General features: G+C 70.5%; 54 protein-coding genes and 1 pseudogene. 28 read left to right on the top strand and 27 right to left on the bottom strand.

Annotated elements, in window-relative coordinates; translation table 11 throughout:
* Nucleotides 1-43 precede the first annotated feature (43 nt).
* From ABD999_RS25660 to ABD999_RS25645, 4 genes are read left to right on the top strand one after another with little or no spacing between them, the layout of a single operon-like run.
* On the top strand, nucleotides 44-928 hold the full coding sequence (locus ABD999_RS25660; RefSeq protein ID WP_219544178.1) for an NAD-dependent epimerase/dehydratase family protein: 885 nt from the start codon (nucleotides 44-46) through the stop codon (nucleotides 926-928).
* Complete coding sequence (locus ABD999_RS25655) at nucleotides 928-1,806, top strand: 5-dehydro-4-deoxyglucarate dehydratase (protein ID WP_345482914.1); 879 nt, start codon at nucleotides 928-930, stop codon at nucleotides 1,804-1,806. The genes ABD999_RS25660 and ABD999_RS25655 overlap by 1 nt, the downstream gene beginning before the upstream one ends.
* Nucleotides 1,806-2,852, top strand: coding sequence for a mandelate racemase/muconate lactonizing enzyme family protein (locus tag ABD999_RS25650; protein ID WP_378525166.1), 1,047 nt, complete (start codon nucleotides 1,806-1,808; stop codon nucleotides 2,850-2,852). Before ABD999_RS25655 ends, ABD999_RS25650 begins: the two co-directional genes overlap by 1 nt.
* Nucleotide 2,853: 1 nt before the next feature.
* Nucleotides 2,854-4,737, top strand: a complete 1,884-nt coding sequence (locus tag ABD999_RS25645) for a DUF6807 family protein (RefSeq protein ID WP_271280410.1) — start codon at nucleotides 2,854-2,856, stop codon at nucleotides 4,735-4,737.
* A gap of 54 nt (nucleotides 4,738-4,791) precedes the next feature.
* On the opposite strand, the gene ABD999_RS25640 is transcribed toward ABD999_RS25645, so the two are convergent.
* The 6 genes from ABD999_RS25640 to ABD999_RS25615 form a co-directional block, all read right to left on the bottom strand.
* Nucleotides 4,792-5,880 carry a dienelactone hydrolase family protein gene (locus ABD999_RS25640; protein WP_271280411.1) on the bottom strand — a complete coding sequence of 363 codons (1,089 nt, stop codon included), beginning with the start codon at nucleotides 5,878-5,880 and terminating at the stop codon, nucleotides 4,792-4,794.
* Between the two features lie 10 nt (nucleotides 5,881-5,890).
* The gene (locus tag ABD999_RS25635; RefSeq protein ID WP_345482913.1) at nucleotides 5,891-7,171 is read right to left on the bottom strand and encodes a Gfo/Idh/MocA family protein; all 1,281 of its coding nucleotides are present in this window, start codon (nucleotides 7,169-7,171) and stop codon (nucleotides 5,891-5,893) included.
* A 65-nt stretch (nucleotides 7,172-7,236) separates the two neighbouring features.
* Entirely contained in the window at nucleotides 7,237-8,526 is a 1,290-nt protein-coding gene (locus tag ABD999_RS25630; RefSeq protein WP_271278335.1) for an ABC transporter substrate-binding protein, read from the bottom strand.
* A gap of 41 nt (nucleotides 8,527-8,567) precedes the next feature.
* On the bottom strand, nucleotides 8,568-9,437 hold the full coding sequence (locus ABD999_RS25625; protein ID WP_271278336.1) for a carbohydrate ABC transporter permease: 870 nt from the start codon (nucleotides 9,435-9,437) through the stop codon (nucleotides 8,568-8,570).
* Entirely contained in the window at nucleotides 9,421-10,407 is a 987-nt protein-coding gene (locus ABD999_RS25620; RefSeq protein WP_271278337.1) for a carbohydrate ABC transporter permease, read from the bottom strand. Before ABD999_RS25620 ends, ABD999_RS25625 begins: the two co-directional genes overlap by 17 nt.
* Nucleotides 10,408-10,693: 286 nt before the next feature.
* On the bottom strand, nucleotides 10,694-11,488 hold the full coding sequence (locus ABD999_RS25615) for an NAD-dependent epimerase/dehydratase family protein (protein ID WP_246639590.1): 795 nt from the start codon (nucleotides 11,486-11,488) through the stop codon (nucleotides 10,694-10,696).
* Between the two features lie 133 nt (nucleotides 11,489-11,621).
* Here ABD999_RS25615 and ABD999_RS25610 point away from each other — a divergent pair, with 133 nt between their 5' ends.
* The 5 genes from ABD999_RS25610 (at nucleotide 11,622) to ABD999_RS25590 (ending at nucleotide 16,471) form a co-directional block, all read left to right on the top strand.
* Nucleotides 11,622-12,935 carry an ABC transporter substrate-binding protein gene (locus ABD999_RS25610; protein ID WP_271278338.1) on the top strand — a complete coding sequence of 438 codons (1,314 nt, stop codon included), beginning with the start codon at nucleotides 11,622-11,624 and terminating at the stop codon, nucleotides 12,933-12,935.
* A complete protein-coding gene (locus ABD999_RS25605; RefSeq protein WP_219544184.1) occupies nucleotides 12,932-13,861 on the top strand; it encodes a carbohydrate ABC transporter permease in 930 nt (309 codons plus the stop codon). The genes ABD999_RS25610 and ABD999_RS25605 overlap by 4 nt, the downstream gene beginning before the upstream one ends.
* On the top strand, nucleotides 13,858-14,721 hold the full coding sequence (locus ABD999_RS25600; protein ID WP_246639591.1) for a carbohydrate ABC transporter permease: 864 nt from the start codon (nucleotides 13,858-13,860) through the stop codon (nucleotides 14,719-14,721). The genes ABD999_RS25605 and ABD999_RS25600 overlap by 4 nt, the downstream gene beginning before the upstream one ends.
* A gap of 70 nt (nucleotides 14,722-14,791) precedes the next feature.
* Nucleotides 14,792-15,553 carry an IclR family transcriptional regulator gene (locus tag ABD999_RS25595; protein ID WP_148033578.1) on the top strand — a complete coding sequence of 254 codons (762 nt, stop codon included), beginning with the start codon at nucleotides 14,792-14,794 and terminating at the stop codon, nucleotides 15,551-15,553.
* A 12-nt stretch (nucleotides 15,554-15,565) separates the two neighbouring features.
* Nucleotides 15,566-16,471 (top strand): 5-dehydro-4-deoxyglucarate dehydratase, encoded by a 906-nt coding sequence (locus tag ABD999_RS25590; protein ID WP_219544186.1) that lies wholly within the window; start codon nucleotides 15,566-15,568, stop codon nucleotides 16,469-16,471.
* 138 nt (nucleotides 16,472-16,609) lie between these two features.
* On the opposite strand, the gene ABD999_RS25585 is transcribed toward ABD999_RS25590, so the two are convergent.
* On the bottom strand, nucleotides 16,610-18,067 hold the full coding sequence (locus ABD999_RS25585) for an aldehyde dehydrogenase (NADP(+)) (protein ID WP_219544187.1): 1,458 nt from the start codon (nucleotides 18,065-18,067) through the stop codon (nucleotides 16,610-16,612).
* 104 nt (nucleotides 18,068-18,171) lie between these two features.
* Between ABD999_RS25585 and ABD999_RS25580 the strand changes: the two genes are divergently transcribed.
* The 3 genes from ABD999_RS25580 to ABD999_RS25570 all read left to right on the top strand — a co-directional run bounded on the left by ABD999_RS25580 (nucleotide 18,172) and on the right by ABD999_RS25570 (nucleotide 21,879).
* Nucleotides 18,172-19,428, top strand: coding sequence for a glucarate dehydratase family protein (locus ABD999_RS25580; RefSeq protein ID WP_271278339.1), 1,257 nt, complete (start codon nucleotides 18,172-18,174; stop codon nucleotides 19,426-19,428).
* Nucleotides 19,422-20,747, top strand: coding sequence for a hypothetical protein (locus ABD999_RS25575; protein WP_345482912.1), 1,326 nt, complete (start codon nucleotides 19,422-19,424; stop codon nucleotides 20,745-20,747). The genes ABD999_RS25580 and ABD999_RS25575 overlap by 7 nt, the downstream gene beginning before the upstream one ends.
* A gap of 586 nt (nucleotides 20,748-21,333) precedes the next feature.
* Nucleotides 21,334-21,879 (top strand): DUF402 domain-containing protein, encoded by a 546-nt coding sequence (locus tag ABD999_RS25570; RefSeq protein ID WP_271278341.1) that lies wholly within the window; start codon nucleotides 21,334-21,336, stop codon nucleotides 21,877-21,879.
* Nucleotides 21,880-21,988: 109 nt separating this feature from the next.
* Here the strand turns inward: ABD999_RS25570 and ABD999_RS25565 are convergent, their stop codons facing one another.
* Both ABD999_RS25565 and ABD999_RS25560 read right to left on the bottom strand, forming a co-directional pair.
* The gene (locus ABD999_RS25565) at nucleotides 21,989-22,630 is read right to left on the bottom strand and encodes a response regulator (protein WP_148033583.1); all 642 of its coding nucleotides are present in this window, start codon (nucleotides 22,628-22,630) and stop codon (nucleotides 21,989-21,991) included.
* On the bottom strand, nucleotides 22,627-24,327 hold the full coding sequence (locus ABD999_RS25560) for a histidine kinase (protein WP_271278342.1): 1,701 nt from the start codon (nucleotides 24,325-24,327) through the stop codon (nucleotides 22,627-22,629). Before ABD999_RS25560 ends, ABD999_RS25565 begins: the two co-directional genes overlap by 4 nt.
* 113 nt (nucleotides 24,328-24,440) lie before the next feature.
* Here ABD999_RS25560 and ABD999_RS25555 point away from each other — a divergent pair, with 113 nt between their 5' ends.
* The 3 genes and pseudogenes from ABD999_RS25555 to ABD999_RS43985 form a co-directional block, all read left to right on the top strand.
* Complete coding sequence (locus ABD999_RS25555) at nucleotides 24,441-25,163, top strand: ABC transporter ATP-binding protein (RefSeq protein WP_378525154.1); 723 nt, start codon at nucleotides 24,441-24,443, stop codon at nucleotides 25,161-25,163.
* Nucleotides 25,160-25,939 carry an ABC transporter permease subunit gene (locus ABD999_RS25550; RefSeq protein WP_271278343.1) on the top strand — a complete coding sequence of 260 codons (780 nt, stop codon included), beginning with the start codon at nucleotides 25,160-25,162 and terminating at the stop codon, nucleotides 25,937-25,939. Before ABD999_RS25555 ends, ABD999_RS25550 begins: the two co-directional genes overlap by 4 nt.
* A 70-nt stretch (nucleotides 25,940-26,009) precedes the next feature.
* A pseudogene (locus ABD999_RS43985) lies at nucleotides 26,010-26,432 on the top strand (LLM class flavin-dependent oxidoreductase); the annotation flags it as partial.
* A gap of 354 nt (nucleotides 26,433-26,786) precedes the next feature.
* On the opposite strand, the gene ABD999_RS25545 reads toward ABD999_RS43985, so the two are convergent.
* Complete coding sequence (locus tag ABD999_RS25545) at nucleotides 26,787-28,472, bottom strand: ribonuclease J (protein ID WP_148033588.1); 1,686 nt, start codon at nucleotides 28,470-28,472, stop codon at nucleotides 26,787-26,789.
* A 53-nt stretch (nucleotides 28,473-28,525) separates the two neighbouring features.
* A complete protein-coding gene (gene dapA / locus ABD999_RS25540) occupies nucleotides 28,526-29,443 on the bottom strand; it encodes a 4-hydroxy-tetrahydrodipicolinate synthase (RefSeq protein WP_271278348.1) in 918 nt (305 codons plus the stop codon).
* A 576-nt stretch (nucleotides 29,444-30,019) separates the two neighbouring features.
* On the opposite strand from dapA, the gene ABD999_RS25535 reads away from it, so the two are divergent.
* Entirely contained in the window at nucleotides 30,020-30,736 is a 717-nt protein-coding gene (locus tag ABD999_RS25535; protein WP_148033590.1) for a GntR family transcriptional regulator, read from the top strand.
* 402 nt (nucleotides 30,737-31,138) lie between these two features.
* Nucleotides 31,139-31,795: a JAB domain-containing protein gene (locus ABD999_RS25530; RefSeq protein ID WP_148033591.1), complete on the top strand. Its 657-nt coding sequence runs from the start codon at nucleotides 31,139-31,141 to the stop codon at nucleotides 31,793-31,795.
* Nucleotides 31,796-32,437: 642 nt separating this feature from the next.
* Here ABD999_RS25530 and ABD999_RS25525 read toward each other — a convergent pair.
* On the bottom strand, nucleotides 32,438-32,743 hold the full coding sequence (locus ABD999_RS25525; RefSeq protein ID WP_271278344.1) for a hypothetical protein: 306 nt from the start codon (nucleotides 32,741-32,743) through the stop codon (nucleotides 32,438-32,440).
* A gap of 110 nt (nucleotides 32,744-32,853) precedes the next feature.
* On the opposite strand from ABD999_RS25525, the gene ABD999_RS25520 reads away from it, so the two are divergent.
* Nucleotides 32,854-33,330: a GntR family transcriptional regulator gene (locus tag ABD999_RS25520; RefSeq protein ID WP_148033593.1), complete on the top strand. Its 477-nt coding sequence runs from the start codon at nucleotides 32,854-32,856 to the stop codon at nucleotides 33,328-33,330.
* A 36-nt stretch (nucleotides 33,331-33,366) separates the two neighbouring features.
* On the top strand, nucleotides 33,367-33,888 hold the full coding sequence (locus ABD999_RS25515; protein ID WP_148033594.1) for a GntR family transcriptional regulator: 522 nt from the start codon (nucleotides 33,367-33,369) through the stop codon (nucleotides 33,886-33,888).
* Here ABD999_RS25515 and ABD999_RS25510 read toward each other — a convergent pair.
* From ABD999_RS25510 to ABD999_RS25500, 3 genes are all read right to left on the bottom strand, one after another.
* The gene (locus ABD999_RS25510; RefSeq protein ID WP_271278345.1) at nucleotides 33,810-34,226 is read right to left on the bottom strand and encodes an ASCH domain-containing protein; all 417 of its coding nucleotides are present in this window, start codon (nucleotides 34,224-34,226) and stop codon (nucleotides 33,810-33,812) included. The genes ABD999_RS25515 and ABD999_RS25510 overlap by 79 nt on opposite strands.
* A gap of 64 nt (nucleotides 34,227-34,290) precedes the next feature.
* Complete coding sequence (locus ABD999_RS25505; RefSeq protein WP_271278346.1) at nucleotides 34,291-35,313, bottom strand: hypothetical protein; 1,023 nt, start codon at nucleotides 35,311-35,313, stop codon at nucleotides 34,291-34,293.
* Nucleotides 35,314-35,357: 44 nt separating this feature from the next.
* Nucleotides 35,358-36,278 carry a DMT family transporter gene (locus ABD999_RS25500; RefSeq protein WP_271278347.1) on the bottom strand — a complete coding sequence of 307 codons (921 nt, stop codon included), beginning with the start codon at nucleotides 36,276-36,278 and terminating at the stop codon, nucleotides 35,358-35,360.
* On the opposite strand from ABD999_RS25500, the gene ABD999_RS25495 reads away from it, so the two are divergent.
* The 6 genes from ABD999_RS25495 (at nucleotide 36,277) to ABD999_RS25470 (ending at nucleotide 40,692) form a co-directional block, all read left to right on the top strand.
* Nucleotides 36,277-37,671, top strand: coding sequence for an aminotransferase-like domain-containing protein (locus ABD999_RS25495; RefSeq protein ID WP_219544211.1), 1,395 nt, complete (start codon nucleotides 36,277-36,279; stop codon nucleotides 37,669-37,671). The genes ABD999_RS25500 and ABD999_RS25495 overlap by 2 nt on opposite strands.
* A gap of 67 nt (nucleotides 37,672-37,738) precedes the next feature.
* Nucleotides 37,739-38,254 (top strand): CGNR zinc finger domain-containing protein, encoded by a 516-nt coding sequence (locus ABD999_RS25490; RefSeq protein ID WP_148033599.1) that lies wholly within the window; start codon nucleotides 37,739-37,741, stop codon nucleotides 38,252-38,254.
* A 44-nt stretch (nucleotides 38,255-38,298) separates the two neighbouring features.
* The gene (locus ABD999_RS25485; RefSeq protein WP_148033600.1) at nucleotides 38,299-38,907 is read left to right on the top strand and encodes a GNAT family N-acetyltransferase; all 609 of its coding nucleotides are present in this window, start codon (nucleotides 38,299-38,301) and stop codon (nucleotides 38,905-38,907) included.
* 13 nt (nucleotides 38,908-38,920) lie between these two features.
* Nucleotides 38,921-39,796, top strand: a complete 876-nt coding sequence (locus ABD999_RS25480; protein ID WP_271279638.1) for a 1,4-dihydroxy-2-naphthoate polyprenyltransferase — start codon at nucleotides 38,921-38,923, stop codon at nucleotides 39,794-39,796.
* A 150-nt stretch (nucleotides 39,797-39,946) separates the two neighbouring features.
* On the top strand, nucleotides 39,947-40,366 hold the full coding sequence (locus ABD999_RS25475; protein WP_271279637.1) for a GAF domain-containing protein: 420 nt from the start codon (nucleotides 39,947-39,949) through the stop codon (nucleotides 40,364-40,366).
* A complete protein-coding gene (locus ABD999_RS25470; protein ID WP_271279636.1) occupies nucleotides 40,249-40,692 on the top strand; it encodes an ANTAR domain-containing protein in 444 nt (147 codons plus the stop codon). The genes ABD999_RS25475 and ABD999_RS25470 overlap by 118 nt, the downstream gene beginning before the upstream one ends.
* 29 nt (nucleotides 40,693-40,721) lie before the next feature.
* Here ABD999_RS25470 and ABD999_RS25465 read toward each other — a convergent pair whose 3' ends face one another.
* The 6 genes from ABD999_RS25465 to ABD999_RS25440 all read right to left on the bottom strand — a co-directional run bounded on the left by ABD999_RS25465 (nucleotide 40,722) and on the right by ABD999_RS25440 (nucleotide 46,961).
* The gene (locus tag ABD999_RS25465; protein ID WP_271279635.1) at nucleotides 40,722-41,204 is read right to left on the bottom strand and encodes a GNAT family N-acetyltransferase; all 483 of its coding nucleotides are present in this window, start codon (nucleotides 41,202-41,204) and stop codon (nucleotides 40,722-40,724) included.
* A 141-nt stretch (nucleotides 41,205-41,345) separates the two neighbouring features.
* Nucleotides 41,346-42,083: a 4-hydroxy-tetrahydrodipicolinate reductase gene (gene dapB / locus ABD999_RS25460; protein ID WP_148033604.1), complete on the bottom strand. Its 738-nt coding sequence runs from the start codon at nucleotides 42,081-42,083 to the stop codon at nucleotides 41,346-41,348.
* A gap of 24 nt (nucleotides 42,084-42,107) precedes the next feature.
* Nucleotides 42,108-43,418: a M16 family metallopeptidase gene (locus tag ABD999_RS25455; RefSeq protein ID WP_271279634.1), complete on the bottom strand. Its 1,311-nt coding sequence runs from the start codon at nucleotides 43,416-43,418 to the stop codon at nucleotides 42,108-42,110.
* A gap of 52 nt (nucleotides 43,419-43,470) precedes the next feature.
* Nucleotides 43,471-45,789: a polyribonucleotide nucleotidyltransferase gene (locus tag ABD999_RS25450; protein WP_271279633.1), complete on the bottom strand. Its 2,319-nt coding sequence runs from the start codon at nucleotides 45,787-45,789 to the stop codon at nucleotides 43,471-43,473.
* Nucleotides 45,790-46,129: 340 nt separating this feature from the next.
* The gene (gene rpsO / locus ABD999_RS25445) at nucleotides 46,130-46,399 is read right to left on the bottom strand and encodes a 30S ribosomal protein S15 (RefSeq protein ID WP_148033607.1); all 270 of its coding nucleotides are present in this window, start codon (nucleotides 46,397-46,399) and stop codon (nucleotides 46,130-46,132) included.
* Nucleotides 46,400-46,559: 160 nt separating this feature from the next.
* Complete coding sequence (locus ABD999_RS25440; RefSeq protein ID WP_271279632.1) at nucleotides 46,560-46,961, bottom strand: VOC family protein; 402 nt, start codon at nucleotides 46,959-46,961, stop codon at nucleotides 46,560-46,562.
* Nucleotides 46,962-47,041: 80 nt separating this feature from the next.
* On the opposite strand from ABD999_RS25440, the gene ABD999_RS25435 reads away from it, so the two are divergent.
* A complete protein-coding gene (locus tag ABD999_RS25435) occupies nucleotides 47,042-47,635 on the top strand; it encodes a TetR/AcrR family transcriptional regulator (RefSeq protein ID WP_271279631.1) in 594 nt (197 codons plus the stop codon).
* On the opposite strand, the gene ABD999_RS25430 is transcribed toward ABD999_RS25435, so the two are convergent.
* Nucleotides 47,625-48,551 (bottom strand): bifunctional riboflavin kinase/FAD synthetase, encoded by a 927-nt coding sequence (locus ABD999_RS25430; RefSeq protein ID WP_219544218.1) that lies wholly within the window; start codon nucleotides 48,549-48,551, stop codon nucleotides 47,625-47,627. The two genes, ABD999_RS25435 and ABD999_RS25430, sit on opposite strands and share 11 nt — an antisense overlap.
* An 80-nt stretch (nucleotides 48,552-48,631) precedes the next feature.
* On the opposite strand from ABD999_RS25430, the gene ABD999_RS25425 reads away from it, so the two are divergent.
* Together ABD999_RS25425 and ABD999_RS25420 are read left to right on the top strand one after the other, a co-directional pair.
* A complete protein-coding gene (locus tag ABD999_RS25425) occupies nucleotides 48,632-49,651 on the top strand; it encodes a TRM11 family SAM-dependent methyltransferase (protein ID WP_271279630.1) in 1,020 nt (339 codons plus the stop codon).
* Between the two features lie 90 nt (nucleotides 49,652-49,741).
* Complete coding sequence (locus ABD999_RS25420; protein WP_271279629.1) at nucleotides 49,742-50,827, top strand: IS630 family transposase; 1,086 nt, start codon at nucleotides 49,742-49,744, stop codon at nucleotides 50,825-50,827.
* Here the strand turns inward: ABD999_RS25420 and truB are convergent.
* The 5 genes from truB to infB all read right to left on the bottom strand — a co-directional run.
* Complete coding sequence (truB, locus tag ABD999_RS25415) at nucleotides 50,824-51,699, bottom strand: tRNA pseudouridine(55) synthase TruB (protein ID WP_271279628.1); 876 nt, start codon at nucleotides 51,697-51,699, stop codon at nucleotides 50,824-50,826. The two genes, ABD999_RS25420 and truB, sit on opposite strands and share 4 nt — an antisense overlap.
* Nucleotides 51,699-52,709 carry a DHH family phosphoesterase gene (locus tag ABD999_RS25410; RefSeq protein WP_261808766.1) on the bottom strand — a complete coding sequence of 337 codons (1,011 nt, stop codon included), beginning with the start codon at nucleotides 52,707-52,709 and terminating at the stop codon, nucleotides 51,699-51,701. The genes truB and ABD999_RS25410 overlap by 1 nt, the downstream gene beginning before the upstream one ends.
* 8 nt (nucleotides 52,710-52,717) lie before the next feature.
* The gene (gene rbfA / locus ABD999_RS25405) at nucleotides 52,718-53,167 is read right to left on the bottom strand and encodes a 30S ribosome-binding factor RbfA (protein WP_148033614.1); all 450 of its coding nucleotides are present in this window, start codon (nucleotides 53,165-53,167) and stop codon (nucleotides 52,718-52,720) included.
* A gap of 41 nt (nucleotides 53,168-53,208) precedes the next feature.
* Nucleotides 53,209-53,505, bottom strand: a complete 297-nt coding sequence (locus ABD999_RS25400) for a DUF503 domain-containing protein (protein WP_148033615.1) — start codon at nucleotides 53,503-53,505, stop codon at nucleotides 53,209-53,211.
* Nucleotides 53,506-53,621: 116 nt separating this feature from the next.
* Nucleotides 53,622-56,030 (bottom strand): translation initiation factor IF-2 (infB, locus tag ABD999_RS25395; RefSeq protein ID WP_345482911.1); only part of this gene is annotated, 2,409 nt, incomplete at its 5' end.

The raw sequence follows: 56,030 nt of genomic DNA, 5'->3' as shown, positions 1-56,030 counted from the left end.
CAACCGGTTGCGGTAATGACCCCTGCGGAAGGGTGAACGAGCGATGACACGAACACTGGTGACGGGCAGCGCCGGAAGGCTGGGGCGAAGCCTGGTCACCTCGCTGGCGCAGGCGGGTCACGAAGTGATCGGCGTCGACGTCACCGCCGGCACCCCGGACGACGCGGCGGCCACCCTCCCGGCCGACCTCACCGACCTGGGCGAGGCGTACGACGTGATGGCGCGGTTCCGGCCCGACGTCGTGGTCCACCTGGCGGCCATCGCGACCCCGTTCAGCCGTACCGAGGGCGTGATCTTCCGCACCAACACGCAGCTGGCGTTCAACGTGTGCGAGGCGGCGAGCAACGCGGGCGTGGGCCGGGTGGTGGTGGCCAGCAGTCCCACGGTGATCGGTTACGGGTCGCCTTCCGGCTGGGCGCCGAGCTATCTGCCGATCGACGAGGACCACCCGACGTCGCCGTGGAACGCCTACAACCTGTCCAAAGTGGTCGCCGAGCAGACGATGGCGTCGTTCGCGCGCAGCTCGCGGACGCGGTTCGCGGCGGTGCGGCCGTGCTTCGTGGTGGCGCCCGAGGAGTGGGCGGGGGCGCCCACCCAGTCGGGCCACACGATCCTGGAGCGCCTGGACCTGCCGGAGATCGCCGGTGTCTCGCTGTTCAACTACATCGACGCCAGGGACGCCTCCGATATGATCGCCACCCTCATCGAGCGGCTGCCCGGCCTGCCCAGCGGCGAGGTGTTCTTCGCCGGCGCGGCCGACGCGCTGGCCCGCCGCCCCCTCGCGGAGCTGCTCCCCGCCGTGATGCCCGGCACGAGCGAGCACGCGCCCGCGCTCACCGACACTCTTCCCGCGTTCACCTCGGCCAAGGCCGAGCGCATGCTCGGCTGGACCGCCAAGCGCAGCTGGCGCACCGAACTGGAGATCTGATGAACCTCAGCGGAGTCCTCTTCTTCCCCATCACCCCCTTCACCCTGTCAGGCAAGCTCGCCGAGGAGGTGCTGGCCGAGCACATCGGACGGGGGCTCGACCACGGGCCCGGCGGAGTGTTCGCGGCGTGCGGCACCGGCGAGTTCTCCTCCCTGTCGGAGGCCGAGCACGCCGCCGTCGTCCGGGTCGCCGTCGAGACGGCGGCCGGCCGGGCGCCGGTGTTCGCCGGCGCGGGCGGGCCGCTCGGCGCCGCGCTCGCGCAGGCCGGGGCGGCGCGCGAGGCGGGCGCGGACGGCCTGCTGCTGATGCCGCCCTACCTGGCCAAGGGCACCTCGGAAGGGTTCGTCGCGTACGTGCGGGAGATCGCGGCGATCCTGCCAGTGATCATCTACCAGCGCGGCTCGGTGGTGCTCACCCCCGAGCAGGTGGTCGAGCTGGCCCGGGTGCCCGGCGTGGTCGGGCTGAAGGACGGCCTGGGCGACATCGACCTCATCCAGCGCTCGATGCTGGCCGTGCGCAAGGAGGTGGGCGACGGCTTCACGTTCTTCAACGGCCTGCCGACGGCCGAGCTCACCATGGGGGCCTACCGGGGCCTCGGCGTCGAGCTGTACTCCTCGGCGGTCTTCGCCTTCGCGCCCGACATCGCGACCGCGTACCTGAACGGCGAGCACCGGCTGCTGACCGAGTTCTACGAGCCGCTCGTCCGGCTGCGCTCGAAGGTGCCCGGGTACGCGGTCGCGCTGGTCAAGGCCGGGGTGCGGCTGGGCAGCCTGGACGTGGGGCCGGTCCGGCCGCCGCTGGTCGACGCCGCGCCCGAGGACGTGGCGGAGCTGGAGTCGCTGATCAAGCACGGACGCTCGCTGATCGGCACGCCGTGATCCGCGACCTCACGGTCACCCCGCGCACGGTCGCGCTGCGCCGTCCGTGGGGGCCCGACGTGCCCGCCAACCACGTCCTGGTCGTCGAGGTGACGCTCGCCGACGGGCGGGTGGGCACCGGGTTCTCCTGGACTCCGCAGATCGGCGCGCACGCGGTGCGGGCGCTGCTGGAACACGACATCCGCGACGCGCTGATCGGCCTGGACCCGCACCCCGAGGTGGTGTGGGACCGGCTCTGGCGGCACCTGCGCGAGGCCGGGCCCGGCGGGATCACCACGATCGCGCTGGCCGGGGTCGACCTGGCGCTGTGGGACCTGCGCTGCGGCGAGCGCGGCCTGGTGGACGTGCTGGGCCGGCGCAGGGAGTCCGTCCCGGTGTACGGGAGCGGGGTGAACCTGCACTACCCGCTGGACGAGCTGGTGGCGCAGGCGGGCCGGTGGAAGGCCGCCGGCTACCCCGCCGTCAAGATCAAGGTGGGCCGGCCGGACGTGCGCGAGGACGTGGCGCGGGTGGCCGCCGTCCGCGAGGTGATCGGCCCGGACACGCTGCTGATGGTGGACGCCAACCAGCGCTGGGACCTGCACACCGCCCGGCGCGCCGCCGACGCGCTGGCCCCGTACGGCCTGCACTGGCTGGAGGAGCCGCTGCCGGCCGACGACGTGGCGGCGCACGTGGAGCTGCGCCGGTCGGCGCACGTGCCGATCGCGGTCGGCGAGAACGTCTACACGGTCTACGGCTTCCGCGACCTGCTGGCCGCCGGGGCCTGCGACGTCGTGCAGCCGAACGTGGTGAGGGTCGGCGGCATCACCCCGTTCCTGCGCATCGCCGAGCTGGCCCGCGCCTTCGACGTGCCGGTCTACCCGCACCTGCTGTCGGACCTGTCGGGGCAGCTGGCGCTCTCGCTACCGCTGCCGTCCATGGCCGAGGACGTCGAGGACGCCTCGTTCGCCGCGCTGGGGCTGCTCGCCGAGCCGTACCCTGTCCGGGTGGACGGCGCGGAGCTGCGCGCCGGCGAGCACCGGGGCCTCGGCCTCCGCTGGAGGTGACATGCGTGTCGTGCTCGCCGGAGCCCAGGGCTTCGGCTCCCACTATCTCGACCGGCTGCGCCGGCTGACCGGGCTGGTCGAGCTGGCCGGGGTCTGCGACGTGCGGCCGGTCCCGCCGGAGAGCCTGGCGGGTCTCGGCTCCCCCGAGATCTCCGCCGACCTGCCCGGCCTGATCGAGCGGACCGGCGCCCGGATCGCGATCCTGGCCACGCCCATCCCGACGCACGCCGAGCTGGCGCTGGCCGCGCTGGAGGCGGGCGCGCACGTCCTGGTGGAGAAGCCGACGGCGGCCACGCTGGCGGACTTCGACCGGATGGAGCGGGCCGCCGCCAAGGCGGGGCTGGCCTGCCAGGTCGGGTTCCAGAGCCTCGGTTCCGCGGCGGTGCCCGCGGTGCGCGAGCTGATCGCGGGCGGCGCGATCGGCCGCGTCACCGGCATCGGCGTGGGCGGCTCGTGGCCGCGCCCCGCCGCGTACTTCACCCGCAGCCCGTGGGCGGGCAGGCGGGTGCTCGACGGCGTGGACGTGGTGGACGGCGCGCTGACGAACCCGTTCGCGCACGCGCTGGCCACCGCGCTGGCGGTGGCCGGGGCCGACGAGCGCGGCGCGGTGGCCTCGGTGGAGACCGAGCTCTTCCACGCCAACGGGATCGAGTCCGACGACACCTCCGCCGTCCGCGTCACGCTCGCCGGCGGCACCCCGCTGGTGGCCGCGGTCACGCTCTGCGCGGCCGAGCGGGACGAGCCGTACGTGCTCGTCCACGGCGAGAAGGGGCGGATCCGGTTCGTCTACACGATGGACGAGGTCCAAGTGGACGACGGGCCCGTCCAGCGCTTCGACCGCACCGACCTGCTGGTCAACCTCGTCGAGCACGTGCGGTCCGGCGTCCCGCTGCTGGTGCCGATCCAGCGCACGGGCGGGTTCATGGAGGTGATGGAGGCGATCAGGGTCGCGCCCGACCCGCTGCCGATCGCCGACGACCACCAGGACCTGTCCGGCGAGGGCCGGGTGCTGCCGGGCATCGCGTCCGTCGTCGACAGGTGCGCCTCGGAGCTGGCGCTCTTCTCCGAGCTGGGCCTGAGCTGGGCGACGCCGCTCGTGGTGGGCGGCTCTCCCGTCGCCGAGTACGTGACCAGCCCCGACCTGCCGCTGACCGCGGCGCCCCGCCCCTACCTGCACCCGGTGCGTACGCTCGGCGGCACCGTGGTGACCGAGATCCGTCCGGCCGACCACCCGCACCACCTCGGGGCCGGGCTCGCGGTGACGGACCTGGGCGGGCGCAACTTCTGGGGCGGGCGCACCTACGTCCGCGACCAGGGGCCGGCCTGGCTCGACGACCACGGCGTCCAGCGGCACCTGGCCTTCACCGAGCGCGACGCCGCCGGTTTCACCGAGACGCTCTCGTGGCTGCGGCCGGGGGAAGACGCCCTGGTTCGCGAGGAACGCACCGTACGGGCCCGTCCAGCGGCGCGTGGGTGGGTCCTGGAGTTCGGCTTCACCCTGCACAACCTGACCGGGGCGCCGCTGACGATGCGCAGCTCGGCCACGAAGGGGCGGGCGGGGGCTGGCTACGGCGGGTTCTTCTGGCGCGCGCCGGCGGGCTCGCCCGGGTTGCGCGTGTTCACGGCGGCGGCCGAGGGCGAGGAGCGGGTGCACGGCTCGCGGGCGCCGTGGCTGGCGCTGTCGTCGGAGGCGTGGACGCTGCTGTTCGCGCAGGACGCCGACCCGTGGTTCGTGCGGGTGGCCGAGTATCCGGGCGTCGGCACCGCGCTGGCCTGGGAAACCCCGCTGTCCTTCGACGCCCGGCTCGACAGGAAGGTGTCGGTCGTGGTCGTCGACGGGCGCCTGTCGCGCGAGGAGGCGGCCGAGCTGGCCACGGGCCGCTGACCCGCGGGCCCGGCGCGGTGCCACGCCGGGCCCGCGCCGTGCCGTGTCGTGCCTTCAGCGGGACCCGGGGCGCAGTTCGCCGGCCAGCCAGGTGAAGGCGTGCTCCTGCATCGGGACATCGAAGGCGTGCGGGGCGTCGAAGAACCTGCCCTCGTAGCCGCCGCCGGGGTAGCGGCGGGCGATGGCCGCGTGGGCGGTGCGCATCCCCCGCCCGGGGAACAGCTGGTCGTCGCGCGCGTACAGCGCCAGCAGCGGTCGCGGCGCTCCGGACGCGACCAGCGCGGGCCAGTCGCAGACCCGCGACAGGCCGGGGGGGAAGAGCATCCAGGTGTGCGCGGCCACGTACCCGTCGAGCAGGTCGGCGTAGGACGACGTCATCGCGGCGACCACGACCGCGCGCACGCCCGGGTCGAAGGCGCCCAGCAGGGCGGCCCGCAGGCCGCCGCCCGACAGGCCGGCGCAGCCGACAGGCCCGATGTCCGGCCTGCCGCGCAGGTACGCCGCGGCGGCCAGGTCCTCGCCCGCCACCACGCCCGCGAACGAGGTGCCGAGCAGTCTGCAGTACTTCTCCAGGACGTGCTCGTGGTGGCCCGCCGCCACGTCGTAGCGGTCGGCCTCCGACAGCCCGGCGTCCGGGGCCAGGGCCGTCACCCGGTCAGGCATGTCCGTGAGCGGGAACCGGCGGCTCCCCCACCCGGTCACGTCGTGCGCCAGCACCGCGAAGCCGCGCCTGGCCAGCTCGGAGGCGAACGCCCGGCCGCCGTACAGCTCGCCGCGCAGCCGCCGCACCTCGGGGGTGGGCGGCTCGGGACCGTCGGCGATCTTCTCCTTGCCCGCCCACTTCATGCCCGCGTGGCAGTGCAGGGCCACCACGCCGGGCAGCGCGCCCCGATGGCCGTGCGGCCTGAGCAGGTAGGCCCGGGTGCGCGGGCCGTAGCCGACGTCCCAGGACAGCTCCTCGCCGTCCAGCCCGTCCGCCGTCCAGGCGCGCTCCACCCGTACGTCTCCCGCCGTGAGGTCGAGCGTGCCGATGGCTTCGCGCGCGGCGGCGCGCAGCTCCGGCCCGGCGGGCGCGTCCGGGAACAGCCCTCGCTGCCTCCCGGCCACGTCGGCGAGCCCCGAGAACTCCCCTAGATGCCGCATCTCGTACGGATCAGGCGCCGGCGAGGCGGGTGCCGTCGGCGGTGAGGTGGACGGGGCGGCCGGTGGCGGCTGAACGGTTGGCCGCGACGCCCACCAGGACGCTGCGGATGCCGTCCCGGTAGCCCGCGGGACGGGCGAGCGGGTCGTCGCCGGGGCCGCGGAAGACGTCGTCGAGCAGCAGCCGGTCACCGCCGCCGTGGCCGCCGGCGCCCCGCTCGATCGGCACCTCCTCGGGCTCCTGCCAGTGCCGGTGCAGGATGAGCCGTTCCCAGGAGCCGGCCGCGTGCTCCTTGCTCGCCGCGCTCGGGTCGACGGCGGCGTGCGGCGGGGTCCAGGACCGTTCGCACACCTCCAGCTCGATCCGCCCTTCGGTGCCGTTGAACGCCACCCGGTACCCCTCGAACGGCGCGTGCGCGGTCAGCGAGTAGGTGAGGATCGCCCGGTTGGCGTAGCGGACGAGCACCGACATGGTGTCGTCGATCGTCACGCCGGGCGCGAACACGTCCTGGTCGCGGATGTAGCCGTCCTCGTGCTCGGCGTCCAGGTAGAGCCGCTTGAGGCGCTCGTCCTGGGAGATGTCCAGGATGTACGGGTCGCTGCCCAGACCCGGGGCGCCCTGCCCGCGTGCCGGGCGCGGCCCGCGCGGCCGGGCCTGGCCGTAGAAGCGCAGGTCGGTCTGCGCGAAGACCAGCTCGGCCGCCGAGCCGAGCCACCAGTTGACCAGGTCGAAGTGGTGGGTGGACTTGTGCACGAGCAGCCCGCCGGAGTGGGCGCGCTCGCGGTGCCAGCGGCGGAAGTAGTCGGCGCCGTGGATGGTGTCGAGCGCCCACTCGAAGTGCACCGAGGTGACGTCGCCGATGGCGCCCTCGCCGATCAGCTTCCGCACCGCCGAGTTGCGCGGCGAGTAGCGGTAGTTGAAGGTGACGACCAGCCGGCCCGGGTTGCGCTCGGCCGCCTCGGCGATGGCCGCGCAGCTCTCGGCGTCGACCGTGAGCGGCTTCTCCACGATGACGTCGAGGCCGGCGTCGAGCGCGGCGACGACGTACTCGGCGTGGGTGGCGTCGACCGTGCACACCACGACGGCGTCGGCCAGCTCCAGCATCTTGCCGTACTCCCGCGGCACGAAGCACGGCACCGGCCGGCCGATCCGTTCGGCGTAGTAGGCCATGCGCGTGGTGTTGACGTCGCACAGGCCGACGATGGTCCCGGTGTCCTGCCAGTCGCCCAGCAGCGCGTCGACGTACATCTGCGCGCGGTGCCCGAGGCCGACGAAGGCGTACCTGGTGCTCAAGTGCTCTCTCCCCGAGTCGCGGTGGGCGGCCGGGGGCGGTGCGCCCCCGGCCGGTCGCCGGCTGGTCAGCCGGCGATGGCGGCGTTCGCCTCCTCCAGGAACTTCGCCGCGGCGGCGTCCGGAGTGGCCCTGCCGAACACGACCTCCTCGCTGGCGCGCTCCAGGATGTCCTCCATCTCCAGCGCGCCCTTCGGCGGCGCCTCGATCGGGCTCAGCTCGCTCTTGACCTCGTCGATGAAGGCCAGGGTCTTCTGGTCGGCGGGCGGCAGCTTGTCCTTGACGGCGGCGAGCACCTTGGAGTTGGTGGGCAGGCCGCGGTCGCTCAGCAGGATGCCGGCCGCGTCGGGGTCGTTGACCAGGAAGTCGATGAACTTGCCCGCGGCGTCCGCCTTCTCCGTCTTGGCCGAGGCGGCGTAGAACATGGCGGGCTGCAGGAACATGCCGCTGGTCGTGGCGCCCTCCAGCTTCGGCATCCGCAGCAGCGTCATGTCCTGGCCGGACGACTTCGTCAGGGCGTTGAGCTGGTTGCTCCACCACATGCCCATGGCGCCCTCGTTGGTGCCGAGCAGCGACTGCTCGGGACCGGTGTCGCCGATCTCCTCGCTCTTGGCGGCGTCGGGCGAGCCCTTGGTCTCGATGAGCTTCTGGTGGATGGCCCACCAGGACTTCAGCGTGTCGACGGACATGCCGATCTTGGTGCCGTCGTAGAACTTCTCGCCGCGCTGGGCCGCGTAGATCTGCAGCCAGGCGGGGTTGAAGTTGTACTCGGCGCCGGTGGCGGCGCCCGTGGCCGAGATCTCCTGGGCCAGCGCGGCCCACTGGTCCCAGGTCCACGTGCTGTCGTCCGGCAGCTCCTTCTTGGCCTTCTCCAGCGCGGCCGGGTTGGCCAGCATGGAGAAGGCGTTGACGCCGGTCGGGATGGCGTACTGCTTGCCGTCGATCTGGCCGCTCGACAGGACCTGCTGGTCGAGGTCGGCGGTGGGCAGCTTGCCGGCCAGGTCCATCAGCGCGCCGCGGCCGGCGTACTCGCTGAGGCCGCGGATCTCGATGCTCAGCACGTCAGGCGCGTCGTTGGCGGCGACCTTGGTGGCGAGCTTCTCGTAGTAGCTGTCCCAGTTGGAGAAGTCGCCCTCGACGTCGATCGTCGGGTTCTTCTCCTCGAACTTCTGGATGGCCTGGTCGGTCAGCTTCTGCCGGGCGTCGCTGCCCCAGTAGCTGAAGGTGATCGTCACCTTGCCGCCGTCGCCACCGCCGCCTCCTCCTTCGCCGCCGTCGCCGCTGCCGCAGGCGGCCGCGGTCAGCATGGCCGCCGACAGCGCGGCGACCCACATCGTCTTACGAGAGCCGAGTTTCACAGCTCTACCTCCTCTTGGGGGTTACAGGGGGTGAAGAGGAACTACTTCAGGCCAGTGGTCGCCATCCCGCGGATCAGGTACTTCTGTCCCGCCAGGAAGAACCCGAAGATCGGCCCGAGCGACACGATGGACATCGCGAACATCGGACCCCAGGACGACTCGCCGCTGGAGTCCAGGAACTGCCGCAGCGCCACGGCCACCGTGAGGTTGTCGGAGTTGGTGAGGTACAGGTTCTGGCTGAAGAAGTCGTTCCACGTCCAGATGAAGGTGAAGATGCCGGTCGTCGCCAGCGCCGGCATGCACAGCGGCAGGATGACCTGCAGGAAGATCCGCCAGTAGCCCGCCCCGTCGATGGCCGCGGCCTCGTCCAGCTCCCGTGGCAGCGTCCGGATGAACTGCACCATCAGGAAGATGAAGAACGCGTCCGTGGCCAGGAACTTGGGCACCACCAGCGGCCAGATCGTGTTGATCCAGTCCATGTTGGCGAACACGATGTACTGCGGCACGACGGTCACGTGGTACGGCAGCATGATCGAGCCCAGCATGATCGCGAACCACACCTTCTTCAGGGGGAAGTTCAGCCGGGCGAAGGCGTAGGCGGCCAGCGAGCAGGCGACCAGGTTGGCCGCCACGGACAGTCCCGTGATGACGGCCGAGTTCCACAGGTAGTAGCCGAAGCTGTGCTTGAGCGCCGACCAGCCCTCGATGTAGTTGTCCATCGTGACCGCGCTCGGCCACAGGCCGGGCTCGCGGAAGATGAGGTCCTCCGGCTTCAGCGAGCTGGAGATCATCCACAGCAGCGGATAGAGCATGATCAGGCCGAAGCCGATCAGCAACGCGTGCTTGAGCAGCCGGCTGCCCCGCGGGAGCGGGCGGAACAGGAACGGCACCCGGTTACTTCGTGTCGCCATAGAAGACCCAATACTTCGACGCGAGGAAGTTCACGCCGGTCAGTCCGGCGATGAGGAGCAGGAGGACCCACGCCATGGCGGCCGCGTAGCCCATCTCGTAGCTCTTGAAGCCCTTCAGGTAGAGGTAGAGCGTGTAGAAGAGCGTGGAGTCGACCGGTCCTCCGCTGCCGCCGCTGACGATGAACGACTGCGTGAACGACTGGAAGGACTTGATCACTTCGAGTACGAGGTTGAAGAAGATGATCGGCGTGAGCAGCGGCAGCGTGATCGAGCGGAACTGGCGGAGCTTGGTGGCCCCGTCGACCGCGGCCGCCTCGTAGTAGCTCTGCGGGATCTGCCGGAGTCCGGCGAGGAAGATCACCATGGGCGCGCCGAACGTCCACACGTGCAGGAGGATCAGCGTGCCGAGGGCGGTGTCCGGGTCGGACACCCAGCCGGGCCCCTTGATGTCGAAGATCGCGAGGACGGCGTTGACCAGGCCGTCGGTGCCGAAGATCTTCCGCCACAGGATGGCGATGGCCACGCTCCCGCCCAGCAGCGAGGGCAGGTAGTAGATGGAGCGGTAGAACGACAGCCCGCGCAGCCCCCGGTCGAGCGCGAGCGCCAGCGCCAGCGCGAAGGCGAGCTGCATGGGCACCGACACGACCACGTAGATGGTGGTGACCTTGAGCGACTGGATGAACCGGGTGTCCTCGAAGAACAGCTTCGAGTAGTTGTCCCAGCCCACCCACTGGGCCTCTTCCAGCAGGCTGTAGTCGGTGAACGACAGGTACAGCGAGGCGAGGATCGGCCCCACGGTGATCAGGAACAGGCCGACGAACCACGGGGCGAGGAAGACGTACGCGGTGCGGGCCTCCCGGCGCCGGTGAACGTTCGCGTAAGTCGTCCGGCGGCGACGCCCCGGGGGGCGAGCGGCCTCCCGCGGGGCGGCGGGAGGTCGCTCCGGGGTGACAGAGATTGATTCGGACATACATCCCTCTTCCAGGCCCAGCCCGGCACGGCGGGATCGGATAGCGCATTCCTATAAGGAGGCCAAAAGTTTCGTCAACCCTTTGCAGGTGTTACAAAGCCGTTACCGATATATCGCTAACCGCATCCTGCCTGTTCAGAGGGGATATGGGGCGGGATACGCGTTCTTAACATTTTCGCTCTGACCCACCTCCACTACAACCGGTTGCACTTCACGGCGAAAGAGTCCGGGCATGCCGACAGCCGCCCTGACCTGATCGATCGGGGCGGCTATCGAGCAGAAACGGTCACCAGGAGCCGCCGAGCTCCTTCAAGGTGAAGACCCCGCCGACCCGGTCGTGCAACGGGTCGCTCAGGTCCGGCTCGCCCTGCTCGGCGATGATCTCCGCGGCGTACGACTCGGAGCTGTCGCGCGACTCGTACCCGATGGCCTCCGCCTCCTTCAGCGACCACCACCTGCGGGCGTTGTCGGAGACGCCCCACACGACGTGGAAGCCGGTCGCCGTCAGCGCGGCCTCCACCAGCCGGGCCAGGTCGTCCGGCGAGATCCAGGTGGCCAGGCCGCGGGTGTCGGCGGAGCGCTCGTTGCAGGTGCCGAGCCTGATGGCGGTCACGTGCATGCCGAACCTGTCGTGGTAGAGGCTGCCCAGCCCCTCCATCACGAGCTTGCTCACGCCGTAGTACGTGTCAGGGCGAGGGAAGGCGTAGTCGGCCAGCTCCCCGCCGGAGGGCGGCCGGGTGTGGAAGCCGGCGGCGTGGTGGCTGCTCATCAGCACCACGTGCCCGACCCCCGCCGCGCGGGCGGCCTCCATGAGCACGTAGGTGCCGTCCATGTTGGCCCGCACGATGTCGGCCCACGGATGCTCGCGGCTCTGGCCGCCGAGGTGGAGCACCGCGTCGACGTCCCGCATCGCGGCGGCCATGGCCAGCTCGTCGGTGAGGTCGGCCACGGCCAGCTCCTCGCCGGGTCCGGTTTCGAGCGGCGCCAGGTCCGACAGGCGCAGCGTCCGGCCGTCACGGGCGAGACGGGGACGGAGCAGCGTGCCGACTTTCCCTGCGGCGCCGGTCATGAGAATGCGCATTCCCCCGTTGTACACAACACTGGCGCAGATTCACATTCTTGAATATTGACCGTGATGTGTGTCACTGGTTACTTTCTTCAAGACTCGCCCACATCCACGACACTTGTCACATATGTGAACAGGAGGCGGTCTTATGTCACGTCGTCTGCTCGGGGTCGCGCTGGCCACGACCCTGGCCGTTACGCTGACAGGCTGCGGCTCCGGGGGAACAAGCTCAAGCACGGACGACGCGCTGGAGATCTGGATCAGGCAGGCGCCCGATTCGGAGTCGGCCAAGACAGCGCAGCGCCTCGCCGAGGCGTTCACCAAGGCCAGCGGAATCCAGACCAAGGTGGTCGCCCTCTTCGACGACTTCGAGACCAAGCTGCAGCAGCAGGCGGCGCAGCGCGATCTGCCCGACATCGTCATCAACGACACCGCCCAGATCGGCAACATGCAGACCCAGGGCTGGCTGACCGAGGTCGACCGGGCCTCGCTGGCGGGCGGCGACAAGGTCTCCGACCTCGCCTGGAAGGCCGCCACCGCGAGCGACGGCAAGACCTGGGCGGCGCCGTTCTCCGCGCAGGCCTTCGCCATCATCGCCCGCAAGGACTGGCGCGAGAAGGTCGGCATGGAGATCCCCCAGACCTGGGAGGACCTCGCCGCGCTGGCCACCGCCTTCACCGAGAAGGACCCCGACGGCAACGGCGAGAACGACACCGCCGGCTTCGTCATCCCGGCGAGCACCAAGCGCGGCTACGCGTCCTGGTACGCCTCCTCGTTCATCTACGGCAACGGCGGCGACTTCGTCTCCTCGTCAGGCTCCGGCACGTTCGCCTCCGCCATGAGCGACCCCAAGGCCGTCGAGGCGGTGCAGTTCCTCCAGGACCAGTTCTGCAAGACCAAGACCGTCAACCCGGGCGCGGTCAGCAACGACACCACGGTCACCCACGAGGTGTTCGAGAAGGGCCAGGGCGGTCTCTACCTGACCGGCCCGTACGTGCTCGCCCGGTTCGTGGACAGCATCGGCACCGACAAGATCGAGGTCTACCCGGTGCCCAAGGGCCCGTCGGGCGGCCCCGGCACACTGGGCGAGGGCGAGAACGTCTACCTGATGGCCGGATCGGGCAACACCGAGGGCCAGAAGAAGTTCGCCGAGTTCGCCATCTCCGCCGAAGGCCAGCGGATCGGCATGAACAAGGACGCCAACGGCGCCATCGTCCGCCTGCCGGTCAGCTCCGAGGTCGACATGGCCGCCGAGCGCCAGGACCCGCGCTGGCAGGTGTTCCAGGACGCCTACGCCGACGCCGTATACGCCCACCCGGTGCCGAACTGGGCGCCGATCCGGCAGACCTCCGCCGACTCGATCAACACGGTGTGGGCCGACTGCGCCAAGGACGTCAAGGCGGAGATGGACGCGCTCAACACCAAGCTGACCCAGGAACTGCAGAGTCAAAAGGCATCATGACCCCGACGCTGACCACGGCGCCGCCACCGCGGGCCGCCGCCCCCGGCCAGCCGCCCCGCCGGGCGCGCTGGCGGGGGCCGCTGGTCGCCTGGGCCTTCCTGGCGCCCGCCCTGCTGCTGTTCCTGTACTTCAAGTTCATCCCGATGTTCACCGGGCTGACGATGAGCCTCCAGGAGATCCGCTACATCGACAGCACCTGGGTCGGGCTGGACAACTACGCGACCATTCTCACCGACGACGCCTTCCGCTCGGCGATCTGGCACAGCCTGGTGCTGGCGCTGGGCACCACGGCCGGCTCGATCGTGTTCGGGCTGGGCCTCGCGCTCCTGATCGAGGGGCCGGCCAGGTATCTGTGGTTCGTCAGGACCGCGGCCTTCCTGCCGGTCGTGGTCACCATGGCGGCCGTCGCCGAGGTGTGGCGGATCATGTACCACCCGGGCGACACCGGCACGCTCAACATGATCCTCGGCTGGGTGGGGATCGCCCCGCAGCCCTTCCTGGCCGACGAGGACTCCTCGCTGCTGTCGATCATGGTCATGAACATCTGGCGCGGCACCCCGTACGACATGATGATCTTCCTGGCCGGGCTGGTCGGCATCGACCGCACGCTGTACGAGGCCGCGGCGGTGGACGGCGCGTCCACCTGGAGGCGGCTGCGGCACATCACGCTGCCCGCGCTGCGGCCGGTGTTCTGGATCCTGTTCACGCTCGCCGCCATCCGCGGCCTGCGCGTGTTCGTCGAGGTGTACGTGCTCACCAACGGCGGGCCGAACGGCTCGTCCGAGGTGCTGATGACGCTCATCTACAAGCTCGGCTTCCAGACCGGCGAGCTGGGCATCGCCTCGGCGGGCGGGATCGTGCTGTTCGCGGCCACGCTCGTGCTCACCGTACTGGTCCAGCTCATGCGCAGGAGGCAGGCGGCATGATGAGGTTCGACAGCGCGCTGGGGCTGGAGTCGCGGCGCGGGCCGTTCGCCACCGCGGGCAAGATCCTGCTCTACTCGGGCATGGTGGTGGTGTTCACCGGGCCGCTGCTCGGGCTGCTGATCAGCGCCTTCAACAAGACGCTCGACCCGACCTCCTTCACCTGGTGGCCGGACGAGTTCACGTTCGACAACTTCGTGCACGCCGCCGACCGCAACGTCTATCTCTATCTGTTCAACTCCTTCGTGGTGGTCGGGTTCGGGCTGCTGCTGCAGATGATCGTGAGCGTGTTCGCCGCCTACTCGCTCGCGCGCAAGAAGTTCCGCGGCATGGGCGTGGTCATGCTGATCATGCTGGCCACGATGATGATGCCCGAGGAGATCATCGCGATCCCGCTCTCCCTCGTGCTGGCCGACATGCCGCTGCTGAACGTCAACCTGATCGGCACGTACGCGGGCATGATCCTGCCGGTCGGCGCCTGGGGCTTCTCGATCCTGGTCATGACCGAGTTCATGAAGGAGGTGCCGGTCGAGCTGGAGGAGGCCGCGCGCATCGACGGGGCGGGCGAGCTGCGCACGTTCTTCACCGTCATCCTGCCGCTGTGCCGGCCCGCGCTCGGCGTGATCGGCGTCTTCGGCTTCACCATGATCTGGGACCAGTACCTGCTGCCGCTCATCGTGGCGCCCGAGTCGAGCATGTGGACGCTGCCCATCGCGCTGCGCTCGCTCCGCTCCGACGAGGAGGTGGGCATCGGCGTGCTGCTGGCGGCCACGCTGCTGGCGCTGCTGCCGTCGATCATCGCGTTCCTCGCCTTCCAGCGGCAGTTCATGCGCGGTCTGACGAGTGGGGCGGTGAAGGGGTGACCTGTGTCCATGTATCTGGACGACATCCCATATCCTGACACCCATAAGTCGCAGTCGAGATGGGACGATCATGGAGCCGCAGCTGGTCAAGTCCGCCGAGCGGACCGTACGCATCCTGGAGGCCCTCGCCGCCGCCCCGGGCACGCTGACGCTGTCGGAGGTGCAACAGCTCACCGGGTTCCCGCGCAGCAGCCTGCACGCGCTGATGCGCACGCTGGTGGAGCTCAACTGGGTGGAGACCGACGCCGCCCGGTCGGCCTTCGGCATCGGCCCGCACGCGCTGCTGACCGGGACCGCCTATCTGGACAAGGACCCGGCGCTGCCGTTCGCCCAGGCGACGCTGGAGGACCTCAGGGAGGAGACCGGGCAGACCGCCCACTTCGCCCGCAGGGACGAGGCGCACGTCCTCTATCTGGCCACCCGCGAATCCCGCGACGCCCACCACATCATCCCCCGGGTGGGCAGGCGGCTGCCCGCCCACGTGACCGCGCTCGGCCAGGTGCTGCTCGCCCAGCTCACCGACGACGAGGTCAAGGCCCTGCTCCCCGACCCGCTGCCCGGCATCACCGACCACACGATCACCGACCTGGGCAAGCTGACCGGCGAGCTCGACCAGGTCCGCACCCGGGGCTGGGCGTACGAACGCGAGCAGGGCACGTCGGGCGTGGCCTGCGTGGCCGTCACGGTCGACTACCGGATCCCGGCCACCGACGCGATCAGCTGCTCGATGCCGGCAGACCTGCCGCCCGCCCAGATCGAGCGGGTCATCGAAGCGGTGATCACACACACCCACAAGCTGGCTGCCACTCTCCGGCGAGAGGGCATCCGGTAAAAGGAGGCGCTGATGCGGCTAGAAGGCGTTCTGTTCTTCCCGGTGACCCCGTTCGGTCCCGACGGCGAGGTGGCCGGGGAGACGCTCGGCCGGCACGTCGACGCCGGGGTAACGGCGGGAGCGGGAGGGGTGTTCACCGCGTGCGGGACGGGTGAGTTCAACGCCCTCGGCCCCGGCGACTACACCACCACGGTGCGGGCGTCCGTGGCCGCCGCGGGCGGGCGGGTGCCCGTCTTCGCGGGCGCGGGCGGCACGCTCCCCGAAGCCAGGACGCTGGCCCGCACGGCCGCCGCGGAGGGCGCCGACGGGCTGCTCATCATGCCCCCGTACCTGGTCAGCGCGCCGCCGGAAGGCCTGGTCGACTACGTGCGCGACGTCGCCCTGGCGGGCGGGCTGCCCGTCATCATCTACCAGCGCAACAACGCCCGCTTCTCCCCCGCCGCCGTCGCCGAGCTGGCGCGGATGCCGGAGGTGATCGGGTTCAAGGACGGGCTGGGCGACCTCGACCTGCTCCAGCGCATCATCCTGACCGTGCGCGAGTCGGCGGGGCCGGACTTCACGTTCTTCAACGGGCTGCCGACGGCCGAGCTGACCGTGCCCGCCTACCGAGGGCTGGGGGTGAACCTCTACTCCAGCGCCGCCTTCGCGTTCGCCCCGGAGGTCGCGCTGGCCTTCTACCGGGCGATCACCTCCGGGGACGAGGAGCTGACCCGCCGCCTGCTGACGGGTTTCTACAAGCCCCTGGTGGAGCTGCGCGACCAGGTCCCGGGGTACGCGGTCTCGCTGGTCAAGGCCGGCGTACGACTGCGCGGGCTGGACGTGGGCGGGGTACGGCCGCCCCTGGTCGACCCCGCACCGGAGCACGTGGCGGAGCTGGAGAAGATCATCGCCGCCGGCATGGAGATCATTGGCGCCTGACCCGTCCCCCATCGCGGGAGGGTCATGCCCTCCCGCGGTGGGGGTAGCCGGCTCCTGACCGGCGGACACGTCGCACACCCGGGGCCGCCGGGAGGACCGAGCCTCCCTGCGACCGCGGCGCCCACCTGGGCCGCCGTTCTACCGTCCGAGTACGCCGTCCACGCGGCGGGGGATTCCCAGGGGGTTGTCGTCCTTCAGCTCGTCAGGCAGCAGCGCCTCGGGCCAGTCCTGGTAGGCCGTGGGCTCCAGCCAGCGGTCGATGGCCGTGGCGCCGACCGAGGTGGTCGCCGTGGTCGTGGCCGGCCAGGGGCCGCCGTGATGCATGGCCCAGGTGACGGCCACGCCGGTGGGCCAGCCGTTCCAGATCAGCCGCCCGGCCTTCCGGCCGAGCACGTCGACCAGCGGCTCCGCCTCACCGGCGTCGGCGGCGTGCACGGTGGCGGTGAGCGAGCCCTCCAGCCGTTCCAGCACCGGCGGCAGGTCGCCGACCTCACGGTAGGTGACCACGATCGAGGCGGGCCCGAAGCACTCCTCACCGATGCCGGGCAGCTTCTCGGCGAAGGTGTCGAGATCGGTGGTGAACACCTTGGGCGTCACCGACCAGCCGCCCTCCCCCGGCGAGCCCTCGGCCAGCAGCTCCAGCTGCCCGAGCCGGTCCAGACCGCCCAGGTAACCCTCGCGGATCCGCTCGGCCAGCATCGGCCCGCCGCTGGTGCCCTCGACGGCCTCGGCCAGCGCCTTGCGCAACTCGTCGCCCTCGGGCACGAACATCAGCCCCGGGTTGGTGCAGAACTGCCCCACCCCCTGGGTCAGCGAGGCGGCGAAGCCGGTGGCGACCTGCTGCGCGGACGCCGACGGCAGCACCACGACGGGGTTCACGCTGCCCAGCTCGCCGAAGAACGGGATCGGCACCTCGCGCTCGTCGATGAGCCGCTGGATCGCCTTGCCCCCCGCGACGGACCCGGTGAACCCCGCCGCGACCACCGCCGGGTGCCGCACCAGGTCGGCGCCGGCGTCGAGGCCGTGCACCAGACCCAGCAGGTCAGGGTACGGGAGCGCGTCGCGTACCAGCTTGGCCACCCGCTCGGAGGTGCCGGGATGACCGGGATGCGCCTTGACCACCACCGGGCAGCCGGCCGCCAGCGCGGACGCGGTGTCGCCGCCGGCCACCGAGAACGCGAAGGGGAAGTTGCTGGCCGCGAACACCGCCACCACACCGGGCAGCGGCCGCTTCACGCGCCGCACGTCCGGCCGCGGCGGCTCGGCGTGATCGATGATCGCGTCGAGGTAGCCGCCGTCCCTGATCACCCGGGCGAAGAACCTGAACTGGCCCGTGGTGCGGCCCACCTCGCCGCGCAGCCGTGCCTCGCCGAGCGCCGTCTCCTCGTCGGCGAGCCGCCACAGCTCGTCGGCGTGCGCGTCCAGCGCGTCCGCGACAGCCTCCAGCGCCACCGCGCGGTCTTCCGCCGGGGTCGCCCGCCACGCCTGGCCCGCTGCCACGGCGGCGGAGACCACCAGGTCGACCCCGGCTCGGTCGGTCTCGGCCACGCCGGCGCCCACGGGCTCACCGGTCCTGGGGTCGTATCCGTAGATCATCGAATGGCCCTTCGGAGTCTTGACACCTTCTCAGCTCGATTCTTACAGTTGCCGCATTCTGTCCACAAACCTGGCCCCTGTTCACATACATGGACGGCGATCACATGATCATCAGGCAGATCCACGTCACCCCCGTAGCCTTCAAGGATCCGCCCCTCCTGAACGCCGCCGGAGTGCACGAACCCTGGGCGCTGCGCACGATCGTCGAGCTGGTGACCGACGAGGGCCTGACCGGTCTCGGCGAGACGTACGGCGACCTGGGACACCTGTCCAAGGTACGCGAGTGCGCGCAGGCGCTGGTCGGCCTGGACGTGCACCACACCAACCAGATGTACGCGCGCGTCGCGGCCACCGTCGGCGACGCCGTCAGCGACCTGCACGGGCTGACCGGCGTGGCCACCAAGGAGAAGAGCATCGACCGGGTCTTCTCCCCGTTCGAGGTGGCCTGCCTGGACATCCGCGGCAAGGCCGCCGGGGTCCCCGTGGTCGACCTGCTCGGGGGCCGGGTCCGCGACGCCGTCCCGTACAGCGCCTATCTCTTCTACAAGTGGGCGGGTCACCCCGGCCAGGAGCCGGACAGGTTCGGCGAGGCGCTCGACCCGGCCGGGATCGTCGAGCAGGCGGCGCTGTTCATCAAGGAGCACGGCTTCACCTCGATCAAGCTCAAGGGCGGCGTCTTCCCGCCCGACGAGGAGATCGAGGCGATCAGGGCGCTGCACGAGGCGTTCCCCGGCGTGCCGCTGCGCCTGGACCCGAACGCCGCCTGGAGCATCGAAACCTCCGTCCGGGTGGGCCGGGAGCTGGAGGGCGCGCTGGAGTATCTGGAGGACCCCACGCCGGACATCCCCGGCATGGCGGAGGTCGCGGCCAGGGTGCCGATGCCGCTGGCCACCAACATGTGCGTCGTCACCCCGGAGCACCTGCCCGAGGCCATCGCCGCCGGCGCCATCGACGTGCTCCTGCTCGACCACCATTACTGGGGCGGCCTGCAGCGCTCTGCCCAGGTCGCCGCGCTCTGCGGCACCTTCGGACTCGAACTGTCGATGCACTCCAACTCCCATCTCGGCATCAGTCTCGCCGCCATGACCCACCTGGCCGCCGCCACCCCCAACCTCACCCACGCCTGCGACACGCACACCCCCTGGCAGGACGGCCAGGACGTGGTCGCGCCCGGCGCGCTGCGCTTCGAAGGCGGCGCCGTCCCGGTGCCCTCCGGCACCGGTCTGGGCGTCGAACTCGACCGCGACGCGCTGGCCGTCATGCACGAGCAGTATCGGAAGTGCGGCGTCACCGCCCGCGACGACACCACGTACATGCGGCGCTTCCAGCCCGGCTTCACCGCGAGGAGGCCGCGGTGGTGAACGTCGCCTACGTCTACCCCTGGGACGTCGTCGGGGACCCCGCCGCCGCCGAGCGCATCGCCGCACTCGGCGTGACGACCGTCGCCCTCGCCGCCTCCTACCACTCCACCCGCGCGGCCACCCCCTTCCACCCCGCGCACCGCGTCCTCGACGTCCCCCACGCCGCCTTCTACCTTCCCGTACGTCCCGAAGCCTGGGGCCGGCTCACCCCCGCCACCCCCACCTGGACCACCCCCGACGCGTACCTCCTGGCCCAGTCGGCCCTGCGCGCGGCCGGCCTGCGCGTGCACGCCTGGACCGTGCTCACCCACAACGCCCAACTCGGCACCGCCTTCCCCCACCTCGTCGTACGCAACGCCTTCGGCGACCCTTACCCGTACGCGCTCTGCCCGTCGGCCCCCGACGTCGCCGAGTACTGCGAACGACTGGTGCGCGAGGTGCTGGTGGCGGGCCGCCCCGACGGCCTCATCCTGGAGGGCTGCGGCCCCATGGGCTTCGCCCACCAGGGCGTCCACGAGAAGACCTCGGGCGCCGGCTACGACCCGGACCTGATGTCCCTCTGCTTCTGCGCCTCCTGCGCCCCCCGCTACCCCACCGACACCCGAACCCAAGTCCGCAACGCCATCGACACCGACACATCAGCCGAGGTCCGCCCCTCCCTCGACACGGACACCCGACCCCACGCCGCCGCCCTCGACACCCAAGCGCACGCCGGCACCGCCCTCCACACGCCCACCGCCCTCGACACCCAAGCGCACGTCAGCACCGCCCTCCACACGCCCACCGACACCCGAACCCACGCCCGCACCGCCGTCGGCACCCCCACCGAACCGCCGCCCCACGACGACCCGAAGAGCCTCGTGGACGCAGCCCTCGGCCCGCTCGCGGACGAGGTACGGGCTGTCCGCGTGGAGCTCTCGGCCTCCCTCCGCCACCGCCTGATCACCTCCGCCCGCGAGATCGCCCCTGACATCCCGATCACCTTGCACGCCAACCCCGACCCCTGGGCGACGGGCCCCTTCGCCGCCCTCCCCACCGGCGACCCGGGCGCCGACGTCCTGGTGGGCAACTGCTGGGGCGCCCCTGCCACGGACGCCGCCCGCCTCTCCCACCTCACCGAACTGCGCACCCCCGGCCAACGGGTCGGCGCGTACGTCCTCGCCCTCCCCCCGCGCCCCGCCCACCCGGAGACACTTGCCGAACTCCTCACCACCTACGCCAAGGCAGGCGCGTCGGAGTTCCACCTGTACCACGCAGGCTTGGCAAGCCCACAACGTCTGATCGCCATGGCCCAAGCCCTCGAACTGACCCGCCTATAGCCCGACACGCCCAGCATCCACCACACCCCGCAGCGACGACTCGCGACGCGAAGCGCCCGCACCCGTCACACCGGAGCAGAGTCCTCGTGGAGCAGGGTCGGATGTGGACCACGGTCGGATGTGAAGCGCGGCCCCACCCGAAGCAAGGCCCCATTCGGAGCAGGGTCCCATTCGGAGCAGGGTCCCACTCGGAGCAGGGTCCCACTCGGAGCGAGGTCCCGCCTGGAGGAGGCGCGACACCAAGTGGAGTCACGGGACGCAACGGAGCTGACGCCAGCCGAGACATGGCACCCAACGGAGCCGACGCCAGCCGAGACACGACACCCAGCGGAACGCGACACCCAGTGAGCACGGCGCCGCTGGGTGTCGCACCTCCACGCCCCACTGCCGCGGCATCCCCCTGGCGACCCGTGAAAGACCATCCCGGGTCTCGTCCGCCCACAGACTGCTTTGGCATCATGAGCACGTAAGCATCAGCAGGCGTCCCGACACCGGCCGCCGCACCCTGCCCATCTCCCCTGGTACGAAAGCCGACACCACCACGAACCCCCTCAAAAACGCCGAATCCGGCGGAAAGGCACGGGCGTTGGGTGACATCGAGATCGTCTACAGGAAGTACGGCGGCGCGTTGCACTGGCATCACCCCGGCACGCTCCTCGGCGAGGACGAACACGGCTCCTGGGTCGCGGTGCCCAGCGGAACCGTCGCCCGCAAAGGCGAAGGCCCGAAGGTCACCTGGCCCCACGACTCCCTGATGCTCTTCCCACGCTCATCCTGGTGGACCGCCACGTTCAACTCATCGCCCCACCGCATCGAGGTGTACGTCGACGTCACCACCGTCCCCGAATGGCGTGACGGCCAGGTCACCATGCTCGACCTGGACCTGGATGTCGTCAGGATGCGCGACGGCCGCCTCTTCCTCGACGACGAGGACGAGTTCGCCGAGCACCAGCTGGCACTCGGATACCCGAGCGAGATCATCCGCCAAGCCGAGGACACCGCACATTGGCTCCTCCAAGCAGTAGCCCATCACCACGGCCCTTTCGGCGGAGCCCACACCCGATGGCAGACCGCTGAGTTCCCAACGCATCCCGACACGCCTCCACCTCATCCCACTCGTCAAGCTCCATAGCCAACCGTCAGGAACGGACGGCATCGCGGCGGCAAGCCCCACCAAGGCCGACATGCGAAGGCCACGACCGTCACACGGAGGCCAGGCCGACATACGAAGGCCACGGCCGTCATCGAGGCACCGAGACCAGCCCGCTCTCGTATGCCACGATCACCAGCTGCGCCCGGTCACGAGCATCGAGTTTGGCCAGTAACCGAGTGATATGGGTTTTGACCGTCGCCAGACTGAGCTGCAGATGCCGAGTGATCTCCACATTGGACAGCCCGCGGGCGATCAGAGTCAGCACCTCCCGTTCCCGCTCGGTCACCCCCTCCAGCCCACGCACCTGAGGCGTCGCGGGCGTCCGCGCGAACTCCTCGATCAGCCGCCGCGTGACCGTCGGAGCCAGCAGCGCCTCTCCTCTGGCCACCACCCTGATCGCGGCGAGCAGGTCAGCCGGTGGCGTGTCCTTGAGCAGGAACCCGCTCGCCCCAGCCCGCAGCGCGTCGTACACGTACGCGTCCAGGTCGAACATGGTCACGATGAGGACCCGCGAGCCCTTCCCGATCAGTCTTGTCGCCTCGATGCCATCCATCTCGGGCATACGCACGTCCATGAGCACGACGTCGGGCCGCTCCCGCTCGGTCACGGCCACGGCCTCCACACCCGTCGACGCCTCCCCCACCACCTCCAGATCGGGCTCGGAGTCCACCAGCACCTTGAAGCTGCCCCGGAGCAGCGCCTGATCATCAGCGATCAGCACCCGGATCATGAATCACTCCCGTAGGGGAGGCTGGCCGAGACCCGGAAGCCTTGACCGATCATTCCGCCCGCCTCGAACGTCCCGCCGTACATCATGACCCGCTCCCGCATCCCGATCAGCCCGTGACCAGGCCCCCTGCCGGTCATCGTGCGATGACCGGGCCCGTCGTCGCTGACCTCGATCCGCACCGCCCGCCCGTCGTCGACCACGGACACCCGGCACCGCGCAGGCGCGGCATGCTTGACCACGTTGGTGAGCGCCTCCTGAACGATCCGGTACACGGAAAGCTCCACCCCTTCAGGCAGCCTTCCCCGCACAGGCTGAGCAGGTGCTCCCCCCTCCACAACCCCCACCTTCTCGGCGGACTGCCTGCCCGTCATGGACCTCCTCCCGAACACGGACGCCTCCTCCCCAGAAGGCATGTCCTGCGTCGACGCTCCGTCATCTCCTTCCTCCACCGCGAGACCCGCTCCACTTTCCGTTCTGGGACCTGATCCACTTGCCTCCGCAGGACCCGATTGGCCCTGCGCAGTGAAGCGTGATCCGCCCTCCGTAGGGAAACGTGATCCACCGTGCGTGGTGAAGCTTGATCCGCTCTCGTTCGTGAAACTTGCTCCATCCTGAGTAGCGAAACTCGAACCATCCCGCGTACCGAAACTCGAACCATCCCGCGTACCGAAGCTTGATCCGCTTTGCCTCGTGGAGCTTGATCCGCTTAGCGTGCTGAGGCCCGTCCCGCCCTCCGCCTGCCCGGCCGCCAGACCCGACGTCTCGCCAGCCCTCGTCTGTTGCGCCTCGCGGAACATGCTGCCCGTCGCGCTCTCCCGCATCTCCGGACCACCCTGACCTCGCGCCATGCTGACGTCGAGCTCCACGTCCACTCCAGCCTGTCGGGCCTGCTCGGCCAGACCAGTCAACCCGCGGAGCCCCGGCGCAGGACCACGGGCCGGGCTCTCCGAAGAACGCAGCACCCCCAGCAGGTGGCGCATCTCGACCAGCGCGTTCCTGCTGGCGCTCTCGATCACCCGCAGCGCGTCGTGAGCCTCCTCCGGCTTCGTGGCGAGGACGTGATTGGCCACTCCCGCCTTGACGGCGATCAGCCCCACGTTGTGCGTCACCACGTCGTGCAACTCCCGGGCGATGCGCAGCCGCTCCTCGGCCACGGCCTGCTCGGCCAGGCGCTCGGCATGGCGCATCGCGTACATCCGCCGTTCGCGCACGGCTCGGCCGACCGTCCAGGCGCCGCCGAGCGCGGCGATGCCGAACAACGCCTCGTCGACGCCCAGCAGCCATGCGGGCCCCTCGGGGTGAGGCACACCGCCCACCATCACCAGCCCGACCCCGGTCAGCAGGGCGAGCACCCCGATCGTCGAGGTGGGCAGCCAGCTGCCGCGGTCTTCCGCCACCGCCACCAGGTAGAGCGCGTAAGCCGGCGACACGTACGCGAAGCTGAACGCCCCGCTCACCACCGCCGTGACGGCCAGCGCAACCGTGAAGAGGAAGACCGGCAGCGGCCACACTCTCCTCAGTGCCAGCGGCAGCCCCAGGCCCAGCGGGATGGCCAGCCTGGCCCACGGCGGGATCCCAGCGGCGTTGACCGTCGCCGTCAGGGCGACCAACACGAAGCTCAGCGCGGCGACCAGATCCAGCGCGATCAGCTGGGAGCGCCCCAGTGGCCCGACGAAGAGGCGGTGCGACTCGTTCACGCGAACGACGGTAGCCCCCGACCCCGATTCCGCACGTCAGACCAGGGTCTGACTTTGAGGTTCGGACCGTAGTCCGATGTGACGAAGCCCCTCCGTGCCGCACCCTTTACGGCGTGATCGAACTCAAACACCTCACGAAACGCTACGGCTCGACGCTCGCCGTCGACGACCTGTCGTTCACCGCGCGCCCAGGGCACGTCACCGGCTTCCTCGGCCCCAACGGCGCAGGCAAGTCGACGACCATGCGGCTGATCCTCGGCCTCGATGCCCCCACCTCGGGCGAGGTGCTGGTCAACGGCAAGCGCTACACCACTTTCCTCACACCCATGCGCGAGGTCGGCGCCCTGCTCGACGCCGGCGCCGTCCACGGAGGCCGGAGCGCCCGCGACCATCTCCTCTGCCTGGCCCGCACCAACGGCATCGGCCCTCGGCGTGTGACCGAGCTGCTGGAGCGCGTCGGCCTCGACGGCGTCGCCCGCAAGCATGTGGGCGGCTTCTCGCTCGGCATGAAGCAGCGCCTCGGCATCGCCGCGGCACTGCTCGGCGACCCCGGTGTGCTGATCTTCGACGAGCCGGTCAACGGGCTCGATCCCGACGGCGTCCGCTGGATCCGCGACCTGATGCGCTCGCTGGCCACCCAAGGCAGGACGATCCTGCTCTCCAGCCATCTGATGAGCGAGATGGCGCTGACCGCCGACCGCATCGTCATCGTGAGCAGGGGCAAGCTGATCGCTGAGGCCACGGTCGAGGAGCTCACCGCTCGCCATCCCTCCCTGGAGGACGCCTATCTCGCGCTCACCGCGAGCAGCGCCGGACACCGGGCGGGCAGACCATGAGACACGTCCTGCCGGCCGAGTGGCTCAAGCTCCACTCCGTACGTTCGAGCCGGCTCGCCATCCTGCTGGCCCTCGGCGGGGTCCTGCTCGGTTTCGGCATAGCGCAGATGGCGGTCGGCATGTACGACAGCGCGTCTCCGGCTCAGCAGGCCAGGGCCCGCATCGCGGAGCTGGAGGAGGTCGTGCTGATCGTTCCCCAGCTCAGCCTCGGCATCCTCGGCGTGCTGGCCATGACCTCGGAGTACGCGACCGGGCTGATCAGGACCAGCTTGACCGTGGTCCCCCGGCGCTGGCCGGTGCTGACGGCCAAGGCTGCGGTCGTCGGCGTGATCGGGCTGGTGACAGGGCCGGTGGTGGTCTTCGGCACGCACCTCGTGTGCCGCTGGGTCATCGGCGATCGCTTCTCCGGCCTCTACCAGGCGCCGTTCGCCGGCAAGCTGCCGCTGCTGGTCGCCCTCAGCCTGACCGTGCCGGTGTTCGCGCTACTGGGGCTCGGCCTGGGAGCGATCCTGCGCTCCACCGCGGGCGGGATCACGCTGCTGGTAGGGCTCGTCTACGTCATCCCCATGATCGTAGGCAACCTCCCCGGACCGTGGAACGAGTGGCTCGGCTCGGTGATGATCAGCGCCCTTGCCCGCCAGATCAGTGGTGACCTGACCACCCCGGGCCTCTACGGCACCTCGCTGCCCCCGCCGATGGCAGCCGTTCTCCTGGCCTGTTACGCGGTGCTCCCCGTGCTCGCGGGCCTGTGGCTGCTGCAACGGAGAGACGCTTGACAACACAGCGTCGCCATATGCCAGCCGTGGGCAGGCCTCAGCCCGGTCCGCTCGCTGGCAGCGTAGCGATCGTCTGAAGGAGGCCTGCCAGGTGATGATCAGACTGCTGCGGCAGGAGCCCGCCACAGTGCATGGCGAGCGATTCCAGCTCATCGGCACCCGCAGCGGGAGCGCGCCGACGCAACGGCCCCATCCGCCTATCGGCATCGGAAGCAGCGGCGAGAAGCGTACACCGCGGATCACCACGCGCCATGCCCAGCCCTGGACTTCAACATTGGCACCATCGAGCAGTTCCGCCGCGCGAATGACATGCTCCGTCGGCTCCGCACCGACGCGGGACGGGACCTATCAACCCCGCGCGGACGCCGGACAGAACCCATTAACACCGTGCCGACGCGGGACAAGACCCATCGACACCGCGCAGACCCCGGACAGAACCCATCAACACCGCGCCGACCCGGACGGGACCCATCAACACCGTGCCGATACGTAACGGGGACCCATCGACGCCGCGCGGGTCCAGGGCGGGACCCGTCCGGCAGCCGGACTTCCTGCCAGGCGCACCACGACGGGGACTCGGCCGCAGCCGCACGCGCGTTCGCCGAGGTGGAGCGGACCTCATGATTGTCCACTTGCGAACCCGTACCACCCGCTGGCGGCAGCCCTGCAGAGGAGCTTGCCCGGCCACAGGCCCATCTCCTCAAGATCACCCAACGTGGCGAGACAGGACGTGAAGATCCTTATGTACTTCGATCAAGGCTGGGAACGCCTTCTCAGCACGAAGATCAACACACCCTTCGTCCCGCCGGTACGGCAGGCGGGTGTGCCTGCCGTACCGGTGCGTTGCTCAGACCTCGACCACCACAGGGATGATCATCGGGCGGCGGCGGTAGGTGTCGCTCACCCAGCGCCCCACCGTGCGGCGCACCACACGACGGATCTCCTGCATGTCGACCACCCCGTCGGCGGCCTTGTCCTGGAGAGCCCTCTCGATCTGCGGGATGAACTCCTCGAACTGCGCCGGGTCGATGCCCGAGCCGCGCGCGTGGATCTCAGGCCCGGCGGTGAGCTTGCCGGTGCTCGAGTCGACCACGACGACGACGGAGATGAACCCCTCGTCGCCCAGGATCCTGCGGTCCTTCAGCGACACGTCCGTGATCTCGCCGACCGACGAGCCGTCCACGTACACGTAACCGGCGTGCACCGCGCCGACGATCTTGGCGCGGCCGTCGACGAGGTCGACGACGACGCCGTCCTCGGCGATCACGATGTGGTCCTCGGGCACGCCGGTGAGCGAGGCCAGCTTGGCGTGTGCCCGCAGGTGCCGCCACTCTCCGTGAACCGGCATGAAGTTGGAGGGCCGGGTCAGGTTCAGCACGTAGAGCAGCTCGCCGGCCGCCGCGTGACCGGAGACGTGCACCTTGGCGTTGCCCTTGTGCACGACGCGGGCGCCCCACCGGGAGAGCCCGTTGATCACCTTGTTGACCGCGGTCTCGTTACCCGGCACCAGCGACGACGCGAGCAGGACCGTGTCGCCCTCGGTGATGCGGATGGGATGGTCGCGGTTCGCCATCCTCGACAGAGCCGCCATCGGCTCGCCCTGAGAGCCGGTGCAGATCAGCACGACGTCCTGCGGCGGCCACTGCTCGATGTCGCGGGAGTCGACGACGAGGTCCGGCGGCACGTTGAGGTAGCCCAGGTCGCGGGCGACCCCCATGTTGCGCACCATCGAGCGGCCGACGAGCGCGACCTTGCGGCCGTGCTTGGCCGCGGCGTCGATGACCTGCTGGATGCGGTGGACGTGCGAGGCGAAGCTCGCCACGATCACACGCTGTTCGGAGGTACGGATGACCTCGTCGATGACCGGGCCGATCTCCCGCTCACTGGTGACGAACCCCGGCACTTCGGCGTTCGTCGAGTCGGACATCAGCAGGTCGACGCCCTCGCTGCCGAGCCGGGCGAACCCGCCCAGGTCGGTGAGCCTGCCGTCGCTCGGCAACTGGTCCATCCGGAAGTCACCGGTGTGGAGCACGATGCCGGCGGGCGTCCTGATCGCCACCGCCAGAGCATCCGGGATGGAGTGGTTGACCGCCAGGAACTCGCAGTCGAACGGCCCCAGCGTGCGCCGCTCACCCTCCACCACCTGGTTCTTCACCGGCTGGATCCGGTGTTCGGTGAGCTTCGCCTCGATCAGCGCCAAGGTGAGCTTGGAGCCGACGAGGGGAATGTCCCGCCGCTCGCGCAGCAGGTAGGGCACCGCCCCGATGTGATCCTCGTGGGCGTGTGTCAGGACGATGGCCTCGATCTGGTCGAGCCGGTCCCTGATGTAGTCGAAGTCGGGCAGGATCAGGTCGACACCCGGCTGTTCGGGCTCGGGGAAGAGCACCCCGCAGTCGACGATCAGCAGCCGGCCGTCGTACTCGAAGACCGCCATGTTTCTGCCGATCTCACCCAGCCCGCCCAGCGCGACGATACGCAGGCCGCCTTCAGGCAGCGCCGGAGGAGGGCCGAGATCAGGATGCGGATGGCTCATGCCCGGCCCCCATGGTCAAATCGCGTTCTCAAAACTCGCAATTCCTCCCGTTTCTAGATATCTGCCAACTTCACCCCGCCGGCCACCAGGCAAGCACGCAGCTCGGCGATTTGCTTTTCCGTCGCGGGCACGAGCGGCAGGCGCACGGGCCCGACCGGCATGCCGACCATGTCCAGTGCGGCCTTCGTCATGATCGCGCCGCCCGCACTCATCATGATCCCTTCGACCACGGGCGCCACCTGGCGGTGGATCGCGCGCGCCTGCTCGACATCGCCGTTGCGATGGAGCTGGATCATGCGGGCGAGCTGGGCGCCCACCACGTGCCCGATCACGCTGACGAAACCCGCCGCGCCGAGCGAGAGCCAGGCCAGGTTGAGCAGGTCGTCGCCGGAGTAGAAGACGAGATCGGTGGCGATCATCACCTGGCTGCCGCCGAAGAGGTCGCCCTTGGCGTCCTTGACGGCGACGATGCGGTCGTGCTGAGCCAGCCTGATCAGCGTCGTCGTCTTGATCGGCACCCCACTGCGCCCCGGGATGTCATAGAGCATGACCGGGAGTTCCGTGGCGTCGGCCACGGCGGTGAAGTGCCGGTACAAACCCTCCTGGGGAGGCTTGCTGTAGTAAGGGGTCACCACGAGGAGGCCGTGAGCGCCTTCGCGCGCGGCCTGCCGCGCGAGCTCGACGCTGTGGCGGGTGTCATTGGTGCCGGCCCCGGCCACCACGGTCGCCCGGTCGCCGACGGCCTCGAGGACCGTGCTGAGCAGGCGGGCCTTCTCCTCGTCGGAGGTGGTGGGGGATTCGCCGGTCGTCCCGCTGACGATCAGGCCGTCGTTGTGCTGCTCGTCCACCAGATAGGTGGCGAGCCGCCGCGCCGCCTGGTAGTCGACCGCGCCATCAGACGTGAACGGCGTGACCATGGCGGTCAGCATGAGGCCGAAGGGCGCGTCGGAGGTTCCTGTTGGCGATGCCATAGTGCGAACGCTACCTGGATTCCGAAATCCATTGGACGCCGCCACCCCGTTTTGCCTGCCTGGAGCCGCCTTTTGTCACCCCGTCCTCCGGCATTCCCGTGCACACCCAGCCTCTGCGGCCTCACCGTCAACGCCTACTTACCCGCGGCGCGGCGTCTCCAGCCACCCGGGAGCCGGGGATCGGTCGCGGTCACAGGCGAGGTCAACGATCGGACCGTGCTGGTTGACCCAATCGGCAGTCGGCCAAGACATCCAGCTAGAGATCATTCGCGCCAGCACCATTCACCCCAGGCCCGGGCGGGCGGCTTCGCACGGCCCACCGGCTGGCAAACTCACCCGGACAAGAGGTGGCCCGGAGGGCCACATAGGAAGAGGCCGCCGATATGTGCTCGGGGGTACACACATCGACGACCTCTACCGGAGAATCGGCACCCCTTACACCGGCGTTACAGGGTTTCTCCGATAATTTTCCGCTATCGCAAAGTTGGGGCTCCAGCAGTCATCGATGACGGTCGGTTACCTGCCGAATACGGCAACATGGGGCAACGCCTCACACGAACCTCCAGGGATGGACTAGTGGCCACCTCAGATCCGGTCTACTTGCGTGTCGTCGAAGACATCCGGCGACAGATCCATGACGGCACCCTTCCTCCCGGCGCGCTCATCCCGTCACGGGCCCAGCTGACCCGCAAGTACCAGGTCGGCGAGACCGCCGCCCGCCACGCTCTCCGCGTTCTGGCCAGCGAGGGGCTCATCATCGGCCGCATCGGTTCCGGCCACTATGTGAGAGAACGATCCGAGCTCACCCCACTGCACCGGTGGCGGTTCCTTGATCGCCCCACCCCTTTCGCGGCGGACCTGCAGTCGCAGGGCTGGCGGGTGACCTGGGACTGGCACAGCGAGCCGGCAGAAGCAGGCCCCGACCTCGCCAGACGGCTGCGGGTCGACGAATCGACGACCGTGACGCGCACCCACTACGTCTTCCGCGGCGACGGCCGGCCGCTGCAACTGGCGACGGCGTACGAGCCACTGGAGTTCGCGCCCCACTCGGAGGAGGAGCGGCGCAGCCTGGTCGCGAGGATGTACGCGCACGGCGTGAAGATCACCGAAGTCGTGGAAAGCATCCACACCCGCGCGCCTCGTCCCAGCGAGAGCGAGGCCCTCGACCTGCCGGTCGGCGTGCACGTCCTCCACGTCGAACGCACCCACTGGGCCGGCGACCGTCCGGTGGAGACCAGCGACATCATCCTGCCGGGCGACCGGTTCCGCATGGTCTACAGCATGCCCGTCTGACGCCGGACCCGGAGTCGCCACAAGCTCCGGGGGGCCTCCTCAGTCATCGTCCCTTCGCCCCCGGGACCTGGTGACTTCGTCGTACGACCCATGGCCGGCGTCCTCGAAGAGACGCGTGAGAAGGAACCGGCCCCAGGACCGTCCCGGACGGCGTGACTGACGAACCGTGACCGGCGTCCTCGCGGAGACGCGTGAGGAGCCGGCCCCAGAACCCTCCCCGACGACGTGACCTCGGCCGTCGTCGGCCAGACGCCTGACGCCGGCCTGCCAAGCGGCAGAACAACCCGTCCATCTCGCCTTCTGCAGGTGCGATGGGGGCCTTTCGGGCATCGGGATGAGCCGTGTAAGCGCAGGTCAAAGGTTGTCGGTAGGCGTTGATACAACCGTTCCCGGAGGTGGGGCATGCGGGTCAAAGATCTGCCGAGGCGCGAACGGCCACGGGAGCGGCTGATGGAGAGCGGGGCGGCGGCGCTGGCCGATCGGGAGTTGCTGGCGGTGCTGCTCGGGTCCGGGTTCCGGGGGGCGAGCGCGATGGATCTGGCCGCGCGGGTGATCGCGCACTGCGGAGACCTGGACGCTCTGGTCCGGTCGGAGCCGCATCGGCTGCTCGCCGTGCCGGGGGTGGGGCCGGCCAAGGCGGCGCGCGTGGCGGCGGCGTTCCATCTGATCCGGCGTGCGGACGCGGAGCCGGAGCGGGCCAGGGTCACCTGCACGGCGGATCTGGCGGCGGTGGCCGCGCCCCTGCTGCGCGGGCACGCGCACGAGCGGCTGGTGGTGGTCGTGTGCGACGTCCGCGGCGCGGTGCTGCGCCGGACGGTGATGACCGAGGGCGGCACGGACCATACGACGGTCCCGGTCCGTGAGATCGTCGCAGCGGTGCTCAGGTCCGGCGGTGCGCTGTTCGGGTTGGCGCACAACCACCCGAGCGGGTCGCTGGATCCCAGCGAAGCCGACGTGGTGGCGACGCGCCGCCTCGCGGAAGCCGCCGAGACGGTGGGCCTGCGGTTCCTCGATCACCTCATCGTCACGGACTCCGCTTGGCGGCGCGTCCACGTATGAGGCGACATTCGGTTGCGTCCCCACACATTTACCACGGGAAATTCCGCGCACAACGGAGACCAGTCGCTCGCGACCCTAAACCGCATGATCCCTATGAAAGCGCGGAAGCCCAGCCGGGCCAGGGAAAGGCATGGCATCCTCATTCTCGCGGGACGGCCGTTTGGACGTCATCGGCCTTCACCCGTGCGTGGTTCCGTGTCCCCCGGAGGGCGCGGGGCCATGTTCACCGCTGCCGGGCATTCTCACTGCGGTCGAAGGCAATCCGTATCGTGGACGAGAGTGCCGGACGGGCATGTCACCCGGCAGCGAGCCAATCTGTCGGCCGATCACCAGGGTGACCGGCCGGCAGGGCTCAACCCGCGCGGTTTCTGTCCGGTGTCGCGCGGGGCTCCGGTCCCCTCCTCTGGTTCTCGGCGCCGGGTGGCAGCCCGGCGCCGAGAACCGCCACATGTAGGAGGCAGCGCGCCCGATGAAGGAGCAGCGCGCCCGCGCGCTCAACGAGGAGAGCTCGGCGTACACGCCTCGCGCCGACGGGGTTCCCCTCACCGCTCAACGAGCAGATCGATCTGTTCTTCGCCGTGGCCCTTGAGTTGGACCCGGCAGGTGCAAGGAGCTGGGATGACACCTGCCGGGAGTTCGAGGTCAGCGGGCTTCGCCGCGCAGCAGCTCTCCCCAGAGGGTGTCGATGACCGCCGCGGTGGACCACCGCGACTCCTCCACCACCAGCCGCCCGTTCAGCCTGCTGATCCGCCTGATGAACCGCAGCCCTCCCGCCTGACACAACTCGTAGACGATGGGCCGGCAGTCGCACGTGTAGTCGCGTACCCTCACTCGCTCGGTGCGCGGCACGGCGGGAAGCCAGTCGATCGAGCCGTAGCCACCCACCACCTGGTAGACGTGCTTGCCCACGCAGTCGACACGCGCCTCGCGAGATTGAGGATCCACCATGTCGGCACTATACGTCTAGTTGTCTCCTTCAGGGAGAGGGACATTTTATTTGGCCTTACTGGGTGGAGCGTTATGTCAGGCCTCGTCCGCCTTCGCCTATCTTTCTGTACGTGCTCGACTATGATGGAGACACCCATCTCTACCTGCAGATCGCGGAGATCCTCCGGCAGCGGGTCTCCGGTCTGACCTCCGGCCATCCGGTGCCGAGCGAGGCCGACATCCAGCACGAGTTCGGCGTCGCCCGTACCACCGCCCGGCGGGCCATCCACATCCTCCGCGAGGAAGGCCTCATCTACACGGTCCAGGGCGAGGGCACATTCGTCGGCGCCCCGGACGAAGCACCACGCAAGCCGCGCAAGGCACCGCTGTACCGCCAGATCGCCGGCGATCTCGTCGACCAGATCAAAGCCGGCCGGTACGCTCCCCGGCGCCCGATCCCGGCTGAGACCACGCTGCTCCAGCAGTACGAGTGCGCCCGCGAGACCGTACGCAGAGCCATGGCGCTCCTGCGCGAGCAGGGATGGATCTACACAGTCCCGCAACGGGGCAGCTACGTGTCCCCTCGGGATTCCTGGCCCGAACACTGATTCGACTGGTCGTATCGGTCCGCCTAGACTTGACGGGTGCTCGATCGTGAGGGCCCTGTCCCCCTATACGCGCAGGTGGCTGACATCATCGAGGCCCGCATCCGCAGCGGGGAGCTTCGCGACGGCGATCCGGTGCCCAGCGAGGCCGCCATGGAAACCGGCTTCGCGATTGCCAGGACCACCGCACGCCGAGTGGCCAGGGAACTGCGCGATCGCGGGCTGGCCTACACGGTGCAGGGCGAAGGCACCTTCGTCGGCCCTCCCGACGTCCCTCGGCAGCGCAGGACCGTTCCCATCTCCCGGCAGATCGCGGCGGACATCGCCGAACGCATCTGTAACGGAGAGCTCCGGCCGAACCGCTCGATCCCCAGTGAGAAGTGGCTGATGAGGCATTACGGCGTGGCGAAAGTGACGGCCCGAGCGGTTGCCGCTCACCTCCGCGAGCAGGGGTGGGTCTTCACGGTGCCCTACCGCGGGACCTACGTCTCGCCCGAGGAGCGCTGGCCCACCACGCGGAATGACAGGCAGACCACCGTGGTCGAGTCGTCCACCTCGTAGCCTTCCTCGCGCCAGTAGTCACGATGCGCCTCGCGCCAGTGGCCGATGTCCCGGAAGCCCTCGCCCTCCGCCTGGGCGAACTCCCAGGGCACCTCGGCGAACGGCATCAGCCGCACCTCGGTCACCTCCAGGGTGGCCACCTGGTCCCCGGAGTCACCGACGAGCGCGAGCCGCTCCCCCACGTGCTCCAGTTCCTCGCACTCACGCTCGTAGTCGAGCTCCAGCAGCCCGGCCGTCGCGCGTTTGGCGCCGGCCAGCACCAGGTCGGTCAGCGTGGTGCGCATCTCGCCGGGCAGGCCGAGTTCGACGACGCGCAGGCCGTTCTTCCGTCCCCACATGACCCCGCCCCACATGAACCCAGCCGCGTGAACCCAGCCGCATGAACAAGCCACAACGGACCGGTCAGAATACCGGGATGATGTCCTGCGGGTCGATGATGTCCACCGCCACACCTTCCAGGTCGAGCTCGGGGATCGCGGGGAAGGCGATGCCCCAGCGTTCGACGATGGCGCGGATCCTCGCCATGGCCACCCGCCAGTTCTCCGCCTGTTCCTCGTACGTGAGCAGGCCCAGGCCGGCGTCGCGGGCGTGGTCCATGAGCACGCGGTGGTTGGCCAGGAAGTAGGGCGGCAGCTCCCAGAAGCCCTCCGGCGGCTCCCAGAGGATCATCGACAGGAACACGAACCCGGCGCGCAGCTGGCGGGTGATGAGGCCGCGGGTCTGGTCGTCGAGCCCGGGCCACTCGTTCTCCAGGATCGTCATGCAGATCTGGAGGTGACGCGACTCGTCGCGCCCGATGCGCTTGAACATCTCGTCGAACACGGGATGCCGCGTGCCCGACGCCATGCCGCGGAACAACGTGGAGGCGGCCATCTCGCCCATCATGAAGCTGGTGAAGAGCACCGGGAGCGAGTATCGGCCGACGGCCGAGCTGTAGCCGGTCCAGTAGCGCCCGCCGTTGTGGTAGAGCCAGCCGATGTTGTTGTGGGCGGCTCTCTCCAGGTCGTCGGCCGGTTCCCAGTCGAGCGGGCCGCCGGGCCAGAGGCGGGCGATGGTGCGCTGGCAGCACTCCTCGTGGTTCATCTCGTCACGGGTGATCGAGAAGAAGCACTTCCTGACCGGGTCCTCCTCGTGCTTCTCGAACGCCTGGATGGTGGCCCGGGCGAACACGGCCGGGCCCGAGGCGTCGAAGTTGGCGAGCACGGCGAACCAGTACATGATGCCGAGCCGCTGCGCACGGGTGAAGTCGGCCGGGTCGAGGTCGTCCCACGGAAGGTCGGCAGGGTTCCAGACCAGGCGCTTGGACTTCTCGTATATCGCCGCGAGCTTCTCGGTCTCGACCCGCCATTCCATCGGGTAGATGTTGGGTTGCGGGATCTCCGGCGCCGGCCAGAAGCCGCCTTCGGGGATTGTGAGGTCCGCCATGTGTGACACCTCCTCCCCCATCCTGCGGCGCGGTGTCACGGCTTTCAAGTACGGGCGCGCTGGGTGATGGCCACGCACACGAGCACCGCCAGTGCCGCCGCCACGGTGGCCGCCCCGTACCTCTCGCCCATCAGGAACCACGCCCACACCAGCGTCAGCAGCGGCTGGGTCAGCTGCGTCTGACCGGCGCGGGCGATGCCGCCCCTGGCCAGGCCCGCGTACCAAGGGAAGAAGCCGAGGAACATGGAGATCAGCCCCACGTACGCGAAGCCCGCGAGGGCGGCGGGCGTGGGCGCGACCGGCGTGACGGCGGCCAGGACGGCGCTGACGGGAACGGTGATCGGGAGTGACAGGACCAGCGCGTACGAGATGACCTGCCAGCCGGGCGTGTGCCTGGCGAGCCGCCCGCCTTCGGTGTAGCCGACGGCCGCCGACAGCAGGGCGCCGACCAGGAGGAGGTCTGCCCAGGCGGCCGTGGTCTCGCCGCGGGTCAGGGTGAAGGCGGTGATGGCGAGCGCCCCCGCCACGCAGGCCGCCCAGAACACCGGCCGGGGCCGTTCGCCGGCCCGCAGGACGGCGCAGACGGCGGTCGCGGCGGGGAGCAGCCCGATGACGACGGCGGCGTGCGCGGTGCTCGCGCCGAGGTCCAGGGCCAGGCCGCTGAAGACGGGGAAGCCGAAGACCACGCCGAGGGAGATGAGCCCGTACGCGCGCCAGTGCGGGCGCGGCGGCAGCAGGGGCAACCGGGCGGCTTTGAGGCACACGAGCGCCACGATCCCGGCGATGGCGGCACGGCCGATCGCGACGAGCCAGGGGTCGAAGCCCTCCATGGCGTAGACGGTGGCGGGGAAGGACCCGGAGAAGGCGAGCACGCCCAGAAAGGCGAGCCAGGTGCCCCCGCCCCGGGCCGCGCGGCCCGGGATCGCTATTCCCTCGGGGACAGTAGCGCTATTCTTACCTCTCATGGAGAACGATAGCAGTATCGCGCAGATCGCCGCGATGCTGCGGGACGAGATCACCCGGCTCCGGCCGGGCGATCGGCTGCCGTCCAGCCGGGAGATCATGCGGCGGCACGCGGTGAGCCCCGTGACGGTGTCGCGGGCGCTGGGGCAGCTCGCCGCCGAGGGAAAAGTGATCACGAAACCGGGCAGCGGGGCGTTCGTGGCACCGCGGCGGGAGCCGGTACGGGACGCCGCCGACCTCTCGTGGCAGACGGTGGCGCTCGGCGACCGGGTGGTGGACGACGACCCCATGACGGCGCTGCTCGCCCGCGCCCCCGAGGGGGTGGTGCCGCTGACCGGCGGCTATCTGCCCCCGGGGCTGCGGCCCGACAAGCAGCTCGCGGCGGCGGCCACCCGGGCGATGCGCAGGCCGGGCGTCTGGGGGATGCCGCCGCTGAACGGGGTGGACGAGCTGCGCCGGTGGTTCGCGTCCCAGGCGGGGGGTGACGTGACGGCCGCGGACGCTCTGATCGTCAGCGGCGGGCAGGCGGCGCTCAGCCACGCCTTCCGCGCCCTGGCCGCGCCGGGGACCCAGGTGCTGGTGGAGACCCCGACCTACCCGGGTGCGCTGGCCGCGGCCAAGGCGGCCGGGCTGCGCGCCACGGCGGTGCCGGTGGACCGTGACGGCGTGCGGCCCGACCTGCTGGCGGAGGCGTTCGCGGTGACGGGGGCGCGGGTGTTCCTGTGCCAGCCGACGCTGCAGAACCCCACCGGCGCCACCCTCACCCTCGAACGCCGCCGCCAGGTGCTGGAGGTGGCCAGGGCGGCCGGCGCGTTCGTGATCGAGGACGACTACGCCCGGTGGCTGACCCGGCAGGCGCCGCCGTCCCTGGTCTCCATGGACACGCACGGGACCGTGGTGCACATCCACTCGCTCACCAAGATCCTCTCGCCGAGCATGCGGCTGGCGGCGATGGTCGCGCGCGGCCCGGCGGCCCACCGGCTGCGGGCCGGCCAGCTCGTGGAGTCGTTCTTCCCCGCGCGGCCGTTGCAGGAGGCGGCGCTGGAGTTCGTCGGGTCACCGGCCTGGCGGCGGCACCTGGCCTCGGTGCACGCCGAGATCGCCACCCGCCGCGACGCGCTCGCCGCGGCGCTGGCCGCCTGGATGCCGTGGGCGGAGCCGTACGTGCTGCCGATCGGGGGGATGCACCTGTGGCTGCGGCTGCCCGCGCAGACCGACGAGCGGGCGCTGGTGGAGGCGGCCAAGCGGGACGGGGTGCTGGTGAGCGCGGGCCGGATGTACTTCCCGGCGGAGCCGCCCGGCCCGCACCTCCGGGTGACGCACATCGCGGCGGCCAACGTGGCGGAGCTGGCCGAGGGCGTCCGGCGGCTCGCCGGCGCGCTGCCGCCCGCCTGACGGCCGGGCGGAATCGGCGGGATGCCGTCGAGGACATAGAAGATCACGAAGCGAGTAGAGTGTTCTCATGGTGGCGTCGGCCGAGTTGGTGCGCGATTTCGTGAACACCTACGACGTCGAGGCCGACGCCGACGACCTGGGCACCCCCTCCGAGCTCGCCCTGTGGCTGCGGGAGCGGGCGCTCGCCGGTCCGGGTGACCGGGCCGGCGACGACGATCTCGCGCTGGCGGTGGCGCTGCGGGAAGGACTCAGGGAGGCGCTGCGGCGCGGCCCTGAGCCGGTGGAGCTGCCGCTGCTGCCGTTACGGGTGACCGTGGGCCGGCGGCCGGAGCTGGCGCCGATCGGCGGCGGGGTGACGGCCGGGCTGGCCGTGATCGCGGCGGGGGTGATCGGCGGTTCCTGGGACCGGCTGAAGGTGTGCGCCGAGGAGACGTGTCAGTGGGCGTTCATCGACTCCTCCCGGAACCGTTCCCGATCATGGTGTTCCATGCGGGTCTGCGGTAACCGCACTAAAACGCGGGCATACCGGGCGAGGAAGCAGGGTTCGCGTCCTCGCCCAGGGTCAAACACCGATACGGTGTAACTCGTGCCTTGTGGCATGAACAGCAGGCGAAGGAGCGGGCCGAGATGGCAGACGTAGGCGTCCGGGCGGCCCGGCGCGAGGATGTGCTCCAGGTGGCGAATGTGCAGGTGCGCGCCTGGCGCTACGGCTACCGGGAGTTCCTGCCCGAGGGTCCACTCGAGCAGATGACAGGCCCGGCGGCCGAGAAGATGTGGTTGCGCCAGTGGGACGAGGCGATCGCCGCCCCGCCCACGTCCCGGCACCGCGTGCTGGTGGCGGTGGAGACCATCCTCGACACGGAGGGCTTCCCCGCGCTGGGTGTGGGGGGCGCCAACATGCCGATGACACCGCGCGGCGGCGAACGGGTGGTGGGCCTGGCCTCCCACTCCCCCGCCGAGGACCCGGACCTCGACCCCACCGAGGTGGCCGAGATGCTGACGCTGCTGGTCGACCCCGACTTCGTGCGGCGCGGCCACGGCAGCCGCCTGCTCAACGCCACCGTCGACTATCTTCGTGAGGACGGCTACCGGCAGATCGCCACCTGGGTGTTCGCCGACAACTACCCGGTGCTCGGTTTCCTGGAGTCGGCGGGCTGGGGCGAAGACATGGCCGAGCGGGTGCTCGACATGGGGCGCCCGATCCGCATGGTCAGGCTCACCACCGACATCAGCTAGAGGTCTCTCCCGAATGGCATCTCCTGCTCAATGGCTCGCGGGAGCCCGTCCTCGCACGCTGCCCAACGCGATCGTGCCGGTCATGGCCGGCACCGGCGTGGCGATCGGCGAGGGCGGCTTCAGCTGGTGGCGCGCGGTGCTGGCGCTGCTCGTGGCGCTGCTGCTGCAGATCGGCGTCAACTACGCCAACGACTACAGCGACGGCATCCGCGGCACCGACGACCAGCGGGTCGGGCCGATGCGGCTGGTGGGCTCGCGGGCGGCCACCCCGCGCCAGGTGCTGACGGCGGCGCTGGGCTGTTTCGCCGCCGCGGCGGTGCTCGGGCTGGTCCTGGTCGTGGTCACGCGGGCGTGGTGGGTGCTGCTGGTGGGCGCCGCCGCGATCGCCGCCGCCTGGTTCTACACCGGCGGCAGTCGCCCGTACGGCTACCGCGCGCTGGGCGAGGCGGCCGTGTTCGTGTTCTTCGGCGTGGTGCCGGTGGTCGGCACCGCGTTCGTGCAGACCGAGCAGCTGTCGTGGGCGGCGCTGGCGGCGTCGGTCCCGGTCGGGCTCCTGTCGTGCTCGATGCTGGTGGTCAACAACCTGCGCGACGTCGGCACCGACGGGGAGTCGGGCAAGCGGACGCTGGCGGTCGTGCTGGGCGCGCCGCGCACCCGTACGCTCTACGCGGCCTGTCTGGTCGTGCCGTTCGCGGTCGCGCTGGCGATGGTCCCGCTCGCGCCCGCGGCGGCGCTCGCGGTGCTCGCGGCGCCGCTGGCGATCTCACCGGTCCGTACGGTCCTCGCCGGCGCGGTGGGCCCCGCGCTGATCGGAGCCCTGCAGCAGACCGGCAAGCTGCAGATGGCGTACGGGGCGCTCCTGACGATCGGTCTGGCCGTCTCTCTCTGACCTTCGGACGTTACGCTTTCTCCATCAGGGGCAGCCCATGACAAGCACGAGTAAATACCGCAATTTGTGGGATTGACTACTCTGCCGGGCTGCCGGGGGCTAGGTTCCTCATGACTGGTCCGGAGGCTTCGCAGACCCGAGGAAAAGGCGTTGGACCCGCTGAGCACCCTCACCATGACCGCAGAGTTCGAGCAGCCGCTACGCGAGATCCTCACGGTCACGACCCGTGCCATACCCGGCGAAACGCTGACCAGCGTCGCCCTGCTCGGGGACGGCGGCCCCTACACCGTGGCGTTCTCCGAGCCCGGCGCGGTGGCCCTGGACACCCTGCAGTTCAGCATCGGCGCGGGCCCGTGCCTGGACGCGATCAAGAGCGGCGAGGCCGTCTGGTCCGACGACCTGGTGTCCGAACCGCGCTGGACCGGCCCGGCGGCGAGCTCGCCGCCCACGGCGTGCGAAGCGCGTACGCGCAGCCGCTGGCCTTCGACGGCCACGTCCAGGGCACGATCAACCTCTACTCGGAGCGGGCCGGCGGCTTCCCCGCCGAGACCCGGACGGCCGTCACCGTGACGGCAGGGCAGGCCGAGGTGCTGTTCCAGGCCGTGCTGCGGGCGGCCCGGCTGAACGAGGTCATCACCCAGCTCCGCGAGGCCCTCACCACACGGGCGATCATCGACCAGGCGCTCGGCATCGTCATGGCCCGCCGGCAGTGCACCGCCCCCGCCGCCTTCGACATCCTGCGCCGCAGCTCCCAGCGGCGCAACGTGAAGGTGCACCAGGTGGCCGCGGACATCGTGGAGGCGGTCACCGGCCAGCCTCCGCTTCCACCCCACTTCGGCGACCCGCCTGTCACCCGGAACCCCGGCACGCCCCGGCAGCCGCCCGTCTCCCGCTGATCGACCCGGTGGAGTCGTGAGGGCGCCCCTCAGCTGAGGAGAAGCCCCATGACCACCCGCGGAGCCACCTCGATGCCCAGCTCGCGCTCCCGCCGCACCAGCTCGCGCAGCTCCGGCCCCCACGACGGCTCGGGCCAGACCTTGAATCCGTGGCGCTCGTACCACGGCGCGTTCCACGGCACGTCCCTGAACGTCGTCAGCGTCACCGCCGGCGCACCGGAGGCGCGGGCGTGATCCAGCATCGCCTCGACCAGCCGCCCGCCGATGCCCTGCCGCATCCGGTCGGGATGGACGGCGAGCTGCTCCAGGTGGAGGTTGCCGTCGACCCGGGCGAGGAGCGCGAAGCCGGCCGGCGGGTCGCCCTCGACCAGCACCGAGGACGGGTCGCGCACTTCCTCGATCATCGTCGTGCCGGGCGGGAACGTGATGCCCACCTGCTCGAACAGCCCGTCGGCGGCGACCTCCACCGCGACCAGGCCGGGAAGATCGCCGGCGTCAGCCCATCGCACCATGCCGACACGGTCTCACGTGTGCCGGGGCCGGCGCCTCCGGATATTAGGGTTGATGATCGTAGGCTCGGCTGTGCGGCGCCGGGACCCTCTCCTCGACCGTGCCCGCCGACCTCGCCCGAGGTGGTGGGCACGGCCCGTTTCTCAGAGGTCGAGCAGGCGCTCCAGGCCCACGGTCAGCCCGGGAAGCTCCCCGACCCGCCGCACCCCGAGCAGCACGCCGGGGGTGAAGGCGGCGCGGTTCATCGTGTCGTGACGGATGGTGAGGGTCTCGCCGCCGCCGCCGAGCAGCACTTCCTGGTGGGCGATGAGCCCCGACAGCCGGACGGCGTGGACGCGGACGCCGTCGACGTCGGCGCCGCGCGCCCCGTCGAGCTCGGAGCTGGTGGCGTCGGGCATCGGCCCCACTCCGGCCTCGGCGCGGGCCTGGGCCACCAGCTCGGCGGTGCGCCGGGCGGTGCCCGAAGGGGCGTCGGCCTTGTTGGGGTGGTGGAGCTCGACGATCTCGACGGACTCGAAGTGGCGGGCGGCCCGCTGGGCGAAGTGCATCATGAGCACGGCCGCGATGCCGAAGTTGGGGGCGATCAGGCAGTTGGTGCCCGGTGAGCTCGCCAGCCAGCCCCGCACGGTGTCGAGCCGCTCGGCGTCGAACCCGGTGGTGCCGACCACGGGGTGGATGCCGTGCGCGATCGCCCACTCCAGGTTGTCCATCACCACGCCGGGATGGGTGAAGTCGACGACCACCTCGGCGCCTTCGAGGCCCTCGATCGGGTCGTCCTTGTCGACGGCGGCCACCAGCTCCAGATCGGACGCCGCCTCGACCGCCTTGCACACCTCGACGCCCACGCGGCCGCGGGCGCCGAGCACACCTACCTTGATCACAGGGTCAACCCTATACCCGGAGGGTCAGGTGATGGCGTGGGAGAAGTCCTTGTCACCGTACGGGCCGATCACGGCGAGCGTGAGCGGCCGGTTGAGCACGTCCGCGGCGATCTCGGAGAGCTCCCTGGCGGTTACCGCCTCGATGCGGGCCAGCACCTCGTCGACCGACAGCAGCTCGTCGTACACCAGCTCGTTCTTGCCGATGCGGGACATGCGCGAGCCGGTGTCTTCCAGGCCGAGCACGAGACCGCCGCGCATCTGGCCCTTGCCCCGGACGATCTCCTCCTCGGTCAGGCCGTCGGCCACGACCCTGGACACCTCGTCCCGGCAGATCTTGAGCACGTCGTCGATCTTGGAGGGCAGGCAGCCGACGTAGATGCCGAACTGGCCCGTGTCGGCGTAGGCGGAGGTGTAGCTGTAGACGGAGTAGGCCAGGCCGCGCTTCTCCCTGATCTCCTGGAAGAGCCGCGACGACATGCCGCCGCCGAGCGCGGCGTTGAGCACGCCGAGCGCGAACCGCCGCTCGTCGGTGCGGGCGATGCCGGTCGTGCCGAGCACCAGGTTGGCCTGTTCGGTCGGCCGGTCGAGCAGGCGCACGCCGGAGCGGGACTCCGCGCCGGGGCCGCTGGTGCGCGGCGGGGCCGAGGCGGCGGGGCCCGCGAGGACGCCCGCCCGCTCGTACGCCCGCGCCACCAGCTCCACGACCTCCTCGTGGCGGATGTTCCCCGCCACGGAGACGACGGTGCGCGGCGGCTGGTAGTAGCGGCGGTAGTACTCGGCGATCCGGTCGCGTCCGAGGGTGTTGATGGACTCGACCGTGCCGAGGATCGGCCGGCCTATCGGCGAGTCGCCGTAGAGCGCCGCGGCGAACTGCTCGTGCACCACGTCGGACGGGTCGTCGTCATGCATGGCGATCTCCTCCAGGATCACGCCACGCTCGGACTCGACGTCCTCGGGGTCCACGAGCGAGCTGGTCACCACGTCGGCGAGGACGTCCACCGCGATCGGCAGGTCCTCGTCGAGCACCCGCGCGTAGTAGCAGGTGTACTCCTTGGCGGTGAACGCGTTGATCTCGCCGCCGATGCCCTCGATGGACGCCGAGATCTCCATGGCGTCCCTCGTGGGCGTGCCCTTGAACAGCAGGTGTTCGAGGAAGTGGGTGGCCCCCATGTGCTCGGGGGCCTCGTCACGCGAGCCGATGCCGACCCACATGCCGACCGCGACACTGCGCACGGTCGGCATGGTCTCGGTCACCACGCGCAGCCCGCCGGGGAGGGTGGTGCGCTTGACCACCCCGGCCCCGTCGCGGCCGGCGTGCAGCGTGGTGGTGGTCACGCGACCTCCCTGGCCGGCCCCGTCACCTTGGCGCCGGTGCTGATTGTCACCGTCACGAGTTGCGGTCGTCGCCCTCGGAGCCGGCGCCGCGGGCGCGGACCCGGGTGCGGGTGCGGCGCGGGCGGTCGGCCTTGTCGCCGCCGTCGGACGCCGCGTCCTCGGGCTGGCCGGAGTCGCCCCTGGCCTCCTTCTCGGCGGCCTCCTTCTCGATGACCTCGACGGGCACCAGCGACAGCTTGCCCCGCTGGTCGATCTCGGCGATCTCCACCTGGACCTTCTCGCCGACGCTCATGACGTCCTCGACGTTCTCGATGCGCTTGCCGCCGTGCAGCTTGCGGATCTGGGAGACGTGCAGCAGGCCGTCCTTGCCGGGCATGAGCGAGACGAACGCGCCGAAGGCGGCGATCTTCACGACCGTGCCCAGGTAGCGCTCGCCGACCTCCGGCATGTGCGGGTTGGCGATCGCGTTGATCGCCGACCGCGCGGCCTCGGCCGACGGGCCGTCGGTGGCGCCGATGTAGATCGTGCCGTCGTCCTCGATGGTGATCTCGGCGCCGGTGTCGTCCTGGATCTGGTTGATCATCTTGCCCTTCGGGCCGATGACCTCGCCGATCTTGTCGACCGGGACCTTGATGGTGATGATGCGCGGCGCCGTCGGGTTCATCTCCGCCGGGGAGTCGATGGCCTCCTGCATCACCTCCAGGATCGCCAGCCTGGCGCCCTTGGCCTGCTTGAGCGCGCCGGCCAGGACCGAGGCGGGGATGCCGTCGAGCTTCGTGTCGAGCTGCAGGGCGGTGATGACGTCCCTGGTGCCGGCGACCTTGAAGTCCATGTCGCCCATGGCGTCCTCGGCGCCGAGGATGTCGGTCAGGGTGACGTAGGTGTCGCCCTCGCCGATGAGGCCCATCGCGATGCCCGCGACCATCTCCTTGAGCGGCACACCGGCGTCGAGCAGCGCCATCGTGGAGGCGCAGACCGAGCCCATCGAGGTCGAGCCGTTGGAGCCGAGCGCCTCGGAGACCTGGCGGATCGCGTAGGGGAACTCCTCGCGCGACGGCAGGACCGGGATCAGCGCCCGCTCGGCGAGCGCGCCGTGGCCGATCTCGCGGCGCTTGGGCGAGCCCACCCGGCCGGTCTCACCGGTGGAGTAGGGCGGGAAGTTGTAGTTGTGCATGTAGCGCTTGGTCCGCTCGGGATTGAGCGTGTCGATGACCTGCTCCATGCGCAGCATGTTGAGCGTGGTGATGCCCATGATCTGGGTCTCGCCGCGCTCGAACAGGGCCGAGCCGTGCACCCGGGGCACCACGTGGACCTCGGCCGACAGGGCGCGGATGTCCTTGGTGCCGCGGCCGTCGATGCGCGTGCCCTCCTTGATGACGCGCTCGCGCATGAGCTTCTTCATCAACGAGCGGAAGGCGGCGGAGATCTCCTTCTCGCGACCCTCGAACTCGGGCAGCAGCTTCTCCGCGGCCAGCGCCTTGACCCTGTCGAGCTCGTTCTCGCGCTCCTGCTTGGCGGCGATGGTGAGCGCGGCGGCGAGCTCGTTCTTCACCGCGGACTCCACGGCGGCCAGGACGTCGTCCTGGTAGTCGAGGAACAGCGGATACTCGGCGGTCTCCTTGGCGGCGACCTGCGCGATCCGGCCCTGCGCCTCGCACAGCACCTTGATGAACGGCTTGGCGGCCTCCAGGCCCTCGGCCACGGTCTCCTCGGTGGGCGCGACCGCGCCCTCGGCGACCAGCTTGAGCGTGTCGCGGGTGGACTCGGCCTCCACCATCATGATGGCGACGTCGCCGTCGGCGAGCACCCGCCCGGCCACGACCATGTCGAACGTGGCCCGCTCCAGCTCGAGGTGGGTCGGGAAGGCCACCCACTGACCCTCGATGAGGGCGACGCGGACGCCGCCGATCGGGCCGGAGAACGGCAGGCCGGCGAGCTGGGTCGACAGCGAGGCGGCGTTGATCGCCACCACGTCGTAGAGGTGCTCGGGGTTGAGCGCCAGGATGGTGGCGACCACCTGGATCTCGTTGCGCAGGCCCTTGACGAACGACGGGCGCAGCGGCCGGTCGATCAGCCGGCAGGTGAGGATGGCGTCCTCGGACGGACGGCCCTCACGGCGGAAGAACGAGCCGGGGATGCGGCCCGCGGCGTACATGCGCTCCTCGACGTCCACGGTGAGCGGGAAGAAGTCGAGGTTCTCCCTCGGCTGCTTGGACGCGGTGGTCGCGGACAGCACCATCGTGTCGTTGTCGAGATAGGCGACGGCACTGCCGGCCGCCTGCCGCGCGAGGCGTCCGGTCTCGAACCGGATCGTGCGTGTGCCGAACGAGCCGTTGTCGATGACGGCTTCAGCGGTGTGGACACCCTCCACGGGGGACCTCCTTGGTCAGTCGGTCTCCCGCGCCCTTTTCACCGGCACCCTCGTGCTTGACGGGAATGCGCCTCCCCACCGTCGTGTCCGGTGAAAGGCTGTGGCGGACTTCCCGTCAGTAGGTGCAGCGCCGGTCTTCGATCGAAGCGCCCGGTCTGGTTACCGGAAGCCACTACCGAGGACCGGCCCGCAGGCGTCGCGGGTCGCGTGGTGCTGAGCGGACGCGGGGGCTCTCAGTGTCTCGGATATTCAGTTGTACGTCAGGCGGGCGGCTCTCGGCCGCAGGACTCGCCGGACCCATATGAGAAGGGAGCGGCGAGTCCGCCGCTCCCTTTCCATGCTATCGGCGCAGGCCGAGCCGCTCGATCAGCGCACGGTAACGCGCGATGTCGACCTTCTGCAGGTACTTCAGCAGACGGCGACGGCGGCCCACGAGGAGCAGCAGACCCCGACGGCTGTGGTGGTCGTGCTTGTGGGTCTTGAGGTGCTCGGTCAGCTCGCTGATGCGCTTGCTCAGCAGCGCGATCTGCACCTCGGGCGACCCGGTGTCACCATCGGTCGTCGCGTACTCGGCGATGATGGACTTCTTGGCAGCGGTGTCGAGAGACACGGCTCTCCTTTGAGCTACGGGCACGCGCGGATGCGAATGTGCGAACGACCGTGCGTGCCTACAGTCGCCGCAGGAAGGCCTTAGGGCAGCGCGCGGCGCCGCCGTCACAGAGCCGACATGTAAGGTTACCACCACGGAGCGGATGCCGCGCTCAAGCTCTCTAGACGTACTGGGCCGCGTACTCTCCAGTGGGCTCGATGGGCTGGATGACGTCGATGAGCACCCCGTTGGGGTCGGCCACGATGAAGTGCCGCTGGCCGAAGTCCTCGCTGCGCAGCGGCAGCTCGGCCCTCAGCCCCGCGCCCGTGACGAGCCGCTCCCACTCGGCGTCCGCGTCGCCGACCTCGAAGTTGAGCAGCAGCCCCGCCGCCCTGTTGCGGTACGCCTCGGGCAGCGTGGGGTGCGCGTGGTCGAGCAGGGCCAGCTCGTACGCGCCGCGCCTGAGGCTGACGTACCAGTCGGCTTCGAAGGTGACCTCGAACCCGAACAACCCCACGTAGAAGTCACGCGATTCGGCCACCTTGTCGGTGCAGATCACCGGATAGAAGCTGGTGAGCTCCATGATGCCTCCATTTCACATACCAACGGTATGTCAAGGTACGCTAGTTCGCATACCGTCGGTATGTCAACTGGAGGCGCACGATGACGAGGACCCGAGCCGAACAACGCGAGGAGACCAGGCGCACGCTCGTGGCGGTGGGCAGGCGGCTCTTCGCGGGCAGGGGCTACGCCGCGGTGGGACTGGCCGAGATCGTGCGCGAGGCGGGAGTGACCAAGGGCGCGCTCTACCACCACTTCGACGGCAAGGCGGCGCTGTTCCGCGCCGTGCTGGAGGAGGTGCAGCAGGAGGTGGGGGCCAGGGTGGCGGCCGAGGCCGACGCCGAACCCGACCCGTGGGATCAGCTCAAGGCGGGGTGCGCCGCGTTCGTGCGGGCCGCCGCCCACCCGGACGTGCAGCGGATCATGCTCATCGACGGCCCCGCCGTGCTCGGCTGGAACGAGTGGCGGGCGATGGACGAGGCCGCCTCCGCCCGCCACCTGGCCGAGGCGCTGACGGCGCTCGCCGCGTCGGGCACGATCACGGCCCGGCCGGTCGCCCCGCTCACCCGCCTGCTGTCGGGGGCGATGAACGAGGCGGTGCTGTGGCTGGCCCAGTCGGAGGCCGGCCCCGGCGACCTGGACGACACGCTGGCCGCGCTGTCGGGGCTGCTGGAGGGGCTGCGGATCAGGACGTGAGGCGGCGGGCCTGGTCGACGTCGGCGTGGATCTGGTCGACGAGCTCCTCGATCGAGTCGAACCGGGTGTTGCCCCGCAGCCTGGCGGCGAAGTCGACCGCCACGTGCACCCCGTACAGCTCCAGGTCGTCGCGGTCGAGCGCGTACGCCTCGACCGTGCGCGGCACCCCCTCGAACGTCGGGTTGGTGCCGACCGAGATCGCGGCCGGCCAGCGCTCCCCCTCGTAGAGCGCGGGCAGGTTGGCCACCGGCACGCATTCCAGCCAGCCCGCGTAGACCCCGTCGGCGGGGATCGCGGTCTGCGGCGGCGACTCGACGTTGGCGGTCGGGAAGCCGAGTTGCCGCCCCCGCTGGTAGCCGCGCACCACCACGCCCTCGACCCGGTGCGGCCTGCCGAGGTCGGCGGCGGCGCCGGCGACGTCGCCCGCCACCAGCCGCTCGCGGATCAGCGTCGAGGAGACGCCCTGGACCAGCGGCACCCCCTCGGCCGTGAAGTCGTACTTCTCGCCCAGCGCGCGCAGCGTCTCGACGTCACCCGCGGCCTGGTGGCCGAACGTGAAGTCCGCCCCCACCACGACCGCCCCCGCCCGCAGCCGGTCGGCGAGCACGCCCTGCGCGAACTCCGCCGGGCTCAGCTCGGCCGTCTCCAGCGTGAAAGGCAGCACGACCACCTCGTCCACGCCCAGCTCGCGCAGCAGCTCGGACCTGCGCTTGGCGCTGACCAGGCGCAGCGGCCGGTAGCCGGGCCGCACGACCTCCTCGGGCGGCGGCTCGAAGGTCAGCGCGACCGTGCGCAGGCCACGCTCGCGGGCGACCTCGACAGCCCGCCGGACCACCTGCCGATGGCCGCGATGCACGCCGTCGAACACGCCGATCGTGACGACTGACCTCTCCGATTCACGCACACCCGGCCCCATTCGCTCATCCCAGGATCAACCCTCCAAGCCTGCCATGCGCGGGCCCGTACCTCGCAACCGAGGGCGGTACGATCCGCTGCATGCCTCGATACGCGCTGCTGATCCTGCCTGCCTTCAACCGGGTCTACGCCGACAGCGCGCCCCGCCTCACCCGCGCCGAGCTGGACGTCTTCGCCGAGCGCGGGCTGGCGGCCGGCGTGCGGGCCATCGAGGAGACCCGCATCGGCGGGCTGCCCTACGTCACGTTCGAGACGGCGGAGCCGCTCTCCGGCCCGGACGTGGCGCTGCTGTCCAACCTGTCGTCGGTCTACGCATTGTTCGGGGTGGAGGGCGAGCTGCTGCGTCCGGTGGAGCTCGACCCGCTCGACCGGCTGAGCAGCGACCTGATCACGATCCAGAAGTACGCCGGCAAGACCAACGAGCACTTCACCAAGCTGCTGCTCAACGTCACCGTGCTGGCCTCCGACTTCCCGCTCGGCGGCGCGCTCTCCGTCTTCGACCCGCTGTGCGGCCGCGGCACCACCCTCAACCAGGCGCTCATGTACGGCTACGACGCCTACGGGCTCGACCACGACGGCAAGGACTTCGAGGCCTACTCCGGCTTCCTGCGCACCTGGCTGAAGAACAAGCGGCTCAAGCACACCGCCGAGACCGTGCCGGTGCGCCGGCAGCGGGCGCTGGCCGGGCGGCGGCTGGACGTGGTGTTCGGCACCACCAAGGAGGCCTACAAGGCGGGCGACACCCAGAAGGTCACCGTGGTCAACGCCGACACCCTGCGCGCCCGGGAGTTCTTCAAGCCCGGCTCGTTCCACGCCGTCGTCACCGACGCCCCCTACGGGGTGCAGCACGGCAGCAAGGGCGGCGGCGGGCTGTCGCGCAGCCCGCTGGAGCTGCTGGAGCAGGCCACGCCGGTCTGGGCCGAGCTGCTGAGGCCCGGCGGCGCTCTGGGCGTCTCCTGGAACACCTACGGGGGCGGCCGGGACGAGCTGGCCGCCATCCTCACCGATGCCGGCCTCGACGTGGTCGCCTACCCCGACTTCGAACACTGGGTCGACCAGGCGATCGTGCGCGACATCATGGTGGCGCGCAAGCCCGCCTAGTGAGTTGGTGGTGAGTCTCGTGGTCGCCACTTGGGTTGCTTTCCGTAACTCGGTGGTGACTTCGGACCGGACTGCAGGTGTGCCCAAGGAGTGGCAGACAGCAGATTGGCACCGCTGGAGCTGACCGCGCACGAACAGACGACCTTGCAGGGCTGGGCGTCACGACGGTCGACAGCACAAGGGCCGGCGTTACGGGCGCGGATCGTGCTGGAGTGCGCGCGGGGCGGATCCAACCTCGCCGTCGCGGCGCGCCTGGGAATCGCTCGTGGCACGGTGACCAAGTGGCGGGCCCGGTTCCTGGCCGCCCGCCTGGACGGACTGAGCGATGAGCCCCGGCCCGGGGTGCCCCGCACCATCACCGACGCCCAGGTCGAGCAAGTGGTAGTGATGACGCTGGAGAACGCCCCGAAGGGCGAGACACACTGGTCCAAACGGCAACTGGCCGCACGGATCGGCATCTCGCCGAACAGCGTCGCCAGGATCTGGAAGGCCTTCGGGCTACAACCCTGGAAGACCGAAACATTCAAGATCTCGCCCGACCCGCTCCTGATCGACAAGATCCGCGATGTCGTCGGCCTCTACCTGGCTCAGCCGGCCAACGCGGTGGTGTTCAGCGTGGACGAGAAACCCCAGATCCAAGCCTTGCAGCGCAGCGCTCCCGTGCTGCCGATGATGCCCGGCGTGCCCGAGCGGCGCAGCTTCGACTACGTCCGGCACGGCACCGTCGACCTCTTCGCAGCCCTCGACATCGCCACCGGCACAGTGGTGGGCAAGGTCACCGCCCTGCACACCGCCGACGACTTCCGGGACTTCCTGGCCGACCTCGACGCCATCGTCCCCACCGGCCTGGACGTCCACGTCATCTGCGACAACCTCTCAGCTCACAAGGCACCGGCGGTGCAGCGGTGGATCGTCGCTCATCCCCGCTTCACCCTGCACTTCACTCCCACCTACTCGGCCTGGCTCAATCAGGTGGAGCGGTGGTTCGCCGAGCTTCAGCGCCGCTGCCTGGAGCGCGGGGAGTTCTGCTCGGTCGAGCAGCTCACCACCGCGCTGCAGGACTGGATCGCCGTATGGAATGACAACGCCCGGCCGTTCGTCTGGAAGAAGACCGCCGATCAGATCATCGACCGCATCTGCCACTACTGCTCACGTATTTCTGGACCAGCTCACTAGGCGGAGACGAAGACCGCCAGCGGCTTGGCCATCCGGCCCTGCTCCTCCACCAGCGCCAGCAGCTCGCCGTCGGGGCCGAACATGCCGATCGGGCCCTTGCCCAGACCGGCCGCGGGCAGCCGCCCGCCGTGCATGACCACCCTGGCCTCCTCCAGGCTCACGTCCCTGCGCGGGAACGCCGCCGCCACCGCCTCGCCGATCGGCAGGATCTCGCACTTCTCGGCGAGCTGGTCGAGAGTCCTGGCCTGGTCGAGCCCGTACGGGCCGACGCGGGTGCGGCGCAGCGCCGTCAGGTGCCCGCCGACGCCGAGCGCGCCGCCGAGGTCGCGGGCCAGCGCCCTGATGTAGGTGCCGGACGAACAGCGCACGGTGGCGTCGACGTCGACCACGTCCGGCTGCCGGCGGACCTCGGTGACCGCGAACTCGTGCACGGTCACCGGCCGGGCGGCCAGCTCGACCCCCTCGCCGGCGCGGGCCAGCTTGTAGGCCCGCTTGCCGTCGACCTTGATGGCGCTGACCTGGGGTGGGATCTGCATGATCTCACCGGTGAGCGCGGCCACGCCCGCCCGGATCGCCTCCTCGGCCACGTCCGCGGCCGAAGCGGTCGCGGTGACCTCGCCCTCGGCGTCGTCGGTGTTCGTGCCCACACCCAGCCGGATCGTGGCCTCGTACACCTTCTCGGTCAGCGCCAGGTGACCGAGCAGCCTGGTCGCCTTCTCCACGCCGACCACGAGCACGCCGGTCGCCATCGGGTCGAGCGTGCCGGCGTGCCCGACCCGGCGGGTGCCCGCCAGGCGGCGCAGCCTGGCCACCACGTCGTGGGACGTCCAACCGGCGGGTTTGTCGACGATGATCAAGCCGCTTTCGGCCATCACGCCTCTCTCAGCAGGGCCCTGAACTTCGCCATCGTGGCCTCGGGGCTGTCGTACGAGGTGAAACCGGCCGCGTTGTGGTGGCCGCCGCCGCCCAGCGCGGCGCACACGTGCGCCACGTCGATGCGGCCCTTGGAACGGGTCGACACCTGCCAGGCGCCCTGGTCGTCCTCCTTGAGCACCGCCGCCACGTCGGCCTCGTCGGTGCGCCGCACCACGTCGATGATGCCTTCGAGCTCGGTGTACGGGAGCCCGTACGCGGCCCGGTCCACCCGCGTCACATAGGTCCACACCAGGCCGTCGTCGAGCGTCACCCGGCCGAGCGCCGCGGCCAGCACCTTGAGATAGCCGAACGGGGCGCGGTCCCACAGCTCCCTGGCGATCTCGTCGGTGTGCAGGCCGGTGGCCACCAGCCGGGCCGCCATCTGGTGTGCGGCCGGGCTGGTCGAGGAGTGGCGGAACGAGCCGGTGTCGGTGACCAGCCCCGCGTACAGGCAGGTGGCGATGTCGCGGTCGAGCGAGCCGCCGAGCCGGTAGATGAGCTGCTCGGCGAGCATCGCGGTGGCCGCCGCCCGGGCGTCGATGAGGTCGACGGTGCCGAAACCCTCGTTGGACGGGTGGTGGTCGACCACGATGAGCGTGCGGGCCCGGCGGACGCTGCCCTCCAGCAGCCCCAGCCGGGCGATCGACGGCGAGTCGAAGGTGATCATGAGGTCGGGCTCGGCCGGGTAGCGGTCGGGGGGCACCAGCATGTCCTGCCCCGGCAGGAAGCGGAGCAGGCGCGGCACGGTGAAGTCGTGGTCACCGAAGGAGGCGGCCACCCGCTTGCCCATCGAGCGCAGCACGAACCCGACGGCGAGCATCGAGCCGAGCGCGTCGCCGTCCGGCGAGATGTGGCAGGCCAGCGCGACCTCGTCGGCCTCGGAGATGAGACCGACCGCCCGTTCCCAGGCGTCCTCGGACACCGTGACGGAACCGCTCCTGGCCGGACGGCCCGGTCTGTCGCGCACGTCGGGGGTCACAGCGCCGAAGGCCCGTCCTGCTCGTCCTCTTCCGGCTTGCGGTAGGGGTCGGACTCGCCGGCGTAGGAGGCGCTCTGCGCCCGCTTCGCCACCTCGGCGTCACGCGCGCGCGCCGCCGAGATCAGGTCGTCGAGCTGGCGGGCGCTGTCGGGCAGCGGGTCGTGCTTGAACGTCAGCGTCGGGGTGAAGCGCACACCTGTCTGACGGCCCACCTCGGACCTGATGACGCCCTTGGCGCTCTCCAGGGCGGCCGCGCTGTCGGCGCGCTCGGCGTCGGAGCCGAACACTGTGTAGAAGACCGTCGCCTCGCGCAGGTCGGCGGTGATCCGCGTGTCCGTCACGGTGACGAAGCCCAGACGCGGGTCCTTGATCCGGCGCTCCAGCATCTCGGCGACGATCTGCTGGATGCGGTCGGCGAGCTTGCGTGCTCGTGCTGCATCCACCATGTTCGCTCCCCCTCACGCACGACGAGCGGTCGTGCTTTCGTTCAGTCATCGTCGTTGTAGAGCCGCTGCCTGGCGGACAGGAGCTCGATCTCGGGGCGGAAGGCCACCAGCCGCTCGCAGGCGTCCATCACCTCTTTGCAGTTACCCGCGGAGGCGGAGATCACCGCGACGCCGACCTCGGCCCGCCTGTGCAGGTCGAGATGGCCGACCTCGGCCACGGCCACGGCGGGAAAGCGCCGGTGCAGCTCGGCGACCAGGGGACGCACGACGGATCGCTTCTGCTTCAGCGAGTGCACGTCGCCGAGCAGGATGTCCAGGGTCAGGGCACCCACATACATCGTTGGCAACCGCCGCTTGCACTGGTGTCGAGCGCACGCCGGGCCGGTGCGGCGGAGACCGGCCCGGACGCGCGGAAGGCGCCCGGCGGATGGCCCGCCGGGCGCCCGGCCACGGATCAGGCCCGCGGCTTCTCCCGCATCTCGAACGTCTCGATGACGTCGTCGATCCTGATGTCGTTGTAGCCGACGCCGATGCCGCACTCGAAGCCCTCACGGACCTCGGTCGCGTCATCCTTGAACCGGCGCAGCGACGAGACGGTCAGGTTGTCCGCGATGACGACGCCGTCGCGGATCAGCCTGGCCTTGCTGTTGCGGGTGATCACGCCCGAACGGACCAGCGAACCGGCGACGTTGCCGATCTTCGGCACCTTGAAGACCTCGCGGACCTCCGCCGTGCCCATCTGGACCTCTTCGAACTCGGGCTTGAGCATGCCCTTGAGCGCCGCCTCGATCTCCTCGATCGCCTGGTAGATGATCGAGTAGTAGCGGATGTCGACGCCCTCGCGCTCGGCCAGGTCGCGCGCCCGAGGCTCGGGGCGCACGTTGAAGCCGATGATGACCGCGTTGTCGTCGGCGACGGCGAGGTTGACGTCGTACTCGGTGATCGCACCGACGGCGCGGTGCAGGACACGGAGCCTGACCTCGTCGCCGACGTCGATCTTGAGCAGCGCGTCTTCCAGCGCCTCCACCGAACCGGACACGTCACCCTTGATGATGAGCTTGAGCTCGTCGACGCGGCCCTTCTCGAGGTCGCTGAACAGCTCCTCGAGGGTGAGGCGGCGGCTCGACTTCGCCATGTCGGCGCTGCGCTTGCGCGCCGCGCGCTGCTGGGCGATCTGCCGGGCCATCCGGTCGTCGGTGACCACGATGAAGTTGTCACCCGCGCTCGGCACCGCCGTCAGACCCATCACCAGGACGGGACGCGACGGGGTGGCCTCCTCCACCGGCTCGCCGGTGTCGTCGAGCATCGCCCGGACGCGGCCGTAGGCCTCGCCACAGACGATCGAGTCGCCGACGCGGAGCGTGCCGCGCTGGACCAGGACCGTCGCCACCGGGCCGCGGCCCTTGTCGAGGTAGGCCTCGATCGCGATGCCCTGAGCGTCCATCGTCGGGTTGGCGCGCAGGTCGAGCTCGGCGTCCGCGGTCAGCAGGATGGCCTCGAGGAGGTTCTCGATGCCCTGACCCTTGAGCGCGGAGATGTCGACGAACAGCGTCGAGCCGCCGTACTCCTCGGCCACCAGGCCGTACTCGGTGAGCTGGGCCCTGACCTTGCTCGGGTCGGCGCCCTCCTTGTCGACCTTGTTGACCGCGACCACGATCGGCACGTCGGCCGCCTGGGCGTGGTTGAGCGCCTCGATCGTCTGCGGCTTGACACCGTCGTCGGCCGCGACCACCAGCACCGCGATGTCCGTGGACTTCGCGCCTCGGGCACGCATGGCGGTGAACGCCTCGTGACCCGGGGTGTCGATGAAGGTGACCTTGCGCTCCTGGCCTTCGTGCTCGGTGGTGACCTGGTAGGCGCCGATGTGCTGGGTGATGCCACCCGCCTCGCGCGCCGCCGTGTTGGTCTTGCGGATGGCGTCGAGCAGCTTGGTCTTACCGTGGTCGACGTGACCCATGACGGTCACGACCGGCGGCCGCGCGGCCAGGTCGGCCTCGTCGCCCTCGTTCTCGCCGAACTCGATGTCGAAGGCCTCGAGAAGCTCGCGGTCCTCCTCCTCGGGGCTGACGACCTGGATGTTGTAGTCCAGCTCGGCGCCGAGCAGCTGCAGCGTCTCCTCGTTGACCGACTGCGTGGCCGTCACCATCTCGCCGAGGTGCAGCATGATCTGCACCAGCGAGGCGGGGTTGGCCCCGATGCGGTCGGCGAAGTCGGACAGCGAGGCGCCGCGCGGCAGCCGGATCGTCGCGCCGTTGCCGCGAGCGACCTGCACGCCGCCGATCGCCGGCGCCGACATGTTGTCGAACTCCTGGCGCCTCTGGCGCTTGGACTTGCGGCCACGGGCCGGACGGCCACCGGGACGCCCGAAGGCGCCCGCCGTGCCGCCACCGCGACCACGGCCACCACCGCCGGGACGGCCGGCGAAACCGCCGCCGCCACCGGGACCACCGGTGCCCGTGCGCTGACCGCCGCCACCCGGGCGACCGGCGAAACCGCCGCCGCCACCGGGACGACCGCCACCGCCACCCGGACGGCCACCGCCACCCGGACGGCCGCCACCGCCGCCGCCGGGACCACCGGGACGGCCACCGCCGCCACCGGGGCCGGACGGACGGCCCTGCGGCATCATCATCGGGTTGGGACGCGGGCCACCGGGACGCGGGCCACCCGCACCAGGACCGGGACGCGGGCCACCGGCGCCGGGACCCGGACGCGGACCGGCCGCACCGGGCGGGCCGGGACGCGGACCGGGCTTGGGCCTGTCGCCGCCGCGACCCTGCGGCGGGCGCGGAGCGGCGCCGTCACGCGGCGGACCGTCGCGACGGTCGCGCGGGCCCGCGCCCGCACCGTCACGGTTGCCACC

Source organism: Nonomuraea ferruginea (assembly GCF_039540635.1).
GTDB lineage: Bacteria > Actinomycetota > Actinomycetes > Streptosporangiales > Streptosporangiaceae > Nonomuraea > Nonomuraea ferruginea.
The sequence above is the reverse complement of the archived record's forward strand: the minus strand, read 5'-3'. Positions and strand labels throughout refer to the sequence as shown.

Bases quoted from the DNA above. Each gene is read 5' to 3' on its own strand.
- ABD999_RS25660 (WP_219544178.1), top strand. From the start codon at position 44: ATGACACGAACACTGGTGACGGGCAGCGCCGGAAGGCTGGGGCGAAGC.
- ABD999_RS25655 (WP_345482914.1), top strand. From the start codon at position 928: ATGAACCTCAGCGGAGTCCTCTTCTTCCCCATCACCCCCTTCACCCTG.
- ABD999_RS25645 (WP_271280410.1), top strand. From the start codon at position 2,854: ATGCGTGTCGTGCTCGCCGGAGCCCAGGGCTTCGGCTCCCACTATCTC.
- ABD999_RS25640 (WP_271280411.1), bottom strand. From the start codon at position 5,880: ATGCGGCATCTAGGGGAGTTCTCGGGGCTCGCCGACGTGGCCGGGAGG.
- ABD999_RS25625 (WP_271278336.1), bottom strand. From the start codon at position 9,437: ATGGCGACACGAAGTAACCGGGTGCCGTTCCTGTTCCGCCCGCTCCCG.
- ABD999_RS25620 (WP_271278337.1), bottom strand. From the start codon at position 10,407: ATGTCCGAATCAATCTCTGTCACCCCGGAGCGACCTCCCGCCGCCCCG.
- ABD999_RS25615 (WP_246639590.1), bottom strand. From the start codon at position 11,488: ATGCGCATTCTCATGACCGGCGCCGCAGGGAAAGTCGGCACGCTGCTC.
- ABD999_RS25610 (WP_271278338.1), top strand. From the start codon at position 11,622: ATGTCACGTCGTCTGCTCGGGGTCGCGCTGGCCACGACCCTGGCCGTT.
- ABD999_RS25605 (WP_219544184.1), top strand. From the start codon at position 12,932: ATGACCCCGACGCTGACCACGGCGCCGCCACCGCGGGCCGCCGCCCCC.
- ABD999_RS25600 (WP_246639591.1), top strand. From the start codon at position 13,858: ATGATGAGGTTCGACAGCGCGCTGGGGCTGGAGTCGCGGCGCGGGCCG.
- ABD999_RS25595 (WP_148033578.1), top strand. From the start codon at position 14,792: ATGGAGCCGCAGCTGGTCAAGTCCGCCGAGCGGACCGTACGCATCCTG.
- ABD999_RS25590 (WP_219544186.1), top strand. From the start codon at position 15,566: ATGCGGCTAGAAGGCGTTCTGTTCTTCCCGGTGACCCCGTTCGGTCCC.
- ABD999_RS25585 (WP_219544187.1), bottom strand. From the start codon at position 18,067: ATGATCTACGGATACGACCCCAGGACCGGTGAGCCCGTGGGCGCCGGC.
- ABD999_RS25580 (WP_271278339.1), top strand. From the start codon at position 18,172: ATGATCATCAGGCAGATCCACGTCACCCCCGTAGCCTTCAAGGATCCG.
- ABD999_RS25565 (WP_148033583.1), bottom strand. From the start codon at position 22,630: ATGATCCGGGTGCTGATCGCTGATGATCAGGCGCTGCTCCGGGGCAGC.
- ABD999_RS25550 (WP_271278343.1), top strand. From the start codon at position 25,160: ATGAGACACGTCCTGCCGGCCGAGTGGCTCAAGCTCCACTCCGTACGT.
- ABD999_RS25545 (WP_148033588.1), bottom strand. From the start codon at position 28,472: ATGAGCCATCCGCATCCTGATCTCGGCCCTCCTCCGGCGCTGCCTGAA.
- dapA (WP_271278348.1), bottom strand. From the start codon at position 29,443: ATGGCATCGCCAACAGGAACCTCCGACGCGCCCTTCGGCCTCATGCTG.
- ABD999_RS25530 (WP_148033591.1), top strand. From the start codon at position 31,139: ATGCGGGTCAAAGATCTGCCGAGGCGCGAACGGCCACGGGAGCGGCTG.
- ABD999_RS25525 (WP_271278344.1), bottom strand. From the start codon at position 32,743: ATGGTGGATCCTCAATCTCGCGAGGCGCGTGTCGACTGCGTGGGCAAG.
- ABD999_RS25510 (WP_271278345.1), bottom strand. From the start codon at position 34,226: ATGTGGGGACGGAAGAACGGCCTGCGCGTCGTCGAACTCGGCCTGCCC.
- ABD999_RS25505 (WP_271278346.1), bottom strand. From the start codon at position 35,313: ATGGCGGACCTCACAATCCCCGAAGGCGGCTTCTGGCCGGCGCCGGAG.
- ABD999_RS25495 (WP_219544211.1), top strand. From the start codon at position 36,277: ATGGAGAACGATAGCAGTATCGCGCAGATCGCCGCGATGCTGCGGGAC.
- ABD999_RS25500 (WP_271278347.1), bottom strand. From the start codon at position 36,278: ATGAGAGGTAAGAATAGCGCTACTGTCCCCGAGGGAATAGCGATCCCG.
- ABD999_RS25490 (WP_148033599.1), top strand. From the start codon at position 37,739: ATGGTGGCGTCGGCCGAGTTGGTGCGCGATTTCGTGAACACCTACGAC.
- ABD999_RS25485 (WP_148033600.1), top strand. From the start codon at position 38,299: ATGGCAGACGTAGGCGTCCGGGCGGCCCGGCGCGAGGATGTGCTCCAG.
- ABD999_RS25480 (WP_271279638.1), top strand. From the start codon at position 38,921: ATGGCATCTCCTGCTCAATGGCTCGCGGGAGCCCGTCCTCGCACGCTG.
- ABD999_RS25465 (WP_271279635.1), bottom strand. From the start codon at position 41,204: ATGGTGCGATGGGCTGACGCCGGCGATCTTCCCGGCCTGGTCGCGGTG.
- ABD999_RS25440 (WP_271279632.1), bottom strand. From the start codon at position 46,961: ATGGAGCTCACCAGCTTCTATCCGGTGATCTGCACCGACAAGGTGGCC.
- ABD999_RS25435 (WP_271279631.1), top strand. From the start codon at position 47,042: ATGACGAGGACCCGAGCCGAACAACGCGAGGAGACCAGGCGCACGCTC.
- ABD999_RS25430 (WP_219544218.1), bottom strand. From the start codon at position 48,551: ATGGGGCCGGGTGTGCGTGAATCGGAGAGGTCAGTCGTCACGATCGGC.
- ABD999_RS25425 (WP_271279630.1), top strand. From the start codon at position 48,632: ATGCCTCGATACGCGCTGCTGATCCTGCCTGCCTTCAACCGGGTCTAC.
- truB (WP_271279628.1), bottom strand. From the start codon at position 51,699: ATGGCCGAAAGCGGCTTGATCATCGTCGACAAACCCGCCGGTTGGACG.
- rbfA (WP_148033614.1), bottom strand. From the start codon at position 53,167: ATGGTGGATGCAGCACGAGCACGCAAGCTCGCCGACCGCATCCAGCAG.
- ABD999_RS25400 (WP_148033615.1), bottom strand. From the start codon at position 53,505: ATGTATGTGGGTGCCCTGACCCTGGACATCCTGCTCGGCGACGTGCAC.